This is a genomic window from Arthrobacter sp. NPDC056886, assembly GCF_042788715.1.
Lineage (GTDB): Bacteria > Actinomycetota > Actinomycetes > Actinomycetales > Micrococcaceae > Arthrobacter.
On record NZ_JBHUBT010000010.1, the window covers coordinates 114,489 to 170,589 of the forward strand.

Annotated in this window: 54 protein-coding genes (2 of these 54 only partly in view); 25 read left to right on the forward strand and 29 right to left on the reverse strand. The window is 66.9% G+C overall.

The genetic code is table 11. From position 1 onward, the window contains the following. On the reverse strand, window positions 1-2,907 hold the 5' portion of the coding sequence (locus tag ACFRJ8_RS17585; RefSeq protein ID WP_377987462.1) for a beta strand repeat-containing protein. Its footprint begins 1,446 nt before the window's first position; only the first 2,907 of its 4,353 coding nucleotides appear in the window; its start codon is at window positions 2,905-2,907; its stop codon lies off the left edge, out of view. Window positions 2,908-3,173: 266 nt separating this feature from the next. Next, window positions 3,174-3,854 carry a tyrosine-protein phosphatase gene (locus ACFRJ8_RS17590; RefSeq protein ID WP_377987639.1) on the reverse strand — a complete coding sequence of 227 codons (681 nt, stop codon included), beginning with the start codon at window positions 3,852-3,854 and terminating at the stop codon, window positions 3,174-3,176. 284 nt (window positions 3,855-4,138) lie between these two features. Here ACFRJ8_RS17590 and ACFRJ8_RS17595 point away from each other — a divergent pair, with 284 nt between their 5' ends. Further along, complete coding sequence (locus tag ACFRJ8_RS17595; RefSeq protein ID WP_377987464.1) at window positions 4,139-4,975, forward strand: SGNH/GDSL hydrolase family protein; 837 nt, start codon at window positions 4,139-4,141, stop codon at window positions 4,973-4,975. Here the strand turns inward: ACFRJ8_RS17595 and ACFRJ8_RS17600 are convergent. From ACFRJ8_RS17600 to ACFRJ8_RS17625, 6 genes are all read right to left on the reverse strand, one after another. Continuing rightward, window positions 4,972-5,595 (reverse strand): GNAT family N-acetyltransferase, encoded by a 624-nt coding sequence (locus ACFRJ8_RS17600; RefSeq protein WP_377987465.1) that lies wholly within the window; start codon window positions 5,593-5,595, stop codon window positions 4,972-4,974. The genes ACFRJ8_RS17595 and ACFRJ8_RS17600 overlap by 4 nt on opposite strands. 32 nt (window positions 5,596-5,627) lie before the next feature. Next, complete coding sequence (locus ACFRJ8_RS17605; RefSeq protein WP_377987466.1) at window positions 5,628-6,515, reverse strand: 3-hydroxyacyl-CoA dehydrogenase family protein; 888 nt, start codon at window positions 6,513-6,515, stop codon at window positions 5,628-5,630. Window positions 6,516-6,517: 2 nt separating this feature from the next. Further along, entirely contained in the window at window positions 6,518-7,333 is an 816-nt protein-coding gene (locus tag ACFRJ8_RS17610) for an enoyl-CoA hydratase/isomerase family protein (RefSeq protein WP_377987468.1), read from the reverse strand. Continuing rightward, window positions 7,333-8,544, reverse strand: coding sequence for a thiolase family protein (locus ACFRJ8_RS17615; RefSeq protein ID WP_377987470.1), 1,212 nt, complete (start codon window positions 8,542-8,544; stop codon window positions 7,333-7,335). The genes ACFRJ8_RS17610 and ACFRJ8_RS17615 overlap by 1 nt, the downstream gene beginning before the upstream one ends. 109 nt (window positions 8,545-8,653) lie before the next feature. Further along, entirely contained in the window at window positions 8,654-9,334 is a 681-nt protein-coding gene (locus ACFRJ8_RS17620; RefSeq protein WP_377987472.1) for a pentapeptide repeat-containing protein, read from the reverse strand. Beyond that, window positions 9,331-9,804, reverse strand: coding sequence for an SRPBCC family protein (locus ACFRJ8_RS17625; protein ID WP_377987473.1), 474 nt, complete (start codon window positions 9,802-9,804; stop codon window positions 9,331-9,333). Before ACFRJ8_RS17625 ends, ACFRJ8_RS17620 begins: the two co-directional genes overlap by 4 nt. 112 nt (window positions 9,805-9,916) lie before the next feature. On the opposite strand from ACFRJ8_RS17625, the gene ACFRJ8_RS17630 reads away from it, so the two are divergent. Together ACFRJ8_RS17630 and ACFRJ8_RS17635 are read left to right on the forward strand one after the other, a co-directional pair. Continuing rightward, the gene (locus ACFRJ8_RS17630; protein ID WP_377987640.1) at window positions 9,917-10,093 is read left to right on the forward strand and encodes a CsbD family protein; all 177 of its coding nucleotides are present in this window, start codon (window positions 9,917-9,919) and stop codon (window positions 10,091-10,093) included. Between the two features lie 107 nt (window positions 10,094-10,200). After that, window positions 10,201-10,971 carry a dienelactone hydrolase family protein gene (locus ACFRJ8_RS17635; RefSeq protein WP_377987474.1) on the forward strand — a complete coding sequence of 257 codons (771 nt, stop codon included), beginning with the start codon at window positions 10,201-10,203 and terminating at the stop codon, window positions 10,969-10,971. A 517-nt stretch (window positions 10,972-11,488) separates the two neighbouring features. Here the strand turns inward: ACFRJ8_RS17635 and ACFRJ8_RS17640 are convergent. Then, entirely contained in the window at window positions 11,489-13,417 is a 1,929-nt protein-coding gene (locus ACFRJ8_RS17640; RefSeq protein ID WP_377987475.1) for an FAD-binding monooxygenase, read from the reverse strand. Window positions 13,418-13,667: 250 nt separating this feature from the next. On the opposite strand from ACFRJ8_RS17640, the gene ACFRJ8_RS17645 reads away from it, so the two are divergent. From ACFRJ8_RS17645 to ACFRJ8_RS17670, 6 genes are read left to right on the forward strand one after another with little or no spacing between them, the layout of a single operon-like run. Then, entirely contained in the window at window positions 13,668-15,149 is a 1,482-nt protein-coding gene (locus tag ACFRJ8_RS17645; RefSeq protein ID WP_377987476.1) for a fumarylacetoacetate hydrolase family protein, read from the forward strand. Next, entirely contained in the window at window positions 15,142-15,843 is a 702-nt protein-coding gene (locus tag ACFRJ8_RS17650; protein WP_377987477.1) for a GntR family transcriptional regulator, read from the forward strand. The genes ACFRJ8_RS17645 and ACFRJ8_RS17650 overlap by 8 nt, the downstream gene beginning before the upstream one ends. 9 nt (window positions 15,844-15,852) lie before the next feature. Further along, window positions 15,853-17,379, forward strand: coding sequence for a 5-carboxymethyl-2-hydroxymuconate semialdehyde dehydrogenase (gene hpaE, locus ACFRJ8_RS17655; RefSeq protein WP_377987479.1), 1,527 nt, complete (start codon window positions 15,853-15,855; stop codon window positions 17,377-17,379). A gap of 48 nt (window positions 17,380-17,427) precedes the next feature. After that, window positions 17,428-18,516 carry a 3,4-dihydroxyphenylacetate 2,3-dioxygenase gene (gene hpaD, locus ACFRJ8_RS17660; protein WP_377987481.1) on the forward strand — a complete coding sequence of 363 codons (1,089 nt, stop codon included), beginning with the start codon at window positions 17,428-17,430 and terminating at the stop codon, window positions 18,514-18,516. Window position 18,517: 1 nt separating this feature from the next. Beyond that, window positions 18,518-19,303 (forward strand): 2-oxo-hept-4-ene-1,7-dioate hydratase, encoded by a 786-nt coding sequence (hpaH, locus tag ACFRJ8_RS17665; RefSeq protein WP_377987482.1) that lies wholly within the window; start codon window positions 18,518-18,520, stop codon window positions 19,301-19,303. Further along, entirely contained in the window at window positions 19,288-20,121 is an 834-nt protein-coding gene (locus ACFRJ8_RS17670) for an HpcH/HpaI aldolase/citrate lyase family protein (RefSeq protein ID WP_377987484.1), read from the forward strand. The genes hpaH and ACFRJ8_RS17670 overlap by 16 nt, the downstream gene beginning before the upstream one ends. 115 nt (window positions 20,122-20,236) lie before the next feature. On the opposite strand, the gene ACFRJ8_RS17675 is transcribed toward ACFRJ8_RS17670, so the two are convergent. Then, entirely contained in the window at window positions 20,237-21,694 is a 1,458-nt protein-coding gene (locus ACFRJ8_RS17675) for an amino acid permease (protein ID WP_377987486.1), read from the reverse strand. 532 nt (window positions 21,695-22,226) lie between these two features. On the opposite strand from ACFRJ8_RS17675, the gene ACFRJ8_RS17680 reads away from it, so the two are divergent. Further along, window positions 22,227-22,484: a hypothetical protein gene (locus tag ACFRJ8_RS17680; protein WP_377987487.1), complete on the forward strand. Its 258-nt coding sequence runs from the start codon at window positions 22,227-22,229 to the stop codon at window positions 22,482-22,484. After that, window positions 22,481-24,391, forward strand: a complete 1,911-nt coding sequence (locus tag ACFRJ8_RS17685; protein ID WP_377987488.1) for a hypothetical protein — start codon at window positions 22,481-22,483, stop codon at window positions 24,389-24,391. The genes ACFRJ8_RS17680 and ACFRJ8_RS17685 overlap by 4 nt, the downstream gene beginning before the upstream one ends. A gap of 123 nt (window positions 24,392-24,514) precedes the next feature. Here ACFRJ8_RS17685 and ACFRJ8_RS17690 read toward each other — a convergent pair whose 3' ends face one another. The 4 genes from ACFRJ8_RS17690 to ACFRJ8_RS17705 all read right to left on the reverse strand — a co-directional run bounded on the left by ACFRJ8_RS17690 (window position 24,515) and on the right by ACFRJ8_RS17705 (window position 28,936). Beyond that, window positions 24,515-26,164 carry an ABC-F family ATP-binding cassette domain-containing protein gene (locus ACFRJ8_RS17690; RefSeq protein WP_377987489.1) on the reverse strand — a complete coding sequence of 550 codons (1,650 nt, stop codon included), beginning with the start codon at window positions 26,162-26,164 and terminating at the stop codon, window positions 24,515-24,517. A 109-nt stretch (window positions 26,165-26,273) separates the two neighbouring features. After that, window positions 26,274-27,149, reverse strand: a complete 876-nt coding sequence (locus ACFRJ8_RS17695) for a metal ABC transporter permease (protein ID WP_377987491.1) — start codon at window positions 27,147-27,149, stop codon at window positions 26,274-26,276. A gap of 3 nt (window positions 27,150-27,152) precedes the next feature. Continuing rightward, window positions 27,153-27,971, reverse strand: coding sequence for a metal ABC transporter ATP-binding protein (locus ACFRJ8_RS17700; protein WP_377987492.1), 819 nt, complete (start codon window positions 27,969-27,971; stop codon window positions 27,153-27,155). Next, window positions 27,968-28,936: a metal ABC transporter substrate-binding protein gene (locus tag ACFRJ8_RS17705; RefSeq protein WP_377987493.1), complete on the reverse strand. Its 969-nt coding sequence runs from the start codon at window positions 28,934-28,936 to the stop codon at window positions 27,968-27,970. Before ACFRJ8_RS17705 ends, ACFRJ8_RS17700 begins: the two co-directional genes overlap by 4 nt. Before the next feature lie 52 nt (window positions 28,937-28,988). Between ACFRJ8_RS17705 and ACFRJ8_RS17710 the strand changes: the two genes are divergently transcribed. From ACFRJ8_RS17710 to ACFRJ8_RS17730, 5 genes are all read left to right on the forward strand, one after another. After that, a complete protein-coding gene (locus ACFRJ8_RS17710) occupies window positions 28,989-29,750 on the forward strand; it encodes a CPBP family intramembrane glutamic endopeptidase (protein ID WP_377987495.1) in 762 nt (253 codons plus the stop codon). Between the two features lie 80 nt (window positions 29,751-29,830). Further along, window positions 29,831-30,271: a VOC family protein gene (locus tag ACFRJ8_RS17715; RefSeq protein WP_377987496.1), complete on the forward strand. Its 441-nt coding sequence runs from the start codon at window positions 29,831-29,833 to the stop codon at window positions 30,269-30,271. Between the two features lie 21 nt (window positions 30,272-30,292). After that, the gene (locus ACFRJ8_RS17720) at window positions 30,293-31,273 is read left to right on the forward strand and encodes a 1,4-dihydroxy-2-naphthoyl-CoA synthase (protein ID WP_377987498.1); all 981 of its coding nucleotides are present in this window, start codon (window positions 30,293-30,295) and stop codon (window positions 31,271-31,273) included. An 8-nt stretch (window positions 31,274-31,281) separates the two neighbouring features. Then, window positions 31,282-32,442, forward strand: coding sequence for an AMP-binding protein (locus tag ACFRJ8_RS17725; protein ID WP_377987499.1), 1,161 nt, complete (start codon window positions 31,282-31,284; stop codon window positions 32,440-32,442). Between the two features lie 67 nt (window positions 32,443-32,509). Beyond that, on the forward strand, window positions 32,510-33,391 hold the full coding sequence (locus tag ACFRJ8_RS17730) for a 1,4-dihydroxy-2-naphthoate polyprenyltransferase (RefSeq protein ID WP_028276409.1): 882 nt from the start codon (window positions 32,510-32,512) through the stop codon (window positions 33,389-33,391). 98 nt (window positions 33,392-33,489) lie between these two features. On the opposite strand, the gene ACFRJ8_RS17735 is transcribed toward ACFRJ8_RS17730, so the two are convergent. Further along, on the reverse strand, window positions 33,490-33,813 hold the full coding sequence (locus ACFRJ8_RS17735; protein ID WP_377987500.1) for a DUF4229 domain-containing protein: 324 nt from the start codon (window positions 33,811-33,813) through the stop codon (window positions 33,490-33,492). A 131-nt stretch (window positions 33,814-33,944) separates the two neighbouring features. On the opposite strand from ACFRJ8_RS17735, the gene ACFRJ8_RS17740 reads away from it, so the two are divergent. Together ACFRJ8_RS17740 and ACFRJ8_RS17745 are read left to right on the forward strand one after the other, a co-directional pair. Next, the gene (locus ACFRJ8_RS17740) at window positions 33,945-34,373 is read left to right on the forward strand and encodes a PLD nuclease N-terminal domain-containing protein (protein WP_377987501.1); all 429 of its coding nucleotides are present in this window, start codon (window positions 33,945-33,947) and stop codon (window positions 34,371-34,373) included. 238 nt (window positions 34,374-34,611) lie between these two features. Then, entirely contained in the window at window positions 34,612-36,198 is a 1,587-nt protein-coding gene (locus tag ACFRJ8_RS17745; RefSeq protein ID WP_377987503.1) for an alkaline phosphatase D family protein, read from the forward strand. 59 nt (window positions 36,199-36,257) lie between these two features. Here the strand turns inward: ACFRJ8_RS17745 and ccsB are convergent, their stop codons facing one another. From ccsB to ACFRJ8_RS17770, 5 genes are all read right to left on the reverse strand, one after another. After that, window positions 36,258-37,376 (reverse strand): c-type cytochrome biogenesis protein CcsB, encoded by a 1,119-nt coding sequence (gene ccsB, locus ACFRJ8_RS17750; RefSeq protein WP_377987504.1) that lies wholly within the window; start codon window positions 37,374-37,376, stop codon window positions 36,258-36,260. Then, a complete protein-coding gene (locus ACFRJ8_RS17755; RefSeq protein ID WP_377987506.1) occupies window positions 37,376-39,163 on the reverse strand; it encodes a cytochrome c biogenesis protein ResB in 1,788 nt (595 codons plus the stop codon). Before ACFRJ8_RS17755 ends, ccsB begins: the two co-directional genes overlap by 1 nt. After that, window positions 39,163-39,918, reverse strand: coding sequence for a cytochrome c biogenesis CcdA family protein (locus ACFRJ8_RS17760; protein ID WP_377987508.1), 756 nt, complete (start codon window positions 39,916-39,918; stop codon window positions 39,163-39,165). The genes ACFRJ8_RS17755 and ACFRJ8_RS17760 overlap by 1 nt, the downstream gene beginning before the upstream one ends. Before the next feature lie 13 nt (window positions 39,919-39,931). After that, the gene (locus tag ACFRJ8_RS17765; protein ID WP_377987642.1) at window positions 39,932-40,474 is read right to left on the reverse strand and encodes a TlpA family protein disulfide reductase; all 543 of its coding nucleotides are present in this window, start codon (window positions 40,472-40,474) and stop codon (window positions 39,932-39,934) included. Between the two features lie 80 nt (window positions 40,475-40,554). After that, a complete protein-coding gene (locus tag ACFRJ8_RS17770; protein WP_377987509.1) occupies window positions 40,555-41,220 on the reverse strand; it encodes a histidine phosphatase family protein in 666 nt (221 codons plus the stop codon). A gap of 213 nt (window positions 41,221-41,433) precedes the next feature. Between ACFRJ8_RS17770 and ACFRJ8_RS17775 the strand changes: the two genes are divergently transcribed. From ACFRJ8_RS17775 to ACFRJ8_RS17785, 3 genes are all read left to right on the forward strand, one after another. Continuing rightward, window positions 41,434-41,982, forward strand: coding sequence for a YceI family protein (locus ACFRJ8_RS17775; protein WP_377987511.1), 549 nt, complete (start codon window positions 41,434-41,436; stop codon window positions 41,980-41,982). Between the two features lie 223 nt (window positions 41,983-42,205). Then, entirely contained in the window at window positions 42,206-42,964 is a 759-nt protein-coding gene (locus ACFRJ8_RS17780) for a hypothetical protein (protein WP_377987512.1), read from the forward strand. A 215-nt stretch (window positions 42,965-43,179) separates the two neighbouring features. Next, window positions 43,180-43,977 (forward strand): hypothetical protein, encoded by a 798-nt coding sequence (locus tag ACFRJ8_RS17785; protein WP_377987513.1) that lies wholly within the window; start codon window positions 43,180-43,182, stop codon window positions 43,975-43,977. A 77-nt stretch (window positions 43,978-44,054) separates the two neighbouring features. Here the strand turns inward: ACFRJ8_RS17785 and ACFRJ8_RS17790 are convergent, their stop codons facing one another. Next, on the reverse strand, window positions 44,055-44,750 hold the full coding sequence (locus ACFRJ8_RS17790; RefSeq protein ID WP_377987514.1) for a redox-sensing transcriptional repressor Rex: 696 nt from the start codon (window positions 44,748-44,750) through the stop codon (window positions 44,055-44,057). A gap of 74 nt (window positions 44,751-44,824) precedes the next feature. Further along, window positions 44,825-45,097 carry a glutaredoxin family protein gene (locus ACFRJ8_RS17795; protein WP_377987516.1) on the reverse strand — a complete coding sequence of 91 codons (273 nt, stop codon included), beginning with the start codon at window positions 45,095-45,097 and terminating at the stop codon, window positions 44,825-44,827. 130 nt (window positions 45,098-45,227) lie between these two features. Here ACFRJ8_RS17795 and ACFRJ8_RS17800 point away from each other — a divergent pair, with 130 nt between their 5' ends. After that, window positions 45,228-46,046 (forward strand): HAD family hydrolase, encoded by an 819-nt coding sequence (locus ACFRJ8_RS17800; RefSeq protein WP_377987518.1) that lies wholly within the window; start codon window positions 45,228-45,230, stop codon window positions 46,044-46,046. Window positions 46,047-46,216: 170 nt separating this feature from the next. On the opposite strand, the gene ACFRJ8_RS17805 is transcribed toward ACFRJ8_RS17800, so the two are convergent. From ACFRJ8_RS17805 to ACFRJ8_RS17815, 3 genes are all read right to left on the reverse strand, one after another. After that, complete coding sequence (locus ACFRJ8_RS17805) at window positions 46,217-46,315, reverse strand: 30S ribosomal protein bS22 (protein ID WP_003792170.1); 99 nt, start codon at window positions 46,313-46,315, stop codon at window positions 46,217-46,219. A gap of 205 nt (window positions 46,316-46,520) precedes the next feature. Then, window positions 46,521-46,742 carry a helix-turn-helix domain-containing protein gene (locus ACFRJ8_RS17810; RefSeq protein ID WP_090574680.1) on the reverse strand — a complete coding sequence of 74 codons (222 nt, stop codon included), beginning with the start codon at window positions 46,740-46,742 and terminating at the stop codon, window positions 46,521-46,523. Between the two features lie 197 nt (window positions 46,743-46,939). Further along, a complete protein-coding gene (locus ACFRJ8_RS17815; protein ID WP_377987519.1) occupies window positions 46,940-48,079 on the reverse strand; it encodes a 3-deoxy-7-phosphoheptulonate synthase in 1,140 nt (379 codons plus the stop codon). 419 nt (window positions 48,080-48,498) lie between these two features. Between ACFRJ8_RS17815 and ACFRJ8_RS17820 the strand changes: the two genes are divergently transcribed. Next, window positions 48,499-49,848 carry an alpha-hydroxy-acid oxidizing protein gene (locus ACFRJ8_RS17820; protein WP_377987520.1) on the forward strand — a complete coding sequence of 450 codons (1,350 nt, stop codon included), beginning with the start codon at window positions 48,499-48,501 and terminating at the stop codon, window positions 49,846-49,848. 70 nt (window positions 49,849-49,918) lie between these two features. Here the strand turns inward: ACFRJ8_RS17820 and ACFRJ8_RS17825 are convergent, their stop codons facing one another. Together ACFRJ8_RS17825 and ACFRJ8_RS17830 are read right to left on the reverse strand one after the other, a co-directional pair. Then, entirely contained in the window at window positions 49,919-50,482 is a 564-nt protein-coding gene (locus ACFRJ8_RS17825) for an ArsR/SmtB family transcription factor (RefSeq protein WP_377987522.1), read from the reverse strand. Window positions 50,483-50,563: 81 nt separating this feature from the next. Continuing rightward, window positions 50,564-51,787: an acetoin utilization protein AcuC gene (locus ACFRJ8_RS17830; RefSeq protein WP_377987523.1), complete on the reverse strand. Its 1,224-nt coding sequence runs from the start codon at window positions 51,785-51,787 to the stop codon at window positions 50,564-50,566. A 118-nt stretch (window positions 51,788-51,905) separates the two neighbouring features. Here ACFRJ8_RS17830 and ACFRJ8_RS17835 point away from each other — a divergent pair, with 118 nt between their 5' ends. Together ACFRJ8_RS17835 and ACFRJ8_RS17840 are read left to right on the forward strand one after the other, a co-directional pair. Then, on the forward strand, window positions 51,906-53,336 hold the full coding sequence (locus ACFRJ8_RS17835; protein WP_377987524.1) for a TrkH family potassium uptake protein: 1,431 nt from the start codon (window positions 51,906-51,908) through the stop codon (window positions 53,334-53,336). A 40-nt stretch (window positions 53,337-53,376) separates the two neighbouring features. Beyond that, window positions 53,377-54,015, forward strand: a complete 639-nt coding sequence (locus ACFRJ8_RS17840) for a TrkA family potassium uptake protein (protein ID WP_026266712.1) — start codon at window positions 53,377-53,379, stop codon at window positions 54,013-54,015. Between the two features lie 90 nt (window positions 54,016-54,105). Here ACFRJ8_RS17840 and proC read toward each other — a convergent pair whose 3' ends face one another. Together proC and ACFRJ8_RS17850 are read right to left on the reverse strand one after the other, a co-directional pair. Beyond that, window positions 54,106-54,939 (reverse strand): pyrroline-5-carboxylate reductase, encoded by an 834-nt coding sequence (gene proC / locus ACFRJ8_RS17845; RefSeq protein ID WP_377987525.1) that lies wholly within the window; start codon window positions 54,937-54,939, stop codon window positions 54,106-54,108. A gap of 479 nt (window positions 54,940-55,418) precedes the next feature. Further along, window positions 55,419-56,101, reverse strand: the 3' portion of a protein-coding gene (locus tag ACFRJ8_RS17850) for an RNA polymerase sigma factor (protein WP_377987526.1). It continues 613 nt past the right edge of the window; the window shows 683 of its 1,296 coding nt (coding positions 614-1,296); its start codon lies off the right edge, out of view; the stop codon is at window positions 55,419-55,421.

Consider the following 56,101-nt stretch of genomic DNA (forward strand, 5'->3'; position numbering starts at 1 on the left):
GTTCCGCAGTGTGAACGTCGTCCCGCTGACACCGGTGACCGCTTCACTGAAGGTCGCCGTGACATCGGCCGCCTGGCTGACTGCCGTGGCGTTCGGTACTGCACTGCGGGCGGACACCGTGGGTACCGCCGTGTCCGCCGGTGCCGCGGTGGTGAACGTCCAACTGGTGGTAGCCAGGGGGTTGTTCGCCGTGTCCCTGATGGCGGTCGCGCTGCCGGTCAGGGTGGCCGTGTAGGTGGTTCCCGCGGCCAGGTCCGCCGTCGGATCCAACGTCGCTACCCGGGTGAGCGGATTGTAGATGACCCCGCCAGCGACAGCGGTCCCGGTTCCGGTGGCCGTTCCGGTCCGCAGCGTGAACGTCGTTCCGCTCACAGCCTGGACAGCCTCGCTGAAGGTGGCCATGACATTCGTGCCCACGGCAACCGCCGTTGCGGCCGCTGCCGGCGTCCGCGTCGACACCGTGGGTACCGCCGTGTCGGCCGGTGCCGCGGTGGTGAACGTCCAGCTGGTGGTAGCCAGGGCGTTGTTCGCCGCATCTCGAATGGCGGCCGCGCCGCCGGTCAGGGTGGCCGTGTACTTGGTTCCCGCCGCCAGGTCCGCCGTCGGGTCCAGCGTCGCTACCCGGGTGAGCGGATTGTAGGTGACCGCACCGGGAACAGCGTTTCCGGCGGCGTCTGCGAGCGTGAACGTCGTTCCGCTCACGGCCTGGACGGCTTCGCTGAAGGTGGCCATGACATTCGTGCCTGTGGCGACGGCTGTCGCGCCCACTGCTGGGGTTCGGGTGGAGAGCGTGGGCGCCGCTGTATCGGCGGCCGTGGTCAACGTCCAGCTGGTGGTAGCCAGGGGGTTGTTCGCCGTGTCCCTGATGGCCGCCGCGCCGCCGGCCAGGGTGGCGGTGTAGGTGGTTCCCGCGGCCAGGTCCGCCGTCGGGTCCAGCGTCGCTACCCGGGTGAGCGGATTGTAGGTGACCGCACCGGCAACCGCGTTTCCGGCGGCGTCTGCGAGCGTGAACGTCGTGTCACTCACGGCCTGGACGGCCTCGCTGAACGTGGCCGTGATGTTCGCGCCTGTTGCGATGGCCGTTGCTTCCGCGAGTGTCGGCGTTGACACCGTCGGGACGACGGTATCCGCCGTGTTGAAGGCCCAGTTGGCGCCGGCGTATGCGTTGCCCGCGGGATCGGTGATGGTGTTCTTCAGCGACGCCGTGTACCTCGTGCTGCTTGCCAGCGGATCTGTCGGATCGAGGGTTGCCCTTCGGGCAGTGGTGTCATACGTCACGGTGGCCGGAACGACGGCGCCGTTCGCGTCCAGCAGGACGAAGGACGTACCGTTCACGCCGCTCACGGACTCGGAGAACGTGGCAGTCACGGTGTTCAGCGCCGGGACTTCTGTTGCGTTCGACGCCGGGGACTGCCCGGTCAGTGTCGGCGCTACAGTGTCCGGCTCTCCGATTCGCCAGGAGAACGTTGCTGGCGCCCCGACGTTGCCTGCGGCGTCGGTTGCCCTCACATTGAACGTGTAGTCGCCGTTGAGTTGCGCGTCATAGGACTTGGGTGACACGCAGGTGGGATCCCACGAGCTGTTGCTGGGCAGCAACTGGCACTCATGCGAGGCCGCTGGATCATCGCTCCGGTACGTCACGGTCGGAGTAGTGTCCGCAGACGGGTTGGACGGGAACGGGGCAATGATGGACGTCGTTGGCGCCGTCGTATCGACCGTGAAGGAGAGAATGCCGGATGTCAGGTACTGCGGTACGGCTGGGTCGGTGGGAAGTCCGGTCTCAGGGTCAACGGTGTAGGCCGGGTTGAGCGTCCGCGCCTGCACTCGATGTGATCCTGGCGCCAGTGCGGCGTCCAGAGGCACCGAGTAGGCGCCGTTGACTGTGGTGGTTGTTACGGCGGGAGTCGCGGCGCCGTCCAGGACGATCTCGACCGTCGCCTCCGACGCACCGACCCCCGGGACGGTACCGGTGAAGGTGGGCGTGGTGTTGTTAGTGGTGTTGTCCGAGTTGGACCGTCCGCTGTCGCTGGCGGCCGCCAAATCAGGGGTGGAGGGGGCAGCGTCCGGTCCGTCGTAGATCAGGCCCTGAACGGTGAAATTGTCGATCCGCAACGTGTTGACGCCGGGGCCTCCCGCGTTGGGTCCCTCCACGATTACTGCATTGAGGCCGGACGGAGCGCCGGTGACCGGGCCCGCGGTGTTAATGTCACCAATCGTTCCCGCCGGAGCCCCGATCTGCCGAAGGAAGCTGGCGGTGGTTCCGGCCTGGTAATTCCCAAGGAATGCTTCCCCGACACCCGCCCAGTCGCAGGGATTGCGGGGCGAGGGGGTGCAGAGGCCGGCGTCGATAGTCTGCTTAATGACGCCCGGCCTCTTCCCGCCCGGCGGATCGGCTGTGAAGGTATTAACGCCGTAGGGATGCCGGAACGTGTAGGTAGCTCCTGGCACGAGGCCGTCCATGATGAAGCGCAGCCGGGCGAAACCCATTTGCTCCCCCGGGGTGACCACTCCGTTCACGTGCGCCGCCTCAAGGGCCGCCTCGTAAAGGAGCGTGCCACCCTCCGCAGCAGCCTGAAACCAGAACGCCTCCTCGGGAAAGTTATCCGGATACGCCGCCGGGGCTCCGGGGTTCGGCGGCTCGGAAAGGCAGCCGGACCCAGCCACGTAGCACAACTGCAGCTTGACAGTGCCATCCGAGTACCACGTCGGGAAGCCGTTCTGCGCGTCTACCGGGCTCACGCCAGCCACAGCGGCCTGAGCCGGCAGCATCGCCAGCGGGGCCAACGCGGCAGCCAGCAGGGCGCCCGCGGAGAGAGACGCCATCCAGCGCAGCCTGCCGACCGGATGTTCACGGTTGTTGTGGACGGTTTGAGGCGTGCGGCCGGGACGGGGTGTTCTGATTGACACGATGCTTTCCCCTTGCTCAGTAGGGAGATCCCCAAATCGCGGAGACCCAACTCTTGCGTGGGCGTCCCACGGTGTGCGTCCAGAACTATCGGCTGTACCCTGCGAAATTCCTGCCCAAACCTTGAGGTGCGGGGGGCCCTTGGCCGACGTCTACTTTTGACCGGTCAGCAGAGTGGCTTGGATTGCGGTCAACGGCACTTCTCCGAAGTGCCTGGAGTCAATGGCCGCGCCGCGGTTGTCCCCCAGGGACCCTGCTGCGCGTCACCCTACCTGCCGAGCTTTGCCAGGATGGCAGCAAGCTCGGCGGAGGTCACACCGTGGCGACACAGGTAGTCCGCGGTGTTCAGGGACCGGACAAATTCCAGCAGGCTTTTGCCCCGGGCTTCCAGCAGGGGCATCAAGACGTCCTCGGGCAGAAAGCGCTCGTGGGGGTGCGGGACAGCCGCGTGCCGGTGGTGCTCGTTGATGCCCCGCATGGAGCGCTGGTAGCCGTGCACAATGGCCTCGTCGCTGTGGCCGGCGAGGTCCTGGAGCATGGCCGCGATCATGCCGCTCCGGTCCCGCCCGGCGGAGCAATGGATGACCACCCCGCCCTCCGCCGCGGCCACCGCCCTGAAGACACGGGTCAGCAGGTGCGGGAACAACCTGGCGTTGTCGGCGTAGCAGGCAGGGTCGTTCAAGTAGGGCACACAGAGCTGGCGGAATTCGCTGTTGCCCGGGTCCTCGGTGGGGGCCAGCACGACGTCGAAGCCGGCCAGGGCAGCCGCCCCCACCGGCGGGTCGGTCTCCCGACGCCGGATTTCGGCTTCGTTGCGGAGGTCGATGACGGTCCGGATGCCACGGCGGTGTGCCTGCCGCCAGCCGGCCTCGGTGAGCCACTCCCGGCGTCCCATCCGGAACACGTCCCCGGCCACATGCCACGCGTTGACGGCCCCGTCCCACTCCATCGCCCCGGGCACCGCCGTCGCCTTGGCGTGCTCTGATCGCCCGGCGGGAATTGTCATCCTGAAAGCTAAGCACACGCACCGGCACCGATCCACGGTGGACTTCAGGAAAGATCTGCACAACGGGAAGATCGGTATGGTGTGGGTCCGGGCTTCGGCATAGGGTGGCGATGAACCCGGCAGCCTCCGGGCTCTTTTCAGCTCGCCTGCGGCCGGGACTGACACCCCTTCGCGGCACGTTTTCACGGCACGGGCGCTGAAACCAGCGTGCTACTGAGGGGAACACCATGGGATCTCTGAAACTTCGACGTCGGCGGACGTCTCTGGCGGCCGGTATCGCCACCCTGGCAATGGCAGTCGGTTTGGCGGCGGTGCCGGCGCAGGCGGTGGACAAGACCAAGTACATCGCGCTGGGAGACTCCTACGCCGCCGGGCAGGGAGCGGGGCCGTACCTGGATGATTGTTACCGCAGCGAGAACACCTATTCCGAGCTCGCGGCCGAGTCGAAAGCCATCAAGCTGGTCACCAACGCGGCCTGCAGCGGCAAGACGACCCAGGATGTCGTGAACACCCAGCTAAGGAAACTGAACAAGAGCACGGAGCTCGTCACCATCACTGCAGGCGGCAACAACCTCCGGGTGGGGGCCATCTTCACGTCCTGCGCCGCCGCCATGGTCAACCCCGCCGCGGGACCGCAGTGCGAGGCTGCCACCGCCTACGCGGCGGGCGAGATCGCCAGCAAGAAACTGGCCGGTGACGTGGTCGCGATGATTAGGAGCGTGAAGGCCGCCGCGCCCAACGCCAAGGTTGTGGTGACGGGCTACCCCTACCTCTACGATCCGGTCGCCCCGGACCAGAAGGATCCGATGTCGCTGTTCATCAATAAGGCCACGCAACTGGCTGACGGCCTGAACGGGTCCATCGCCGCAGCCGCCTGGGCTACCGGAGCAGAGTACGTCGACGTCAGGGCCGCCTTCGCCGGTCACGGCATTAATTCTGCAGCTCCGTGGGTCAATCTCGACCTCTCGGCCCCGACCAGTCCCGACAACTTCCACCCGAATGCCAAGGGGTACGAGGCGTACTTCGCATCGCTCAACCGGGCCAAGGCCTACTCGGCACGTTAACGCCGCTTAGCCAGCCTGGATTCAAGGGCGTTCCGGACCATCGGCCACTCGTGTTCCAGGATGGAAAACACAACAGTGTCCCGCAGCGCGCCGTCAGCGCTGCGGGTGTGGCTGCGGAGCACACCGTCCTGCTTTGCGCCCAGCCGCGCAATCGCCTCGCGGGACTGGTGGTTGAGCCAGTGCGTGCGGAACTCGACGGCGGGGCAGCCGAGCGTCTCGAAGGCGTGCCGCAGCAGGAGCAACTTGGAGTCCGGGTTGCTTCCGCTGCCGTGTGCCGACGCCGCGTTCCAGGTGGAGCCGATCTCCACCCGGGGCGTGGCGGCGTCGATGTTCATGTACGTGGTCATGCCGATCACCCGTCCCGGCCCGCCCGTAGCGGGGTCCAGCAGCCGGGCGGTGAAGGGCAGCATGTCGCCGCTGTCCTGCAGGGCCAGGCGGCGCTCTATCTCGGCCGCCATGTGTTCCGGCGCGGGCACACTGGTGTACCAGAGCTGCCACAGTTCGCCGTCGCGGGCCGCCTCGACAAGCCCGTCGTGGTGGTCCGGGCTCAGCGGCTCAAGGACGACGTATTTGCCGGTCAGGGTGATGGGGGCGATCGCGGGACGGTCCAGGGAAGTCACCGCACCATCCTAGGGGCACGGCCAAGCGCCGGTCACTTGGTCCAGTCGAAAAAGCCCTTGCCGGACTTGCGGCCCAGTTCCCCGCGGGCAACCTTGTCCCGCAGGATCTGCGGCGGAGCGAACCGATCCCCCAGCGTGGACTGCAGGTACTCCGCGATGCCGAGGCGCACATCGAGGCCCACGATGTCGGTGGTCCGCAGCGGGCCCGTGGGGTGCTTGTAGCCCAGGACCATGGCGTTGTCGATGTCTTCAGGGCTGGCCACGCCCTCTTCCACCATGCGCATCGCTTCGAGGGCGATCGCGACGCCAAGCCGGGAGGAGGCGAAGCCCGGCGCGTCGTTGACCACGACGGCGGTCTTGCCCAGCGCCTCGACCCAGCCGCGGGCGGCCCGGGCCAGCGCGTCGGAAGTCTGCTCGCCGAGGACCACCTCGATGAGCGTCGACGCCGGGACCGGGTTGAAGAAGTGCAGGCCCAGGAAGTTCTGTGGCCGCTTCAGCTCACGGGCCAACCCATTGACGGACAGCGACGACGTGTTTGACGCGAGGTAGGCGCCGTCGGCGAGCCGTTCCTCGATGCCGCGCAGCGCGGTGACCTTCAGATCCCAGTCTTCCGGAACGGCCTCGACCACCAGTTGCCGGCCGGCGAAGTCGTCATAGTCCACCGTGACCGCGAGCCGGGAAGCCATCTCGTCCAGGTTGCCGTCCACCGCGCCGCGCTCAATGCTCTTGGCAGCGGCGGACTCGACCCGCTCCCGGGCGGCCTCGGCCGAAGCCTCGTCGCGCTCGACCACCACGACGTTGGCTCCCTTGATCAGGAAGGCGTGGGCGATGCCGGCGCCCATGCGGCCGCCGCCGAGCACTCCCACGAAGTGGGGAAAATTACTGTCGGGAAGGTTGGCGGGGAGTGCGGAGTTGCCCATGTCTATTTCTGCTTCCCGGATTCGTTGGCTGACGTTTTCTCTGATGTCTTCGCTGATTTCTTGTCCAGAAAAGCCTGCATGCGGTCGAACTTGGCCTGGGACTCGAAGAGGATCCCCTGCGCCAGTTGGTCAATGAGGGGATGCGCCTCGGCCGGGGCGTGGAACACGGACTTGGTGATCCGGACGGCCAGCGGGTCCTGCGTGGCGATCCTGTCGGCGAGCCGGTGGGCGGCGTCCATCAGCCCGGACGGTTCATGGATTTCGGTGATGAGATTGACGGCCAGGGCACGTTCTGCGCGCAGCACGGCGCCGGCCAGCAGCATTTCCTTGGCGACGGGTTCCCCCACGAGTTCCTTCAGGCGCCAGCTGGCACCGGCGGCGGCCAGGATGCCGAGGCCGGTTTCGGGATTGCCGATCCGGACGGACGGGGTGCCGATCCGGAAGTCGGCGGCGTAGGCCAGTTCGGCGCCCCCGCCGAGGCAGAAGCCGTCCACGGCTGCGATGACGGGCATCGGCAGCTTGGCGATCCGGACGAAAATGGTGGAGTTGATGCCCTGCAGGGCATCGTCGCGGCGCCGTTCGCGCAGCTGCCCGATGTCGGCACCGGAGGCGAAGACCCCGTCGGTGCCGGCGATGATGAGGACTTTCGGGTGCTGCTCGAGATGGGCGCAGACGGCGTGGAGTTCGTCGACCATCTGCTGGTCGATCGCGTTGCGGACCTCGGGGCGGTTGAGCACCACCACCACGCGGTCGTCGCGCTCTTCGACCAGGAGCGTGCTGAAGCGCTCCGCTTCGAGGGCCGTCGCCGGGGCCGCCACTACACGCGCTCCAGCAGCATGGCCGTGCCCTGGCCGACGCCGATACACATGGTGGCGAGGCCGATCTTCGCGTTTTCGCGTTCCATCCGCCCCAACAGCGTGATGGCGATCCGGGAACCGGACGACCCCAGCGGGTGCCCCAGGGAGATCGCGCCGCCGTCGCGGTTCACAATCTCCGGGTCGAGGCCGAGCCGGCGCATGCTGGCCAGGGACTGGGTGGCGAACGCCTCGTTCAGTTCGACGGCGCCGAGGTCGCCGACGCCGAGCCCGGACCGGGCGAGCACCTTCTGGGTGGCCGGGACCGGGCCGATGCCCATGATTTCGGGCTCGCAGCCGGCAGAGGCGCCGTCGATGATGCGGGCGCGCGGGGTGAGGCCAAGCCTCTGGATGGCGGCTTCCGAGGCCACGATGATGGCGGAGGCGCCGTCGTTGAGGGTGGAGGAGTTGCCTGCCGTGACGATCGAGCCGCCCTTGACTACCGGCCGGAGCCCGGCGAGGACGTCCATGGTGGTTCCGGCGCGGGGCCCCTCATCGGTGTCCACCACGGTCTCGCCCTTGCGGGACTTGACGGTCACGGGGACGATTTCCTCGGCGAAGCGGCCGGCGGCTATGGCGGCCAGGGCCCGTTCGTGGGAGCGGACGGCGAAGGCGTCGGCGTCCTCCCGCGAAATGCCGTCAACCCGCCCCACTTCTTCCGCCGTCTCGGGCATGGAGTAGGTCATCTTGCCGTCCCGGGAGAGCTCGCCCTTGGTGAACTGCGGGTTGACGAAACGCCAGCCGATGGAGGTATCGAAGATTTCGCCCGGCTTGGCGAAAGCGGTCCGGGGTTTTTCCTGGACCCAGGGGGCCCGGCTCATGGATTCAACGCCGCCGGCGATCACGATGTCCGCGGCGCCGGACTTGACCATGTGGCTGGCCATGATGATGGCGCTGAGCCCGGAGGCGCAGAGCCGGTTCACTGTGATCCCGGAGATGTGGAGGGGCAGCCCGGCAAGGAGGGTGGCCATGCGGGCCACGTTGCGGTTCTCTTCGCCGGCACCGTTCGCGTTGCCGAGGATGACCTCGTCGATGGTGTCCGGATCGACGCCGGCTCGTGACACTGCCTCGCGAACCACCAGGGCGGCCAGGTCATCGGGGCGGACTGCGGAGAGGGCGCCGCCGTAGCGGCCCACGGGGGTGCGGGCGCCGCCAACAAGAAAAGCCTCGACCATGAGAACATCCTTCACCAAGAAAGCGGGGCCGGCAGCAGAGTAAATTACCGACCGTTCGTTCTATAAAGATTACACGGCGGGGCAAGGGGGTCAACCGGATGCCGCCGGATTACGCGACGACGACGCCCAGGTGGGCCGCGAGCAACGGGGCGAGCAGGGTGAGCTGGTAGTCGTCCACCACGAGGCCGGCCACGCTGCCCAGTCCGCTGATCGTGCGGAAATCGGTGCCCCGGAGGTCGAAGTCCTTAAGCCGGGCGCCGGTGAAATCGAGGGTCCCGATCGTGCAGTTCTTCAAGGCGACGCGGGTGGCGGTGCAGGAGCCCAGGTCCAGTTCATTGATGATGCAGTCGCTGATCTGCACGTCCGTGAGCTTGGACCCGCGCAGGTTCACATAGTCGAGTTTGCCGCCGTCGATCCGCACCGACTGCCAGCCGCTTTCATAGAGTTCCGCCGATCCCCAGCGGGGGTTGCCTATCTCCACATCCCGGAGGCTGGCCCGGGCCGCCGTCAGCACCGGAGCGTAAACCTCGGTCAGGATGCAGTCACGGAACGTGGCGCCGCGCAGCTGCGTCTCGTTGAAGGACACTCCGGTGAATTCGCATTCGGCAAAGTCGGTGGCGCCAAGGTCCAGGCCGTCTGCCGACGCTCGGCTGTACCGGACGCCGTCGTACCGAACACCCCGCCGGAACTCCGGGGCAGGATCGTCCCGCAGCTCCCCCGGCCGGACCGGCGCGAGGCGGGGAGCCGTGACCTTCGGAGCTTTGTCCGCCGCAGCGCGCCGCACTGTCACAGGGACTCGGCTTTGGCGGCGATGTCCGCCAGGTCTTTCGCAAATGCCTTGCGGGTGATGCGCATCCCCAGCGGACCGAACACGGCGAGCATGATCCTGCTGAGCCGGGTCGGTTCGATGACTTCGGCGCCGAAGGTCAGCGTGAGATCCGTTCCGCCGTCGCGCTCCGCCAGCGAAAACCTGGACGTGTAGTCGGCGCCGCCCTGCAGAGCCTTCACCGTGGTACTGCCGCCCCGGCCACCCGACGGCGCCTCAGCCTGGGAAACCCACATCTCCACCGTTTCCGAGCGACCCAGCATGGTGCGGGTTTCCTTCCAGCGGGTGCCCGCGGCGTAGGGTCCGTCGGTGAGCATCTGGATCGAATCGACGCCGGACAGGGTCGCGGCAGATCCAGGAATGTCCGACACCACCTTCCAGACCGAGTCCGCCGGAGCCTTGATGTGCTGCGTGAGAGTGGTCTTGTGGTCCATGACCTCGAGCCTATCGGATCACCGCGCGGTACCTCCCTGAATTAGTAAGCATGCTTTGTGTTAGGGTGATCGGACAGTGAATTTCAACCGGAAACGAAAGGTGGCCAACACCATGGGTGTCGGAGACAAGATTCAGAACGAAGCGGAGAACCTGGGCGGCAAGGCCAAGGAAGCGGCCGGAAACGCCACGGACAATGACCAGCTGCGCGCCGAGGGCCAGAAGGACCAGGTTGTAGCCGACGCAAAGAAGGTCGGCGAAAACGTCAAGGACACCTTCAAAAAGGACTAGTCCTTCCAAACTTTTGCGGCGCCGGATTTTCCTTTGGGGGATGTCCGGCGTCGCTTTTTTGTGCCCGTTTGCGAGAATGACCCCACACAGCCAGCAAAGGGGACACCATGGCACGGACCGATGCAAACCACGGCCAGCCCGACAGCCGGGATCTCAGCAACGTCGACCTGAGCCGGGCCAGCGCTGCCGCCGGCGGCTCCCCGGTACTGCGCGGCTACCTGGCGTCACCGGAGGGCGAGGGGCCTTTTCCGGCGGTCCTGATGGTCCATGAGGCCTTCGGCCTGGACGACATCACCGTACGCCACGCCAACCGCATGGCGGCGGCCGGTTACCTGACGCTGGCCGTTGACCTGTACAGCGACGGCGGCGCCCGTCGCTGCCTCGTGGCCACCATGCGTGCGCTGGCGGCGGGCGAAGGCCGCGCCTTCACCGATCTGGCCACCGCCCGGGACTGGCTGCGGGAATCCGGCCGGACCACGGGCAAGGTCGGCGTGATCGGATTCTGCATGGGCGGCGGCTTCGCCCTGCTCCTGGCCAATGACGGCTTCGACGCCGCCGCCGTCAATTACGGCCGGCTCCCCAAAAACCCCGAGAAGGCCCTCGCCGGGGCCTGCCCGATCGTGGCCAACTTCGGCGGCAAGGACCGCACGCTGCGCGGCGGGGCCGCGAAACTCGAGTCCGTGCTCGACCGCTTGGGCGTGGCCCACGACGTCAAGGAATTCCCGCACGCCGGGCACGCCTTCCTCAACGATGTGGAGACCGGGCCGAGGGCGCTGCGGCCGCTCTTCCGGGTCATGGGGATCGGTCCGGATCCGGAATCGGCCCCGGAAGCCTGGCATCGGATCGAGGACCACTTCGCCCAGCACCTGAAGGCCTGAACCCCCGTGCCGGACGTCCGTGGGCTTCGCGGGCTGGCGCTGCGCCAACGGCCCGGCGCTGCCCGTATACGCGTAGCGCCGGGCCATCGCCGTGTCACGGGACGTTCTCCGTAGCGGAACCGGGGGGGGTGGTCGGGATGTCCGCGTTCGTCCCGGCTCCCCGCGTGACGACGCTCGATCCCAGTTACTCGATGCCGGACCCCGCTTCACCCCTACACACCCCCGGGATTGCGCGGGCACATTCAGGCGCGGTCGGCAGCAACTGGGCGGGAGCGTCACGGCGCCATCGGAAGGTTCCCGCGTGCCCGCGGTTAGCCCGCGTTCGTCCCGGCTCCCCGCGTGACGACGCTCTATCCCAGCTACTCGATGCCGGGCCCCGCTTCACCCCTACACACCCCCGGGATTGCGCGGGTACGTAGAGGTGCGGTCACCAGCAACTGGGCGGGAGCGTCACGGCGCCATCGGAAGGTTCCCGCGTGCTCGCTCGCTCACGTGGACTAGAGCGAGCGCACACCGGTCATACCGCCTCGCGCTGCCCGGTCCGCAGGAGGGGTGCGAAGAACTCGGCGAGTTCCGGCGTCGCCGTCAGCGGCAGGACATTGGCCACGTACTGGTCCGGCCGCACCACCACCACGGCGCCGCCGCGGTCGATGCCGCGCAGCTCGAAGATATCCGCCGTCGGATCCGTGGCGTAGACGTTCTCGAGGTAGGTGAGCTGGAACGGGCCCACCTGCGGCTTGAACGCGGCCGGCACGGCGCCAATGTCGATGTTCGTGTGGTCCTGCTGGTAGATCACCTTCACGTCGAACCAGGCATCGCGGTCGGCACCTTCGGGGGTGGCGGCGAGGGGCGAGTCCGGCGCGTTCGCGATCCAGTCGGCGAACTCCGCGGCGGGCGACCCCGCACTCTGCTGGCCCGTACTCTGTCCAGCCTGCGGTGCTGCCGCGTCCGCGAAGACGTAGATGCGCCAGCGCCCGTCCGCCTTCGCCTGGTGCCCAAGGTGCACCGGATTTGTGTCGCAGACCCGCACCACCGGCGCGGACTTGAAACGCTTGCCGATGGTGAACCCGGTGGCCAGGTCCTGGTGCGCCGGCCCGCCGATGAGCATGGAGGGGGCGTACTGGGTCATAAACCCTGCGGGGAATTCGGCGGTGCTGACGTAGAAGTCCTCAAGCTCGGAGGGATTCTCGAACTCCTCCGGCTTCTTCGCCATCAGAGTGGACCACTCCTTGTCGAAGTCGATGAGGTTCTTCGCGATGACCTGGCGCTCGGCCGAGTACGTGGACAGCAGGCTCTCAGGGCTCCGGCCCTCGAGCACGTGCCCAAGCTTCCAGCCCAGGTTGAAACCGTCCTGCATGGAGACGTTCATGCCCTGGCCGGCCTTGGCGCTGTGCGTGTGGCAGGCATCGCCGGTGATGAACACGCGCGGGGTGCGGGTGCCCCGCTGCTCCGGCAGGACGTCGTCGAACCGGTCGGTGAGGCGGTGGCCCACCTCGTACACGCTGTGCCAGGCGACGTTGCGCACGTCGAGCGTGTAGGGGTGCAAGATCTCGTTCGCCTTGGCGATGATCTGCTCGATGGTGGTGTTGCGGACGGCGCCCTTGTCCTTGGGGTCCACCTCGCCGAGGTCGACGTACATGCGGAAAAGGTGGCCGCCTTCACGCGGGATCAGCAGGATGCTGCCGCCCCGGCCGGACTGGATGGCACATTTCAGCCTGATGTCGGGGAAGTCCGTGACGGCAAGGACGTCCATGACCCCCCAGGCGTGGTTGGCCTGGTCGCCGGCGAGCGTGCAGCCGATCGACTCCCGCACCTTGCTCCGCGCGCCGTCCGCGCCGACGACGTACTTGGCGCGGACTGTGCGCTCCTGGCCCTCGTCGGGTCCGGCCGTGTGCAGGAGCGTCACGGTGACGGGGTACTCGCCTTCACCGGTGACCTCGAGGCCGCGGAACTCCAGGCCGTAGTCGGGTGACATGCGGCTCGGCGAGTTCGCCATGAACTCGCTGAAGTAATCCAGGACGCGGGCCTGGTTGACGATCAGGTGTGGAAACTCGCTGATGCCGGCCGGGTCGTCGACGGCGCGGGCGCTGCGGTGAATGCGGGAGGGGTCCGCGGGGTCCGGCTTCCAGAAGGCCATCTCGGTAATGCGGTACGCCTCGGCGATGATCCGCTCGGCGAACCCGAAGGCCTGGAAGGTCTCGACACTGCGGGCCTGGATGCCGTCGGCCTGGCCGATCGCAAGCCTCCCGCCGCGGCGCTCCACGATCCGCGTGGTGACGCCCGGGAACTGGGAGAGCTGCGCGGCGGTGAGCATGCCCGCGGGCCCTGAGCCCACAATGAGCACGTCCACCTCGTCAGGAAGCTGCATGGGCCGATCGACGCCGACGCCGGCGGCCGGCTGGACTCGCGGGTCACCGGATACGTAACCGTGGTGGTGGAACTGCACGGGCTTTCCTCACTTCGTTGTGTGGCGGGTCGTTTGTGTGGCGGGACTGTCGTCGTCATGTTCTAAAAATCGGTGTTCGATTATAGAACGTGACGTTCGATAATAGAATTCTGATTCTCAATCCAAAACTGTACGGCAGATATGACGCGGGTTACAAGCACCGTGGAAATTGCCGAAAAGGGGGTTGACGTTCCCCCGTTCCCGGCCCATAGTTTTCGTATACGATTTCGTACTCGATGAGGAGTAACACTTGGAACAGGTCACCGACCACCTCCTGGCCGCGGCCCGCAAGGTCATCGCGGTGCATATCAACTACCCCAGCCGGGCAGCCCAGCGCGGCCGCACGCCGGAGCAACCTTCCTACTTCCTGAAACCGTCGTCGTCCCTGGCAGTTGGTTCGGCAGCAGCTCCTTCAACCGTGGAGCGGCCGGCCGGCTGCGAACTCCTCGGCTACGAGGGCGAGATCGCCCTGATCATCGGCAAGCCCGCCCGCCGCGTGGGCATCGAGGACGCGTGGAGCCACGTCGAGTGGGTCACCGCCAGCAACGACCTCGGCGTCTACGACCTCCGCTACGCGGACAAGGGCTCCAACCTGCGCTCCAAGGGCGGCGACGGCTTCACGCCGGTGGGGCCGGGCCTGATCGCGGCCGACGCCGTCGACCCCGGAAAACTGCGGATCCGCACGTGGCACAACGGCGAGCTGGTCCAGGACGACACCACCGCGGACCTCCTGTTCCCGTTCGCCAGGCTCGTGGCCGATCTGTCCCAGCTGCTCACCCTCGAAGAGGGCGACATCATCCTCACCGGCACCCCCGCCGGGGCCTCGGTGGCCAAACCGGGCGACGTCGTCGAGGTGGAAGTCAGCGCCGGCGAACCCACCGCTCTTTCTACCGGCCGGCTGGTCACCCGGGTTGCGGAAGGCACGACGCCGTTCGCGGACTTTGGCGCCCGGCCCAAGACCGATGACGTGCAGCGGGAGGAGGCGTACGGCTCGCGGGAAGCCGCCGGGCTCGCAGCGCCTGCTCCCGTCCTGTCCCCGGAGCTGAAGGCCAAGCTGGAAAGCGTCTGCACGGCCACCCTGTCCTCCCAGCTGCGCAAGCGCGGCCTGAACAACGTCAGCATCGACGGACTGACCTCGACCCGGCCGGAGAAGCGGATCGTGGGCCTGGCCCGGACCCTGCGCTACGTCCCCAACCGCGAGGACCTTTTCACGAGCCACGGCGGCGGCTTCAACGCCCAGAAGAAGGCCATCGATTCAGTCAACGAGGGCGAGATCCTCGTCATGGAAGCCCGCGGCGAAAAGGGCACCGGCACCATCGGCGACATCCTGGCCCTCCGCGCCCAGGTCCGCGGCGCCGCGGCAATCATCACCGACGGCGGGGTGCGTGACTTCTCGGCCGTGGCCGCCATGGACATGCCCACCTACTATGCCAACCCGCACCCCGCGGTCCTGGGGCGCCGGCACATCCCGTGGGACACGGACATCACCATCGCTTGCGGCGGCACCACCGTGCAGCCCGGGGACATCATCGTGGCCGACGCCGACGGCATCCTGGTGATCCCGCCGGCCCTCGCCGAAGAGCTCGCGGACGATTCCATCGCCCAGGAACGCGAGGAAACCTTCATCGCCGAAATGGTGCAGCAGGGCCACAGCGTGGACGGCCTCTACCCGCTCAACGCCGCCTGGCGGACCCGCTACCAGGAATGGGAAGCCGGCAAAGCCCATGACTGAGACCGCCGCCACGGCCACCACAGTCAGCAAATCCGAGCAGGCCTATGCGGCCGTCAAGGCACGGATCGTGGACGGCACCTACTCCCCCGGCTACCGGCTGGTGCTGGCCAAGATCGCCGAGGACCTGGGCGTCAGCGTGGTCCCGGTCCGCGAAGCCATCCGGCGGCTCGAGGCCGAGGGCCTGGTCAAGTTCGAGCGCAACATCGGCGCCACCGTGGCCGGCATCGACCCGACCGAGTACCTCTACACGATGCAGACGCTCAGCATCGTCGAAGGCGCCGCCACGGCCCTCTCGGCTCCGTTGATCGGCGAGGCGGACGTGGCCCGCGCCCGGGCCGTCAACGCCGAGATGCGCGAATGCCTGCAGCACTTCGACCCCGTCCGGTTCACCCGGCTGAACCAGGACTTCCACAGCGTCCTGTTCGAGCACTGCCCCAACCCGCACATCCTGGACCTCGTCCACCGGGGCTGGAACCGGTTGGCGTCCCTGCGCTCGTCGACGTTCCGCTTTGTCCCCGGCCGTGCCCACGAATCCGTGGACGAGCACGAGGCGCTGCTGCGGCTCATCGAGTCCGGCGCCAGCCCGGATGACATCGAAAAGGCTGCCCGCCGCCACCGCAGCGCCACCCTCGACGCGTACCTCGCCCAGGCGGCGGCAAGCGACCTCCCGACCCCGCAGACCACACAGCAGTAAGGAAAAACAATGACGTTCACTGCCGCAGAAACCAAAACCCATTACGTTCCGCAGGATCTTCCCACCCACATCCAGCACTACATCAACGGCGAATTCGTTGATTCGGTGGGCGGAGCAACCTTCGACGTCCTGGACCCGGTGTCCAACCAGAACTACGCCACCGCCGCCGCCGGCCAGAAGGAAGACATCGACCTCGCCGTCGCCGCCGCCCGCGACGCGTTCGTCAACGGCCCGTGGCCGAAGATGAAGCCCCGCGAGCGGGCCCGCGTCCTGAACAAGATCGCCGACGCCGTCGAAGCCCAGGAGGCGCGGCTGGCCGAGCTCGAAACCTTCGACACCGGTCTGCCCATCACCCAGGCCAAGGGCCAGGCGCTGCGCGCGGCCGAGAACTTCCGTTTCTTCGCGGACCTGATCGTGGCCCAGTTCGACGACGCCATGAAGGTCCCCGGCGCCCAGATCAACTACGTCAACCGCAAGCCGATCGGCGTCGCGGGCCTCATCACGCCCTGGAACACGCCGTTCATGCTGGAGTCCTGGAAGCTTGCCCCGGCCCTCGCCACCGGCAACACTGTGGTCCTGAAACCGGCCGAATTCACGCCCCTATCCGCCTCGCTCTGGGCGACGATCTTCAAGGACGCCGGCCTTCCCGACGGCGTGTTCAACCTGGTCAACGGCCTCGGCGAGGAAGCCGGCGACGCCTTGGTCAAGCACCCTGACGTGCCGCTGATCTCCTTCACCGGTGAAACCACCACGGGCCAGACGATCTTCCGCAACGCCGCGGCCAACCTCAAGGGCCTGTCCATGGAGCTTGGCGGCAAGTCCCCCTGTGTCGTGTTCGCCGACGCCGACCTGGACGCCGCGATCGACTCCGCCCTGTTCGGCGTCTTCTCCCTCAACGGTGAGCGCTGCACCGCCGGCTCCCGGATCCTGGTGGAGCGCGCCGTATACGAGGAATTCTGCGACAAGTACGCCGCCCGGGCCAAGAACATCGTGGTGGGCGACCCGCACGACCCCAAGACCGAGGTCGGCGCGCTGGTCCACCCGGAGCACTACGCCAAGGTGGCCTCCTATGTGGAGATCGGCAAGTCCGAGGGCCGGCTGCTGGCCGGCGGCGGCCGCCCGGAGAATCTGCCCGCAGGGCTCAACAACAGCAACTACATCGCCCCGACCGTGTTCGCCGACGTCGCCCCGGACGCGCGGATCTTCCAGGAAGAGATCTTCGGACCCGTGGTTGCCATCACCCCGTTCGATACCGACGACGAAGCCCTCGCCCTGGCGAACAACACCAAGTACGGCCTCGCGGCCTACATCTGGACCCAGAACCTGACCCGGGCGCACAACTTCTCCCAGAACGTCGAGGCGGGCATGGTCTGGCTCAACAGCCACAACGTCCGCGACCTGCGCACCCCGTTCGGCGGGGTCAAGGCCTCCGGCCTGGGGCATGAGGGCGGCTACCGCTCCATCGACTTCTACACCGACCAGCAGGCCGTCCACATCACCCTCGGCACCGTACATACTCCTAAATTCGGCGCCTAAGTCTCCTGCCGGCGCCACCCAGACCCCTTTCAAAGAAGAGAGAACGCCATGACCAACTTCGTCCCCACCCCCACCGTCCCGGCCCCGGACATCGTCCGCTGCGCCTACCTGGAACTCGTGGTCACGGACCTCGCCAAGTCCCGCGAGTTCTACGTCGACCTGCTGGGCCTGCACGTCACCGAGGAAGACGAGAACACCATCTACCTGCGGTCCCTGGAAGAGTTCATCCACCACAACCTGGTGCTGCGCAAGGGCCCCGTGGCCGCTGCGGCCGCCTTCGCGTACCGGGTGAAGTCCCCCGCCGAGGTGGACGCCGCCGAGGCCTACTACAAGGAACTGGGCTGCCGCACCGAGCGCCGCAAGGAAGGCTTCACCAAGGGCATCGGCGACGCCGTCCGGGTTGAGGACCCGCTCGGTTTCCCCTATGAATTCTTCTACGAGACCGAACACGTGGAACGCCTCACCCAGCGCTACGACCTCTACTCGGCCGGCGAGCTGGTCCGGCTGGACCACTTCAACCAGGTCACCCCGGACGTCCCGCGCGGCCGCAAGTACCTTGAAGACCTGGGCTTCCGCGTCTCCGAGGACATCAAGGACTCCGACGGCGTCACCTACGCCGCCTGGATGCACCGCAAGCAGACCGTGCACGACACCGCATTGACCGGCGGCAACGGCCCGCGGCTGCACCACATTGCCTTCGCCACGCACGAGAAGCACAACATCATCCAGATCTGCGACAAGATGGGCGCCCTGCGCATCTCCGACCGGATCGAGCGCGGCCCCGGCCGGCACGGGGTCTCCAATGCGTTCTACCTCTACATCCTGGACCCGGACGGCCACCGCATCGAGATCTACACGCAGGACTACTACACCGGCGACCCGGACAACCCCACCATCACCTGGGACGTCCACGACAACCAGCGCCGCGACTGGTGGGGCAATCCCGTGGTTCCCTCCTGGTACACCGAGGCATCGCTGGTCCTGGACCTCGACGGTAACCCGCAGCCCGTCATTGTCCGGGAGGAAAAGTCCGAGATGGCTGTGACCGTGGGCGCCGACGGCTTCTCCTACACCCGCAAGGAAGACGACGGCCCCGCCGGCGAAAAGACCGGCTTCAAGCTCGGGGCGCAGGTTTAGCGTGCTGGATCCCGCGACGATCGAGGCCATCGCAGACGAACTGCTGGAAGCCGGGCGCTCCCGGACACCGGTCCCCCGCCTGACTGCCCGCTACCCGGACATGACGGTAGAGGACTCCTACGCCGTCCAGCAGCTGTGGCGGCGCCGCAATGAGGACGCAGGCCGGACCCTGGTGGGCCGCAAGATTGGCCTCACGTCCAAGGCCATGCAGGCCGCCACCGGCATCACCGAGCCGGACTACGGCGCCATCTTCGATGACATGGTGCTGGAAACCGGCTGCTCCGTGCGGTGGGACCAATACACCCATCCGCGGGTCGAAGTGGAACTGGCGTTTGTCCTGAAGAAGGACCTGGCCGGCCCCGGCTGCACCATCTTCGATGTCCTGAACGCCACCGACTACGTGGTTCCGGCCCTGGAGATCCTGGACTCCCGGATCGAAATGGAGGGCCGGACCATCGTGGACACCATCGCCGACAACGCGGCTATGGGCGCCATGGTGGTGGGCGGAAACCCTGTCCGCCCCGACGCCGTGGACCTCCGCTGGGTTTCCGCCATCCTCTACAAGAACCAGACCGTGGAGGAAACCGGCGTGGCCGCCGGCGTCCTGGACCATCCGGCCAACGGCGTGCACTGGCTGGCGAACAAGATTGCCGCCCACGGGGACTGCATGAAAGCCGGCGACATCATCCTCGCCGGATCCTTCACCCGGCCCCTCTGGGTCTACAAGGGCGACACCGTCCACGCCGACTACGGACCGCTGGGGAGCATCACATGCCGCTTCGAGTAGAACCGGACGCGACCTTCCGTGACGCGCTGCGCAACCAAACCGGCGCGGCCGGCCGGCCGCTGGCCGGGATGTGGGTGTGCTCCGGCAGCCCGCTGGTGGCCGAGCTCTGCGCCGGGGCCGGCCTGGACTGGCTCCTGATCGACGCCGAACACAGCCCCAACGGGCTCGAATCCGTCCTGGCCCAACTGCAGGCCGTGCACGGCTACCCGGTCCTGGCCATGGTCCGCCCGCCCGTAAACGACACCGTGCTGATCAAGCAGTACCTGGACCTGGGCGTCCAGAACCTGCTGATCCCCATGGTGCACTCGGTGGCCGACGCGGAAGCGGCGGCGGCCGCCACCCGGTACCCGCCGCATGGCGTCCGCGGGGTGGGCTCGGCCCTGGCCCGGGCGTCGCGCTGGAACCGGATCCCGGACTACCTTGCCCGCGCATCCGAAACCGTCAGCCTCACCGTCCAGATCGAATCCGAAGCAGCCGTTGCCGCCGTGGAGGACATCCTGGCGGTGGACGGCGTGGACGCGATTTTCCTGGGGCCCTCCGACCTCGCCGCCTCCATGGGGCTGCTGGGCCAGCAGGAACACCCCCAGGTGCGCGCCGCCGTCGAACACTGCCTTGCCGCCGCCAAAGCGGCCGGCAAACCCGCCGGCGTGAACGCCTTCAACCCCGCCACCGCGCACCGGTACATGGCAGCCGGCGCAGCCTTCGTGCTAGTCGGGGCCGATGTGTCCATTCTCGCCCGCGGCTCCGAGTCCTTGGCTGCCGAATATATCCCGCCGGGCCCGGTGGTCCAGCCTTCCGGCACCCCCGCCAGCTACTGAAGGTTCTCAGCGTTAACCCCGACGGCGGCAACCACCTGTTCGAGGTGATTGCCGCCGTCGTCGTACTACAAGCCGCGCTACAGCTTGTTGCGGTCCGCGTCGGGACCAGTGGGGCCTAGCTGAAGAGCTCGCTCTTGGGCGCGTTGTTCTTGACCTTCTGCCAGCCCAGCCACAGCACCAGGGCGAAGAACGGAACGGTCGCCAAGGTCCACAGGCCCAGGTGGAAGACCTCGCCGGTCTTGCTGGTCATGGTGTCGAAGCCGATCAGCACGGTGATGGCCAGCAGCGCGACCAGTCCTGCCCAGCTGGTCCAGGGCGAGCCCGGCATGGGGAGGCTGGAGACACGGCCCTTCTGGTGGCGCAGTGCGATCTGACTGGCGAAGATGGCGCCCCACGTGAAGATCACGCCGATCGAGGCGGTGTTCAGCGCGAGATCGAAGGCGTGCGAGCCGCCCAGCCAGATGTTCAGCATGATGCCCACGAGGTAGAACGCGGCGATCGCGAGGATGGCGGCGTACGGCACGTGGCGCTTGGACATTTTGGTAAGCCACTGCGGGGCATGCCCATTGTTGGCCATGGTGCGGAACACACGGCCGATCGAGTACAGGCCCGAGTTGCAGGAGGACAGCGCGGCGGTGATGACGATCATGTTCATGACGTCGCCCACCCAGCCGAGGCCCATCTGGCCAAACACGGTGACGAACGGGGACACGCCGGCCTTGTACTGGTCCGAGGGCAGCAGCATGGCCAGCAGCAGGACAGAACCGACGTAGAACACCACAATGCGCAGTACGACGGCGCGGATCGCCTTGGGCACCTCGCGCTTGGCGTTCTGCATCTCGCCGGCGGTGATGCCGACGAGTTCGATGCCGTTGTAGGCGAAGATCACGGCGTTGAGCACGAGGACCATCACGAGGGCGCCCTTGGGGAACATCCCGCCGTCGTCGGCAAAGAGGTTGGCCACCGAGGCGTGGCCATCGCCCACCTTGGCGTTGGTGACCACCATGAAGGTGCCAACGGCCAGGAAGATCAAGATGGCGCCGACCTTGAGGCAGGAGGCCCAGAATTCAAACTCGCCGAATGCCTTGACGCTGAGCAGGTTGACGGCCACCAGCAGCGCGAGGGCGGCAATCGCGGAGGCTTCCACCGGAACGTTGGGGAAGAAGAACTGGAAGTACAGGCCGATCGCGATCAGCTCCGCGATCCCGGTCATGCCCCAGTTGATGAAGTACATCCATCCGGAGATGAAGGCGCCCTTCTTGCCGAACATTTCGCCGGCGTAGCTGACGAAGGAGCCCGAGGTCTGGCGGTACATGATGAGCTCGCCCAGTGCCCGCATGAGCAGGTAGGCGATCACGCCGGCAATGGCGTAGGAGAAGATCAGCGCAGGGCCCGTGGAGGCCAGGCGTCCGCCGGCCCCCATGAACAGGCCGACGCCGATTGCGCCGCCCATCGAGATCATCGTCACGTGGCGGCCGCTCAGGGTCTTCTTGTAGCCCTCGGCGCTGAGGGTCGAGTCGACGGCGGGTTGCGCCGGCGCGCTCTTGAGTTCTGTGGGGGTAATTGAAGGCACAGCTGATTCCTTGTAGGTCGATGTATGGCCGGAACAGGACTGTGGATTCAAGTACACAAAATTCGGGCCTAAGCCTCTTGCAGGGGCCAAGACGTGTACCGAACCTCACAAGTGTCGAAGCTCGCGCGGCTCATCTATCGTACTAGCATTCAGGACCCCGGCGTGACCCGGGCAACACCCAGACCTGCCCCGAAACCGCCACAACACCGGTAATTTCACGAAAAAGCGCAGGTCAGAGAGCTGTTTCCATTACCCTGAGCACACCGGCGGGAACTTTCCGTCCGGTGTGCCTGCAACTCAGTGCAGGCCACGGCAGGAACGCCGTGAGTCAGGGGGGACCATGAAACAGAGAGCGCTACTGCCTGCGGTGTTGCTTCTCGTACTGGCGGGTTGTTCGAGCGGCGGTTCCGGTCCGGCTGGAACCAGCACCGCAGCAACGCCAGCACCAACAACATCACAGACATCAGGATCGCCGGCGCCGAGTATCTCCGAGCCTGGCGATGTTTCCACTTCGCTGAACGCGCCCGACGCATTGCGGCAGCACGTTTGCACCGCATCAGCCGACGGGTCGTGGTCCTTCAAGGGCACCCTCGTCAACAACTCGGATAAGAACAAGGTGTTCACCGTGGCCATCGCGGTCACAGCCGGCCCCACGGTGGCAGGGCACGCCCTCATCACCCAAGTTGTTCCGGCCGGCCAGTCGGCCGACATCGCCGCACCGAACTTCGCCAAGACCAAGGACGGCGGCGGGACCTGCGCGCCAGTCGTCTCCGTAGAGGACGCCCCATGACAAAGAAGTTACTTCTCATCACGGCCGTGATCCTCGGGCTTACTGCCGGGCCGCTGGCAGTAAGCCCGGCCTTCGCTGAGGATGCACCGGTTGCACCGCCGGCAACCAGCCCGGCGGCCACACCGACCGCAACGCCGGCACCGACCGCAACGCCGACCGGATCCGCATCCTCATCCGCATCCGCTCCCGCCGGTCCGGTTCCAAAAACAACGGCAACTCCCACGGCGACGGCGACGGCGAAAGTCACCGCGGAGCAGGCAGTGCCCCTTGTCGAACCGACGACGACCCCGACGAAAGAGCCGGCGCCTCCGTCCGTCGTCGTCCGAGGAGGCATCGAGACGAAGTGGACGGCGCTGAAGGGTGCCGCCGGGGCTCTCGGCGCGCCGACCGCCGTCGAGGTCTGCTCACTGGGCGTCTGCAGCCAGGCGTTCGACGGCGGATCCATTTTCTGGACCAAGGCAACAGGGGCGCATCCGGTCCTGTTGACCGAGGGACACACCGGCCCCCGCTGGCACGCTAAGGGCGGCCTGGCGATTTTCGGCTATCCCGTCACGGATGAGAATTCGGTGTCTGGAGGAACTATCCAGAAGTTCTCCAGTGGCCGCATCCTGGCATGGACAGGCACGCGGATGCTGGAGTTCTCGGCCACAAACGGCATCGGGAGCCGCTGGGCCGCGGCCGGCGGCGAGGCCGTTCTGGGCCTCCCCGTAACCGCCGAGGCCTGCGGGCTGAAGGCATCCGGGTGCTATCAACGGTTCGACAACGGCAACATCTACTGGGCGCCGGGAATCGGCGGCCATGTTGTCTGGGGCGGCATTCTTGGTCGCTGGACGGCCGGCGGGGCCCAGAACAGTTCGCTGGGCTACCCGCTCACCGAGGAAACCTGCGGGGGTACCGGGGGCTGCGTGCAGCACTTCCAAGGCGGCAGCATCTTCTACTCGCCCACCACGGGCGCGCACGTGACCCGCGGCGCTATCGGCAGCCGATATTCCGCCGCCGGGACGACGCGAAGCATGCTGGGATACCCGATCACGAGTGAGACCTGCGGACAACCCGCCGGTGGCTGCGTGCAACGGTTCCAAGGCGGGAGTATCTACTGGTCACCCACCACTGGTGCATGGATTTCCGGCAGGGGCATCGACAGCAGGTTCGTCGCGGCGGGTGGCCTTGGCAGCTCGCTGGGGTATCCCATCGCGAGCGAGCGCTGTGTTGCCACGGCCTGTTCGCAGTCCTACCAGCGCGGGGATATCACGTGGACCAGCTCCGCCGGGTCCCGACTCTATGGAATGACCGAATGCCATAAGCTCAACAACGGCCAGGCCAAGTACTCCACGTACGGAGCGAACCGCGTCCTCCTCACCTGGACCTCGGGTTACGGACAGTCCCACGCGACCAACCAGTACTGCCTGAAGGTCGCCGGAGCGTATGTACCGGACTGGCGGACTGACGGCTACGTCGGTAAATCAGGGTTCAAGCCGCCGGGAGTGCCGTCCGGTCCCACCCGGAACCTGTACTCGCCCACGGGCTCGTTCTCCGTGACGGAGGCCTTCGGTCTGGGCAACCCCGGAACGAAACTTTCCTACCGCACGCTGAACCCCCGTTCGCGGTGGGGCGGGAACCCCTGGACGCCCACGTACAACAAGTACCACGAGTCGTCCTCCTGGGTCGGCTGGGACGAGAACATGTGGTGGTTCGCCAGTGGGGGCTACTACCGCCAGGGCGTGGTCATCAACTACAACCGGCCCAACATCGTCCAGGACGCGGGCTTCGCCATTTTCTTGCACATGAACAAGGTGCCGACAGCCGGTTGCATCTCGCTCGATGACTGGGCAGTGGTTGACTACATCCGCAAGTCCACCCCGGGCGACCGGATCATGATGGGGACCTACGGGTCGCTCTTCCGTTAGATCCAAAGCACCGCAGCTTCGCAGCTAACGCCCGGCGCCCTCGGCCCGGGCGTTAGCCTTTTCCCGGAGCTCGCGGGGAGAGCGGCGGCGCCAGGCTGGGCTGCGCAAACCCCGATGGTTCTGCTACACCAGAGCGCCGTCACGCATGGTGTAGCGGAGCCAGTTTCCGGAGCCGGCCCCGGGCCCGGCTTCGTTTCGTTTGGCGCACGTGCTGAACCATTCCCCCAGTGCGCGGTCGTGGCTGACCATGACCAATGTCCCTTCGAAGCCGGAAAGGGCCGCTTCAAGCTGTTCCACCAGCACGGGCGCCAGGTGGTTGGTGGGCTCGTCCACCAGCATTGTCCCGTAGCCGCCCAGCAGGAGCCGGGCCAGCGCCAGCCTGCGTTGTTGCCCTGCGGACAGGCCCCCCACCGGCACGTGGAATTCGCTGGTCCGGAACAGCCCCAGGCGCAGCAGCGCCTCGGCGTGCTCATCGATGTTGCCGCCCAGGCCCGCGGCAAAAGCGGGCAAGAGCCGCAATGCCGGGCGCTGCGGGAGTTCCAGCTCCTGCTGCAGGTAGCCGATCCGGCCGTGCCTCGCCACGGTGCCCTTGGCCGGCACCAGCGTGCCGGCGAGGACGGAGAGCAGCGTGGACTTGCCTGCACCGTTGGGGCCCGTAATGAGGATCTTCTGCCCCGCCGCCACGCGGAAGTCCGTGGGTTCCAGGCGGCCGGGCACGGCCACCCCCTTCGCTTCAAGCGCGGGACCCGCCGCAACGTCTGCCCGCAGATCCGTCGCCAGCTTCAGGGGCACCGGGGGACGGTCGATGGGATTTTCCTCCAGCCGGCGCAGACGCTCCTGGGCATTGCGGACCTTGCTGGTGGCCGCCTTCTGCCACGTGCCGGCCTTGAAGTCGAACCCCATCTTGTCGCCGTCGCGTTGGCGGGCGTAGCCCATCTTCCCCGCCACTGTGTCCGCCTGGAGCTGCTCGGCAGCCATCGCGTCCAGCCACCCGTGGTACTGCTGCGCCCAGCGCTGGCGTTCTGCAGACTTCTCCCGCAAGTAGCCTTCGTACCCGTTGCCGTACCGGTTGACCGTCCGGCGTTCGGCATCCACCTCAATCACGGTGGAGGCCACTTTGCGCAGCAGCACGCGGTCGTGGGAGACCACCACCACGGTTCCGCGGTGCGCGGCCAGCCGCGCCTCCAACCAGGCCGTGCCGCTGGCGTCAAGGTGGTTGGTGGGTTCGTCCAGGAGCAGGATGTCCGCGGGATCCGCGAGTACGCAGGCCAGGGCCACGCGTTCCTGTTCCCCGCCGGAGAGCGAGCCCAGTGTCCGCATCCGGTCCAGCCCACCCAGCCCAAGCCGGTCCAGCGCCGCCTCCACCCGGGATTCCGCGGCGTAGCCTTCCCTGAGCTGGTGCTGCGTCTGCAGGTTGCCGTAACGCTCCAGTTCGTCCGCTTCCGCGTCGGCAAGCCCGCGCTCCAGACGGTCCAGCTCCGCCTCCAGTGCCCGGAGCGATGCCAGGGCGGCGTCAATCGCGTTGCTGACGGTGAACTGCTCCGGCAGGCCGTGGGTCTGGGCCAGATAGCCCACGCGGCCGTGGGTGACGGCGGTGCCCTCGTCCGGGGCCTCCAGCCCGGCCAGGATCCGGAGCAGCGTGGATTTTCCCGCGCCGTTTTCGCCGACGATCGCCACATGTTCGCCGGCTGTGATGGCAATGTCGACGCCGACAAAGAGCTGGCGGTCCCCATAGCCATGGGATACGCCCGAAAGGCGGAGATGTTCGCTCAAGGAGTCCTCGCAGGTAGATGCCCAGCCTGCCCGGCGGCGGCTTGCGTCCTCAGTATCGCACCGTCGACTGGCACTGGGGCACTGGGGCGCCTCCCGCCCTCGGCCGGGCTCAGGCTGCAAGCACAACCGCTTTCTTGCGCCGGGCCTTCGCCAGCCGCGTCCCGATCAGGCCCTGCCGGGGGCTGAACAGATAGACGGCCGCGAAGGCGGCCCCCTGCGTCAGGACCACCATGGCGCCGGAGGCGGTGTCGAGGTAGTAGCTGAAGTAGATACCAGCGATGGAGCACACCGCGGAAATGGCCGGCGCGATCACGAGCATGCGGGAGAACCGGTCCGTGAGCAGGTAGGCCGTGGCGCCGGGGATGATCAGCATGGCTACTACCAGCACCACACCTACGGTCTGCAGGGCCACCACGGAGGTCAGCGCCAGCAGGCCCAGCAAGAGGGCGCCGAGGCGTTTCGGGGACAGGCCGATCGCGTGGGCATGCGTAGGGTCGAAGGCGTAGAGCGTCAGATCGCGCCGCTTCAGGATCAGGATGGCGAAGGCGACCACACCCAGCACAAGAACCTGGATGAGGTCCGGGATGCTGACGCCGAGAAGGTTGCCGAAGATGATGTGGTTCAGGTCCGTCTGGCTCGGCGTAACGGAGATGAGCACCAGGCCCAGGGCGAACAGCGAAGTGAAGACAATCCCGATGGCGGCGTCCTCTTTGACCCGGCTCGTATTGCGGACCACCCCGATGAGTGTCACGGCAACCAGCGCGAACACCAGAGCCCCCAGGGCGAACGGCGCCCTGACGATGTAGGCGAGGACAACGCCCGGCAGCACGGCGTGGGAGACGGCATCGCCCATCAGCGACCAGCCAATCAGCACCAGCCAGCAGCTCAGCACGGCGCACACAATCGCAGCCAGCGCCGTGGTGATGATGGCACGGACCATGAAGTCATAGCCCAGCGGTTCCAGCAGGATGTCGAAGAGATCCATGGGTCAGCTCCTGCCCTGCGGGTTCGAAACGGCGCGGTCAGTGAAATCCCTGTCGGGGACGTCGCTGTCGGGGAGGTCTGTGTCGGGGAGGTCACGGTTGAGCACGTCGAGGCCGAATGCCATGGCCAAGTGCTCGGGTTGCAGGACCACCTCGGGCGGGCCGTGCATCAGGACCTTGCGCATCAGGAGCACCGCTTCGTCGCAGAGGTGCGGCAGGGCATGAAGGTCATGGGTGGAGATCAGGATGGTGCAGCCGTCCGCGGCGAGCTCCTTCAGCAGGCGCGTGATGGTTGCCTCGGAGCGCTTGTCCACCCCGGCGAACGGCTCGTCCAGGAGCATCATGGTGGCTCCCTGGGCGATCCCCCGGGCAACGAAGGCGCGCTTCTTCTGGCCGCCGGAGAGCTGGCCGATCTGCCGGCCGGCGAACTCGGAGAGTTCCACCCGGTCCAGGGCGAGGTCAACGGCGGCGCGGTCCGCCTTGGAAGCCCGGCGGGTGAATCCCTGATGCCCGTAGCGGCCCATCATCACCACGTCGCGGACGGACAGCGGGAACTGCCAGTCCACGTCCTCGCTTTGCGGGACGTAGCCGATTCCGCCGCCCTTGCGCGCCTTGGCGGGCGGTTCACCGTTGATGAGGACGCGGCCGGCGTCGGGCTTGATCATTCCCATGATCGCCTTGAACAGCGTGGATTTCCCGGAGCCGTTCATGCCCACCAGGCCACAGATCCGCGCAGCCTCAAGGGACAGGGACGCGGCGTCGAGCGCCAGGACGTCGCCGTAATGGACGGTGACGTTTTCCACCAGAATCGCCGGGTTGCTCATGATGCCGCTCCTGTCAGGCCTTCGGTGATGATCTTGGAATCGTGCCGGATGAGGTCCAGGTACGTGGGGACGGGCCCGTCCGCTTCGGAGAGCGAATCCACGTACAGCACCCCGCCGAACGTCGAACCCGTGGCCCCCACCACCTGGCGCATGGGAGCGTCCGACACGGTCGACTCGCAGAAGACGGCGGGGACCTTTTTGGCCTTCACGAATTCGATGGCCTTGGTGATCTGCTGCGGGGTGGCCTGCTGTTCGGCGTTAACGGCCCAGATGTAGACCTCCCGGAGGCCGGCGTCGCGCGCCAGGTAGGAGAATGCGCCCTCGCACGTCACTAGGGCCCGCTGCGCCTCGGGGACGGTCGCAAGCTTCTGGACCATTTCATCCTTCACGGACTCCAGCTTGGCCTTGTAGGCCGCGCCGTTCGCCTCAAAGACCGCAGCGTTGTCCGGGTCCAGCTTCGAGAACGCCTTCACCATGTTGTCCACATAGATTTGGACGTTGACCGGCGACATCCACGCGTGCGGGTTCGGTTTGCCCTGGTAGGAGTCTTCGCTGATGGACATCACCTCCACGCCTTCGCTCACCACGGCATGCGGAACGTTCAGTCCTTCAACGAACTGGGCAAACCAAGCCTCGAGGTTCAGACCGTTGTCCAGGATCAGGTCGGCCTTGGCCGCCTTGCGGATATCGCCCGGGGTGGGCTCGTAGCCGTGGATCTCGGCGCCGGCCTTGGTGATGGACTCGACCTGCAGCTTGTCCCCCGCCACGTTCTGCGCCACGTCGGCAAGGACCGTGAAGGTGGTCAGGACAACCGGTTTCCCGCCCCCGGACCCCTGGCCCTCGGCGGCACCCCCGCACGCGGCCAGGGACAGGCAGAGAAGAACGGCGGCGACGGCGGCACCGGCAGCACTAACGGGACGGGATCGGCGGACAACTTTGGCGCACCGAAAAGAAAATTTAGGCATACCGAATATTGTACGTGACCGCGTCGCTCTGCCGCGGCGCTAGGCTGGGGACATGGGCACAGCTCTCCGCACACCACCAGCGCCGCAGCCGGAGCTTTACCGGTTTTCCCGGCTCGATTTCATCACCGTTGGACTCTACGTTGCCGTGGCCGCATTCTTCGCCGTGGCGGGCGCCCTGTTGGCGCCGCTGCTGCTGCAGATATCGCCCAATCCGGCGGTGGCGTCCTACGCGGTGAACCTGGTCTTTTACGCCACCATCGGCGCCCTTGCCCTGGCCGCCGCGTGGCGCGTCGCCGCCCGCGACCTCCGCGTCCTGGCCACCAGGCCCTGGTTCACGGCGCTGATGGTGCCGCTGGCCGTCGTGGTGATGCTCATCCTCACTGCGGTTCTCGTGGCCGTCAGTGGGCCGGTCCAGACCTCCGCCAATCAGGCCGGGCTCCAGGCCCTCATGCAGCAGGTCCCGGTCTGGCTCATGGTGCCCCTGCTGGTGATCGTGGGCCCGTTCGTCGAGGAATACATTTTTCGCCACCTGCTGATCGGCAAACTGAGCCGCCGGGTCAACCTCTGGGTCTGCTGTGCCTTGTCCGTGGTCCTCTTCGGGGCCCTGCACATCGTGGGCCAGGAGGAAATGACCCTGCAGGTGCTGATGCCCTACCTCGCCATGGGGGCCGTCCTGGTGTTCGTCTACGTCTGGACCGGGAAGAACGTGATGTTCTCCTACTTCGTCCACGCCTCCAAGAACCTCCTCGCGGTCATCTTCATCTACGCGATTCCGCCGGAGGTCCTCGAACAGCTGCAGCGGGTCCAGGGCTAGCCGAGGCGCTATCAGGAGGCAGCGGGAGATCTGCGGTCCGGGCCCTTCCGGCGCGGGCGCCGACGTCGTAGGTTCGTTCCATGACACTGAACATCCAGATCGCCGTCGACTGCAAGAACCCGCACGAGCTCGCCGACTGGTGGGCTGAAACACTGGAATGGGCCGTGGAGCCCCAGGATGAGGTGTTCATCCACTCCATGATCGAGCAGGGCTTCGCCACGGAAGCAGACACCACGATGCACCACGGCAAGCTCGTATGGCGCGTGGGCGCCGCCATCCGCCCGCCCGAAGAACTCGACGCCAAATCGCCCGCCCGGCGCATTCTGTTCCAGATTGTCCCGGAGGAAAAAACCGTCAAGAACCGGGTCCATTGGGATGTCAGGCTCGCGGGCGCGGACAAGGACTCAGTGCGGGCCACCCTTGTTGCGCGCGGCGCCACGTTCCTCTGGACGGCCAACGAGGGACCGCATTCCTGGCACACCATGGCGGACCCGGAGGGCAACGAGTTCTGCATCAGCTGACGCGATTACTAGACTCGGACTGTGAGCAACGAAATCCCCGCCCAGGTATCCGACGTCTTTGACCCCACCCGGTGGCGCACCGTGTCCGGTTTCGACGACTTCCAGGACATGACATACCACCGGCAGGTGGAGCGTGGCGCGGACGGCTCCGTCGTCCGGGACCTGCCGACCGTCCGCATTGCCTTCGACCGCCCGGAGGTCCGCAACGCCTTCAGGCCCGGCACCGTGGATGAGCTCTACCGCGCCATGGACCATGCCCGGATGACCCCGGACGTGGCCACGGTCCTGCTCACCGGAAACGGCCCCTCCCCCAAGGACGGCGGCCACTCGTTCTGCTCCGGCGGGGACCAGCGGATCCGCGGCCGCGACGGCTACAGGTACGTAGTACAGGACACAGCACAGAACACAGCAAATGGCGAGACGACGGAAACCATCGACCCCGCCCGCGCCGGCCGGCTGCACATCCTGGAAGTCCAGCGGCTCATGCGCACCATGCCCAAGGTGGTCATCGCAGTCGTCAACGGCTGGGCAGCCGGCGGCGGGCACTCCCTCCACGTCGTCGCGGACCTCACCATCGCCTCCCGCGAGCACGGAAAGTTCAAGCAGACCGACGCCACCGTGGGAAGTTTCGACGCCGGCTACGGCTCGGCCCTGCTGGCCCGCCAGATCGGCCAGAAGGCCGCCCGGGAAATCTTCTTCCTGGCCCGCGAATATTCCGCCGAGGACATGGTCAGGATGGGAGCCGTGAACGAGGCCGTGGACCACGACCGCCTTGAACAGGTCGCCCTGGAGTACGCCGCGGACATTGCCCGTCAGTCCCCGCAGGCCATCCGCATGCTCAAGTTCGCATTCAACCTGGCGGACGACGGCCTGGCCGGCCAGCAGGTCTTCGCCGGCGAGGCGACACGCCTGGCCTACATGACCGACGAGGCCGTGGAGGGGAAGGAGGCCTTCCTCGAGAAGCGCGATCCCGACTGGTCCGCGTTCCCGTACTACTTCTAAGGCGCACTGTGACTTCCGGAGCCATAAACATCGAGCCCGCGCTCAAGGCGCTGGCTGCTGCCCTCCACGGCGAGGGTCCCGCCGTCGAGCTCTCCGCCGGGCAGAACGGCTCGCCGGTGCTGGGATTCCCTGACACTGCCGGCATCGAGGACGCAGCCGTCGTGGTGCGGACCTCCGGGTCCACCGGCGCGCCCAAGGCGACCGTCCTCACCGTCGAGGCCCTGGCGGCCTCGTCCATGGCGACCGCCTTTGCGCTCAAGGGCGAGGGCCAGTGGCTGCTGGCCCTCCCCGTCCAATACGTGGCCGGGGTGCAGGTGCTGGTCCGCTCGCTCTTCGCGGGAACCCGCCCGTGGGTCATGGACCTGTCCGCCGGCTTTACGCCGGAGGCCTTCACCGCCGCGGCGCTGGAGCTCACGGACAAGATCCGTTTCACCTCGCTGGTGCCCACCCAGCTCCAAAGGCTGCTGGACGCGCCCTCCGCTGACACGCTGGCGATGCTGCGTCGCTTCAACGCCATCCTGCTCGGCGGCGGTCCCGCGCCGGCGGAGCTGCTCGCCGCGGCCCGGGACGCCGGAGTGCGCGTGGTGACCACCTACGGCTCGTCCGAGACCTGCGGCGGGTGCGTGTACGACGGCTTCCCGCTCGAAGACGTCCTGGTCCGGGTGGAGAACGACGGGCGCATCCTGCTGGGCGGGGCAACCATCGCCGCCGGGTACCTTCAGGCCCCCGAGCTCTCGGCAGCAGCGTTCAGCGAGGAGGACGGCGTCCGCTGGTACCGCACCAACGACCTCGGCGAACTGGACGCTGACGGCCGGCTCACCGTGCTCGGCCGGGCCGACGACGTCGTCATCACCGGCGGCGTCAAGGTTTCCGCCGCCCATGTCCAGGCTGAGCTGGAAAAGCTCGACGGCGTGCGGGCGGCTTTTGTCGCCGGCGTGCCCTCCGCCGAGTGGGGCCATGCCCTGGCTGCGTACGTCGCCGTGGGCGACAGTTCCCCGGAAGGCATGGCGGCGTTCGCCGCGCGCCGGAACGAAACCTGGGGACCGGCGCTTGGCGCCCTCGCCCCGAAAACGGTCCTGCCCGCGGCGGAACTGCTCATGCTGCCCAACGGCAAACCGGACCGCCTGGGCATGACGGTCCTGCTGGATGCGCTCCATCAGGGAAAATAGACAAGCCGCATCAGGCCGGCTTTCCAACCAATCAACGAGTATTCAACCAATCAACGAGGTACTGACCGTGGCCACAGCCGCACAATGGATCCAAGGCGCCCGACTGCGCACCCTGCCGGCCGCGATCGCACCGGTGCTGATCGGCAGCGCGGCCGCCTACGAGATGGATTCGTTCATCCTGCTGAACGCCGTGCTGGCCGCCCTGGTGGCCCTGCTCCTTCAGATCGGCGTGAACTACGCCAACGACTACTCGGACGGCATCCGCGGCACGGATGAGGACCGGGTGGGTCCCCTCCGGCTGGTGGGCTCCGGCGCGGCCAGCCCGGAGCACGTCAAACGGGCCGCGTTCGCGGCGTTCGGGCTGGCGATGCTGTTCGGCCTGATCCTGGTGATCATCACGCAGGCCTGGTGGCTCATCCTGGTCGGCGTCGGCTGCGTGCTGGCCGCCTGGGGCTACACAGGGGGCAAGAACCCGTACGGCTACCTCGGCCTGGGCGACGTCTTCGTGTTCGTGTTCTTCGGACTCGTCGCAACGCTTGGCACCACGTACACGCAGGCCGGGCAGCTCAGCCTCGCCGCCATCATCGGGGCGATCGGCACCGGGCTGATCGCGTGCGCGCTGCTGATGGCCAACAACGTCCGCGACATCCCCACCGACCGAAAGGCGGGAAAGAAAACCCTGGCCGTCCGGCTCGGGGACAAGCACGCACGCGAAAGCTACGTGCTGATGCTCGCCGTCGCGATCCTGCTGGTCATCGTCCTGGCCCCCGCGCGGCCGTGGATGCTGATCGTGCTGCTGCTGATCCCCGCCAGCCTTATGCCGTCCTGGCTGATGATCGCCGGGCGGCGGCGCAAGAGCCTCATCCCGGTCCTGAAACAGACCGGACTGATCAACCTCGGCTTCGCCGCGCTGTTTTCGATCGGGCTCGTCCTCAGCCACGGCTTCTAAGCCGGGGCTCTGGGCCGCGGCTGTTCAGTAAGTGTTTGAGTCAGGATTGCTTGAAACAGGACTGCTTGGAACAGGACTGCTTGGAACCACGGCCGGGCTCAGGCCCCTGGCTGCTGGGAATCCTTGCGGGGGTTGTCCGTGCGGACTGCAATGTCGGGGTTTGCGTCCACGAGGCGGTCTTCGGCGTCGGCGTCAGCCACCTCGCCGGCGCTGCGCATAGGCTTGGCCTTCCCCGAGAACCGGTGGTGGAGCGTCGCAGTGGCCGCGTCGCGCTGCCTCTGGAAGAACAGGAAGCTGATGGCGAAGGACATCATCCCGGCGCACAGGGCAGCCAGGAGCACGCCCAGCTGCAGGTAGAGGAAGAGGGCAAACAAGGGCGCAAACAGCGCCAGCCGAATCAGGGTGTATTTGAGGAAAGCCACCCTTCAAGTTTAGCCGCCCGAACGGCGGCGCTGCTTCGGGCCGCCGCTGCTCCTCGCCGCTGCGGGCCGGTGGCCTGCAGCCGGGCACAGTGGCAGGCGCCGTCGAGGCGCCCGACGGCTAGACTGAAGATATGCTCCGTGTAGTGGTTCCGATCGTCATACTGGCCGTGTTCGTCTATGGACTGGTGGACCTCATCCGCACTGACAAGCGGCTGACCAGGGGCATCTCCAAGACCGCCTGGATCTTCGTGCAGGTCCTCCTCCCTGTGGTCGGCGCCACCCTGTGGTTTCTCCTTGGCCGCCCCCGCGCCACGGACACCGCACCGGTCGCCTACAGCCACCCGGTAGCGCCCGACGACGATCCCGATTTCCTTCGCAACCTTGAAATCCGCCGCCGCAACCAGGCCGAGGCCGACAGGCTCAAGAAGCTCAAGGAAGAACTCGAGGCCAAGGACCGCAAGCCGGACGCCGGCGGCGAGGAAACCAGCGGCACCGAAGGCGCCGGCGATGCCCACGAACCCGGCGACGCCGGAACGCCCGGCACCGACGAGGTTAAGTAGCGCGAGGTTAAGTAGCGCGAAGCTACGTTGGGCTGAGTCAAGTAGGCCGGTTGACCGTTCCACCCCTGCTGCCCCCACGGTGAACAGTGACGAAATGCCCGCGCCATGCGCCAATCCGCCGCCTAGAATGGGCAGATCATCGGCCGAAGCATCTGGGCTCGGAAGTGCTGGAATGCGTTTGAACAGTGGAATGTGTTTGAACAATGGAATGTGTTTGAACAGTGGGACGCGTTGAACCGTGGATAACATTTCGCGCAGGGCCCTACTATCCGCCGGCTTGGGTGCCGGCATTCTCATTTCGCTGCCCGGGCCCGCTGCGCCCAGCATCTCAATCGCGGAGGATACCGGGCTCCGGGGCGATCCATTCATGCTCGGCGTCGCCTCAGGCGAACCCTGGCCGGACGGCTTCGTGCTCTGGACCCGATTGGCGCTTGACCCGCTCGCCGAGGACGGCCTCGGCGGGATGCCGTCCCGGAGCATCCCGGTTGCCTGGGAGGTAGGCGAAGACGCCGCGATGGGCAAAGTGGTAGCCCGGGGCCTTGAGTACGCCCATGTAGAGAACGCCCATTCCGTACATGTGGAATTACGGGGGCTTCAGCCGGGTCGCGAGTACTTTTACCGGTTCCGCTGCGGGCGTCATGTTAGTCCCATTGCCCGGACGCTTACGAGCCCAGCACGCCATGAGACTCCGGCGGCGCTCGCGATGGCCTTCGCCAGCTGTGCGAAGTATGAGCAAGGGTACTTCACGGCCTACGCCCGCCTTGCCCAAGACCACCCTGATCTGGTGCTGCACCTTGGCGACTACATCTACGAACGCCGCGGCGGCACCGACGTCCGCGAAGACGCCCGCGGCCTCGACGTGCTGGAGACCGTAACGCTTGAGGGCTACCGCCAGCGCCATGCCCAGTACAAGTCCGACGCCGATCTGCAGGCCGCGCATGCGATCGCACCGTGGCTGGTGGTCTGGGACGACCACGAAGTCGACAACAACTATGCCGATGACGTTCCGGAGGACAGGGATCCGGCCGAGATGAACGATACCGCTGCGCGCTTCCTCGAGCGCCGCGCCGCGGCCTTCAAGGCCTACTACGAGAACATGCCGTTGCGCGCGTCCTCTGTGCCGGCCGGAACGGGCATGAAAATATATCGCACGATCCAGTGGGGGCAGCTGGCCAATTTCCATATGATGGACACCCGCCAGTACCGGGATGCCCAGATATCCGGCGGCGGCCGGGGCAGGAATGCTGCCGGGCGGCTGGATAAGAACCGCACAATCACCGGCACCCTGCAGGAGAAGTGGCTCCTGGAAGGGTTCATGAACTCCACCCAGCGCTGGGACATCATGGGCCAGCAGGTCTTTTTCGCCGAACGGGACCGCAATGCGGCGGCCAGTATCGACGACGTCTCCATGGACAGCTGGGACGGCTACGCGGCTTCTCGGCGGCGCATTACCCAAGGCTGGGTGGATGCCAACGTGCGTAACGCCGTCGTACTCACAGGGGACGTGCACCGGCACTGGGCCAACGAACTGAAAATCGATTTCAAGGACCCAGACTCGCCGGTGGTGGGCTCAGAACTGGTCAGCACGTCCATTACCTCCGGGGGCAACGGTTCGGGTGCCACATTCGATCCAGTCATGGCGTGGAACCCACATTTGAAGTTCTTCAATAATCAGCGCGGCTACGTGGCTACGCGGATCACCAAGGACTCCCTACGGGCGGATTTCCGCGTGCTGGACTTCGTCAGCAGGCCGGGATCCCCAGTCAGCACCAAGGCCTCGTTCCAGATCAACGACACCGTTCCGGGCCTCGAGCCGCGCGCCTAACCGCGGCCAGACACACCGGTCGCCGCCGGTCACCTGTTCCCGGCCGGCGGAGCTGGTGCTTACAGCCCCGAGTAGGAGTGCAGGCCGTTGAAGAACTGGTTCACGATCGTGAAGTTGAAGACCACGCACAGGTAGCCGACGATCGACAGCCAGGCGGCACGGGTTCCGGTCCAGCCGCGGGTGGCGCGGGCGTGCAGGTATCCGGCGTAGACCACCCAGATCACGAACGTCCAGACTTCCTTCGTGTCCCAGCCCCAGAAGCGGCCCCAGGCCTTCTCTGCCCAGATGGCGCCGAACATGAGCGTAAACGTCCAGCCGACGAAGGCGATGGCGTTGATGCGGTAGGACAGGTTCTCCAGGCTCAGGGCGTTCGGGACCAGGCGCATGAACCCGAGCTTGTCGGCACCGCCGGCGGCGATGGTCTTCTGCCGGTGCGACTGCACGAGCTGCAGCGCGGACATGGCGAACGTCAAGGTGAACAGCGCCGAGGACATCACCGCGATGGAAACGTGGATGATCAGCCAGTAGCTCTGCAGCGCCGGCACGAGGTGGCCCACGGGTGTCCAGAAGGCGATGGAGGCCGCGACCAGCATGATGATGGCCAGGCCGATCACAAACGTGCCCAGGAAGCGCAGGTCGCGGCGGATCAGCACCAGCAGGAAGACGGCCACGGCCACGAACGCGCCGGTGGTGAGGAATTCATACATGTTGCCCCACGGCACCCGGCCCGCACCCAGCGCGCGGGTGATCACACCGGCCGCGTGAATCGCGGCGCCGAGGACCGTCAGCGCGACGGCAACCCGGGCGGGGGCACGCCGCTCGCCGGCGTAGCGCATGCTGCCGTCGGCGGTCTGGCCCGCACCTGCCGCTGTGCCGCGAGAGGAGACGGCCGACGTCGGACGCTCGGCACGGCCTACAGGGCCGCTGACGTCCGCGTCGGAGCGGTCAACGTCGCCTCCGGCGGTCGCCGAACCGACTCCGACGGGCACGCGGGCGGCCTCGGCGGTGGTTGCCTGGGCGGCCAGTTCCGCGGCCTTGAGGTCCACCGCGCGCAGCATCTTGCTGCTCTTGGCCAGGTCCCAGGCGAAGGCGATGAACGCCACCGTGTACGTGCCGGCGGCCAGCAGCATGAAGAGCTCGCTGTACTGGCCCATGGTTTCGTTGATCGAGAACAACATTACTGATCCTTCTTCGACTCGGAAGAGCCGGCTGTTGACTGGATGAAGTCTTCTGCGGGTTGTTCAGGGGTGGCGTGTGTGCCGCCAGCACCCGTGCTGCCTGGTGCCGTGCCGGCGTTGTCCGCCCGGTCATTATCCGCCGTTGCGCTGGGAGCGGGCTGGGAGCCAGTCGTGGTGTCCTCGCCCAGCAGCCATTCCTCGGAGAGGAGCCTGCGGATAGCCGCGGCCTCCCCGGCCAGGCGGTGGTCTTCACCGCGGGCCAGGAGACCGTACTCCACCATGGTGCGGCCGTCCGCGTGGGTGCCGGTGCGGACCCAGACGCGGCGCCGGTTCACGTAGAGCGAAGTCACCAGTCCCGCCACAGCCAGGAGCGCGAAGATCAGGGCGTACAGCTGGCCGGGGTTGTGGTGGATGTCCACGCCGATGTAGCGCTTGACGCCGTCGAAGCTGATGGAACCCTTGCCGTTCGGCAGCGTGTAGCTGCCCCCGGGCGCCAGGACAATGCCCTTCGTGTCCAAGTTGCGGGCGTTGAGCGGCGTGAGCTTCTTGACGTCGAGCTCGAAGACGTTCTGCGGGGAGCCAGCGTTCAAGCCGAGGTCGCCGAAGTAGGAGTTCAGCGTCAGCTGAGGGTTGATCAGCTCCGGGTCACCGCTGAAGGACACGCCCTTGTCGGTGACGAACGCCGTCGGCAGGAAGAACCCGGCGAAGGCTAGCTGTTCCGGTTTGGCGTCGGGGACCTTGATGACCACAGAGGAGTAGTAGTTCTCGCCCTGGAGCTTGGCCACCACGGGACCCTGCATGGCGATGTTGCCGGCGCCGTCGCGGACGGTGACCACAGGAGCGTAGCCGTTGCCGGTGAGGTACACGCTGGTGCCGCCGAGGCTCAGGGGGTCGTTAACCTTGAGCACTTCCTTCTTGGCGGGTGCGTCCGGGTTTTCCTTCGTGGTCACGGCGGCCGTGAAGTCGATGGGCTGACCGAACTTGCCCTTCGATTCACGGTCGAAGGTGATGTCGAACTTGTCCAGCTGCACCGAATAGGGCTGGAGCTGGCTGCTCTGGAAATTGGTGCCGGGCGTGAACTGGTCGTAGCCGACGAGGGTGTTGACGAACGTGTCGCCCTCCACCAAAATCCGCTGCCCGCTGTAGCCGAACAGGCCGCCGGCCGCCACCGAAACCAGCACTCCGATCAGCGCGGTGTGGAAGACGAGGTTGCCGACTTCCCGCAGGAAGCCGCGTTCGGCCCCGAGGGAGGGGCGGACGCCGTCGCGGTCCCGGACATCCACGCGGTATCCGCGCTTCTTCAGCAGTTCCGCGGCGTCGGAGATGGCGGCCGACGCCGGGATCCCGTCGTCGGCCGGAATCACTAGTGTGCCGTATTCGGGAAGCCTGGACAGCCGGGCTGGGGTGCGCGGCGGCTGGGAGCGCATCGCTTTGTAGTGCGCGATGGCGCGCGGGATGACGCAACCGATCAGCGAAACGAACAGCAGGATGTAGATCGCGGAAAACCATGCCGAGGAGTACACGTCATAGAGCTGCAGCGAGTCCAGGATCTTCCCGTAGTCCGGGTGGTCCTTGATGTACTGGGTGACAATCGCCGGGTTGGCCGGGCGCTGCGGGAACAGCGAGCCGGGCACGGCGGCGACGGCAAGCAGCAGGAGCAGAAACAGGGCCGTGCGCATGCTGGTCAGCTGCGTCCACGCCCACCGGAGCATGCCCAAGGGACCCAACGACGGCAGGACGGCCTCGGGCTTCGGGGACTTCTTCTTTTCGTTCACGCGCTCGCTCATCAGATTGGCAATTTCACATCGGTTTGGAACCAGTACTGCAACCCGGAGACCCAGGTGCCCCATACGCCGCTGGCCATCAGGATGCCGAGCAGGATCAGGATGCCGCCGCCGGTGCGCTGGATGGCGAGCCGGTGCGTGCGGAAGAAGGACATCACGCCGATGCCGCGGCGTACGGCCAGCGCGATCAGCAGGAATGGGATGCCCAGCCCAAGGCTGTACACGAACGCCAGGAACGCGCCCTTGGCCGCCGAGGAGCCGCCGGAGAGGCTGAGCAGCTGGACGGCGGAATAGGTGGGGCCGATGCACGGCGCCCAGCCGAGCCCGAACGTGATGCCCAGCAAGGGCGCGCCCCACAGCCCGGCCGGTGGTTTGGCGTGGATCTTGGCATCGCGCTGGAGCCAGCCGAAGCCGCCCATGAACACGACACCCATGACGATCACCAGGACGCCCAGTAGCTGGGTGATCCACCTGTTCTGCGAGCCGGTGATAAGGCTGCCCAGCTGCCCGAACGCCCCGCCGAGAAGCACGAAAATCACGGAAAAGCCGAGGACGAACAGCCCGATGCCGGCCAGCATGCGGCCGCGCCTTTGCCTCTGCAGGTCGACGCCGGTCAGTCCCGTCACGTAACCCAGGTACCCGGGCACCAGCGGAAGGACGCAGGGAGAGAGGAACGAGACGAGTCCGGCCAGCAGCGCGACGGGAATGGCAAGCAGGAGCGATCCGTTCAGGATGGCTTCGGCGAAGGGGCTGTTCACGGCGGGGTCCGCGCTACTCGGCCACGGCGGAGGCGATGAGGGATTTCAGGGTGCCCTGCTGGATTTCGCCCAGGACCCGGGAGGCGACGCGGCCTTGCTTGTCCAGCACCAGGGTGGTGGGCACGGCACCGGGCGGCACAAGTCCGGAGACGGCCAACAGCACCGCACCGTCCTTGTCATTGAAGCTCGGGTACGTCAGGTTGAAGGTCTTGTCGAACGCGTCGGCCGTGGCTTTCTCGTCGCGCAGGTTGACGCCGAAGAACTGCACGCCCTTGGTCTTGAACTCCTGGTGCAGCGCCTCTAGGGAGGGCGCCTCGACCCGGCAGGGGGCGCAGGCGGCGAACCAGAAGTTCAGCACGGTGACCTTGCCGGGGAAGTCCGCCGAGGTGACGGCCGTGCCGTCGAACAGCGTCCCCTTCAGCGCCACGGGACTCTTGCGGTCAGCAACGGCGAACTCGGTCACGGACCCGTCTCCGGCCACGTAATTCTTGTTGTCCCCGGCCTTGGCCTGCTTGGCGAGGGCGTCGTCCTGGGCACAGCCGGACAGCCCGAGCATTGCGGCCAGCGCGGCGCCGCCGGCGGTCAGGACGCGGCGGCGGGACAGCGGAGTCCCTTCGTGGCGGTTGGCGGCCACGGTCAGGCTCCCGGGGTGCTGGCGGCACCGGGCAGGAGGGCGGCAGCGGGCTCGCTGTAGTCGACGCGCACCAGAGCGCCGGCGTCGTCGAACACCAGGGAGGTGAGGGACGTCAGAGTGCATTCGCGTTTGCGCGGATCGTGCCACAGCGGCTTGCCTTCGGCGCTGAGCCGAGTGGCCCAAATGGGCAGCTGGTGGCTGACAAGGATGGCTTCGGCCCCGTTGCCGCCCATCTCAAGGGCCCGGACGCGTGCGTCCTGGACGGCCGCGATGACCCGCGCGGCCTGCTCCTTGTACGGCTCACCCCAGGAGGGCCGGAACGGGTTGTACAGCCGGGCCCAGTGCTTGGGCCGGAGCAGCTCCGCCTTGGAGACGTGGAGACCCTCAAAGTAGTTCTCGGCTTCGATGATGCGGGCTTCAGTGGTGATCTCGAGGCCCAGGGCATCGGCAATCGGCTGTGCCGTCTCCTGCGCGCGGGTCAGCGGGGACGCGGCGAGGTGGACGATCCGGGCCCCTTGTTCGGAACGCTCCCTGAAGTGTTCGGCCAGCGTGCGGGCCATCTCCCGGCCGAGTTCGGAGAGGTGGAATTCCGGCAGCCTGCCGTACAGGACACCATCGGGATTGTGGACCTCGCCGTGGCGGAGCAAATGAACAGTGGCTTGGGGCATGTCTACCAGTTTCTCAAAGATGCCGGTCGATCTGAAATCTTCTACAGAAGGTAGAACTGACGAGTTTGAAAAAATGTTCCCTGGAGTTGGAATAAAAGATGCAAACGCATGTTTATACTGGGTGAAGCAGTTAGTTGAGATTTCAACCAATGATGTTTCAAATAACGATCAGACGAACACCCGCAGTACTAACCCGACTCAAGGAGATTCACCATGGCACTTCCCACAAACGTCACCACCGGCACCTGGACCCTCGACCCGTCGCACAGCGAGATCGGCTTTACCGTCCGCCACGCCGGCATCAGCAAGGTCCGCGGCCAGTTCACCGACGCCGCGGCAACCCTGGACCTCGCCGAGAACGTCATCGACTCCAAGGTCAACGCCTCGATCAAGACCGCAAGCTTCGACTCCGGCGACGCCAACCGCGACGGCCACGTCCGCGGTGAAGACTTCTTCGACGTCGAGACGTTCCCGGAGATCTCGTTCGTCTCCAGCACCATCGTCCCCAAGGGCGACGCCTACGAGCTCCAGGGCGACCTCACCATCAAGGGCATCACCCGCCCCGTGGCCCTCGAGACCGAGTTCAACGGCGTGGCCGTCGATCCCTTCGGCAACACCCGCGCTGGCCTCAGCGCCGAAACCACCATCAGCCGCAAGGACTTCGGCCTGACCTGGAACGCGGTCCTCGAAGCCGGCGGCGTGCTGGTCAGCGACAAGGTTGCCATCAACCTGGAACTGGCCTTCATCGCTCCCGCAGCGTAACTAATATTCGGTGCAGCCCGGGCCTGGCCATTTCGTCCGGTCCGGGCGGCCGACGCCGGCCCGCCGGTTCCAGCGCCCTGCTTCGTCTTCGCGACGAAGCAGGGCGCTGTTGTCTGCGCCGCTGTTGGGCCGTTTCTGTTGCCGGGACGGGCGCCGCGGCGGGCTCCGCGACAGGCCCGCAAGTCCCTAGATAACAGGGATACGGCGGTCTACAGTGAGAGCCATGAGCAACCCGAGTGATGATGTACCCCCACAGCAGCCGGGCGCCCAGCCTCCGGCGTCGGGCAACGTCCCGCCAGGTGGCCCACAGCAGCCCCCGGTCAATCCGCCGTCCGCTCCTGGCTACCAGCCACCGCCGCCGGGGTACCAAGGTGGGTCCGGCTATCAAACTCCCCCGCCGGGATATCAGGCTCCGCAACCGGGGTATCAGGCACCGCCGCCCGGCTATCAGGGCCAGCCTGCGGCACATCAGGGCCAGCCTGCCCCTACCGGCGGATTCCGCTTCGAGCTGCCCGCTGACCGTCCCAGGAATTTCGGCGAGGCCCTGCCCATAGGCGGCCTCTCCGGCATGTTCAAGGTCGCCGCGATGCCCACCGAGCTGAAGGTTTCGTACTGGATCTGGCTTATCGGCGGGCTGCTGGGACTCCTCGGTGGAGTTATCGGGCTGTTTGGGTCTTTTGTCCTGATCGCCTTCGCGCCGCCAATCGGACTCCTGGTGCTTCTGCTGGTCATCGTTGCGCTCGCCCTGGCAACCGCTCAGATCGTCCTGGCCATGAAGATGAAGGAAGGCCGGGAGTGGGCCCGCTTCGCCCTCACCATTCTTGTCGGCCTCTCCTTGGTGCTGACACTCATCAGTGCCGGCGCCACCGACGGCCGGGGCGGCGGAGGCCTGCCGGGCTTCATCATCAGCCTGGTGGCGACCGTGCTCATGTGGCTACCGAACGCCCAGGCCTGGTTTGTCGCCAACCGAGGCCGGATCTAGGCCTGCCGTCGCCTGCGGAACCCGTCGGATCGCGGCAGGGCCGGAGCGTCCCTGCCGCGGCCGTAACGGCCCAGGAATGAGGGCTGAGAATACCTCTCCGGAATGATCCACACGACGGCCGGACCGCGGTACGGTTGAGCTAAACCATGCTGGGGGCAGGGCAGGATCTCTGGTCCCGTTGGCCGATTCAGTGATCGACACGCAAAGGACCGCTTATGAGCAACCCGCCAGTCCAGCCCCCACCGCCCAACGGCTCCGAGCCGGGCGGGGAATCCACTCCGGCCTACGGCCAGAACTCCCCGCAGACGCCGCCGGCGTATGGTCAGAACGCCCCGCAGACGCCGCCGGCGTATGGTCAGAACGCCCCGCAGTTTGGCCAGAACGCGCCGCAGTACGGCCAGCAGACGCCGCCGTACGGCCAGAACGCGCCGCAGTTTGGCCAGAACGCCCCGCAGTACGGCCAGCAGACACCCCCGGCGTACGGCCAGAACGCCCCGCAGTACGGCCAGTCCCCCTATGCCCAGTACCCGTCCGAACAGCCGCAGGCGCCGGGCGCGGTTCCCCAGTTGGTGAATACATCATTCTGGCTGATCGTCGCAGCCGGAGCCCTGTGGGTCATCTCGATGCTGGTGTCACTGGGAACCCTGGGCACCCCCGCCGTCAGGGACATGTTCGAGCAGCAGATGGCAACGAGCGGCGCGCAGGTCGATTTCGAATCCATCAAGGGTGTCCTGATCGGCACCATCGTGGTGTTCGCCCTCATCAGCGCCGGGCTCTACGCCCTCGTCGCCTTCAATGTCCGCAAGGGCAAGAACTGGGCCCGTATTCTGGGCACCGTGTTCGCCGCCTTGTCGATCTTCAACATCCTCCCGCTCAGCCTCGCCACGCTGGCGGCGCTGGTGGGCATCGCGGCCATCGTGCTGCTCTACCTGCCCGCGGCCTCGCCGTACTTCCAGAAGCGGCAGTCCTTGGCCAACCCCTACGGACAGCCCGGGGCCCCCTTCGGGAAGTAACTGGCTAAGAACCACCAGCCAAGAACCACCAGCAGAGAACGGTTCAGCGGGCGCGGGAACCGGAGGGCAGGCCGATCCTAGTCGGCGTCCTCCGGGACCTGCGCCCGTTGTGCGTGGTAGGCCAGAATCTGCAGTTCCGTTGCCATGTCGACCTTCCGGAGGTTGACCCCCGGGGGGACCTGCAGCATGACCGGCGCGAAGCTGAGGATGCTCCGCACGCCGGCGGCAATCACCCGGTCGCAGACGTCCTGGGCCACCGCGGCGGGCAGGGCGAGGACCACCATGTTGGCGCCCGTCCGTTGCAGCACGGGCTCGAGGTCGGCGGCGTCGCTAACCCGCAGCCAGCCGACCTCGCTACCCACCACCATCTGGTCGGCGTCGAAAATTGCCACAATGTCAAAGCCCCGCGACTCGAATCCGCCGTACCGGGCCAGGGCCTTGCCCAGGTTGCCCGCACCGACGATCGCGACTTTCCAGTCATGCGTCAGCCCGAGCGCAGCCGCGATGTTGCGGTTGAGGTACTGGACCTCGTAGCCGACACCCCGGGTTCCGTAGGAGCCGACATAGGAGAGGTCCTTGCGCAGGGTCGAGGAGCTGACTCCGGACGCCTCCGCCAGGGACTCGGACGAGACCCGGTCCACCCCTTCAGCCAGCAGTGTGGTCAGGGCGCGCAGATAGATGGTCAGCCGGGCCACGGCCGCGGGGGGAATCTGTTTGGCGGCAGTCCCGGCTCCCCCGGGGACAGCCCCGGGAGATGAATCCAGCGAAGTCACTATCTGCTCCATTGCGTCGCGTTGTGCTTCCCACTCTAAAGCCCCCGCGCATCACGCAACAAAGCACCCCGCCGTCAGGACGGCTGGCCGATGACCCGTTGCAGGGTCCGGGTCAGCCGGGCCTCGTCGATCTTCCAGAAATCCCGCTGGACCCCGTTGACCAGCACCACCGGGATCTCCTCGGCGAAGCGCTCACGCAGCCCGGCGTCGTCGTCCACCGATTTCTCCGACCAATCGATTCCCAGCGCAGCAGTGACGCGGGCGACGGCGGCGCGCGCCTCCGCGCACAGGTGACAGTCGGCTTTGGTGATCAGTACTACATCGGGGATAGATGCGGGTTTGGCCATGCATCCACCGTAGCCCGGCGCCCGCTTCGGCGTCGACGCACGGCGCAGCCGGCCTGAGCGCGGGCCGTCCTGCCGTCGCATCGCGCGCCCTGCGGGCTGTCCGGGGCCGGTCATTGACTAGACTCGTGGCATGCCCGAGGAGAAATACGTCATTGTGGCCAGTGAGCCTGCTGCATCGACGCAGCACGGCGAGGCCGCATTTTTCGACGTCGACAACACCCTCATGAAGGGCGCAAGCCTCTTCCATGTTGCCCGCAAGCTTCACCAGCGGGGCGCGTTCACCCTGCCGCAGGCTGCCGGGTTCGCGTGGAAGCAGTTCATGTTCGTGCTGCGCGGCGAAAACATGGACGATGTCCACGCCGTCCGCGATTCCGCCCTGACGCTGGCTGCCGGCATCACAGCGAAGGACATCGAAGCCCTGGGCGAAGAGGTCTACGACGAGATGATTGAGTCGCGGATCTGGCCGGGGACCAAGGCCCTGGCGGAGCAGCACCTCCGGGTCGGGCGCAAGGTATGGCTCGTCACGGCGACGCCGATCGAGGTGGCCACGGTCATTGCCGCCCGGCTGGGCCTCACCGGGGCGCTGGGCACGGTGGGCGAGATCCTGGACGGCTCGTACACGGGGCGGCTGGTGGGCGAAATCCTCCACGGTCCGGCCAAGGCGGTCGCGGTCCAGAAAATTGCCGAGGACCAGGGGCTGGACCTCAGCCGCTGCTGGGCCTACAGCGATTCCCACAACGACATCCCGCTGCTGAGCATGGTGGGGCACCCCGTTGCCATCAATCCCGACTCCAAGCTGCGCCGATACGCCCGCGAGCACAACTGGCCGGTCTACGACTTCCGTGCCGGCCGGCGCGCCGCCACCCTGGGATTCAAGGCCGCGACGGTCGGCGGGGCCATCTACGGCCTGTGGCGTGGGTTCTCCCGCTTCCGCGGACCCGGCCGCTAGGCCCGGCAGCTTCCGCGGCGGTTCCGGACCGTGCGCCGCGGATCCGGGTAGCCCGTGTCCTTGGTCCGGAGCCGGGTCCGGGTCCGGTGCGAAATCTTCACACCGGACGGAGCAAGAAAAATGCCCGCCGCCTGGAAGGCAACGGGCATTTCATGCATTTCGAAGTATTGCTACTTCTTATTGCGACGCTGGTGGCGCGTCTTACGAAGCAGCTTGCGGTGCTTCTTCTTGGCCATACGCTTGCGACGCTTCTTAATAACTGAACCCACGAAAGTTCCTTACCGGCTAGATGCAGTACCTGCCTGTTGGGAAGGGTCCGCGGGCTAAGCAGCAGACTGAAACAACTGACAGGTTCTTACAATGACGTAAAACGTTCCTTAACAGGGTACCGCCTCTGCGAGGTACCCCACGACCGCGGGCCCCATGCGGTGCCCAAAGCGCTCAATTCACGCTGTGATTGTTGCCGCTGGCTGTTCAGCCAGTTCCGGCATGCCCGTCGCTCCGGTCGACGACGGCACCCTTGAGGTACTGTTCGACGGCGTTTTCCGGCACCCGGTAAGAGCGGCCGAACCGCACGGCCGGCATCTCCCCCGAATGCACAAGACGGTAAACAGTCATCTTTGATACCCGCATCAGTTCCGCGACTTCGGCCACGGTCAAAAAACGGGCCTTGGAGAAGTTGGCCTCCGTAGACATTTCCCTATTCCTTTGCTCAAGCGAACGGCAGCCCCACCTGGTGACATGGCGGTGTGCCGATGCTGAGCCATCTAACAACCATGTGTTAGCAACACTAGTTGCTCATGGTGCCAATGTGAAAGGCTTCCTCAGGAATCCCCACCCGATTTCCGCAGGATCTGCGAAACCTGGCACCGCCCGCGCCTCCAGTCCAACCCTCAGGCACGCGTCCGGCGGGTGCGGGCCGAGGCTGCCAGTTGGCCAAGTACCGACGCCGTCACGTCCCAGTCCATGCAGGCGTCCGTGACGCTCTGGCCGTAGACCAGCTCGTCCCGGCCGGCTTTGCCAGCGGTTTTGCCTGCGGCTGCGACGGCGGCGTTGACCTCCAGGGTCTGCGCCCCGCCCACCAGGAAGCTCTCCAGCATGACGCCGGCGATGGCCCCGGCCGCGGCTCCGGCACTTTCCAGCTGGGCACCGATTTCAAGGGCGACCTCGGCCTGACGGTGGTGGTTCTTGCCGCTGTTGGCGTGGCTGGCGTCGACGATCAGGCGGGGGTTCAACTGCCTCGCGGCGAGTTTGGCGGAGGCCGCTGCAACGTCAGTGGCGGAGTAGTTGGGGCCCTTGCGTCCGCCGCGGAGGATGACGTGGGTGTCCGGGTTGCCGGCGGTGGCCACAAGGGCGGCCCGGCCGTCGTCGTCGATCCCGAGGAACGCCTGGGCGGCAGCGGCGGCGCTGCACGCATCCAGCGCCACTTGGAGGTCGCCGTCTGTCCCGTTCTTGAAGCCGATCGGCATGGACAGCCCGGAAGCCAGCTGGCGGTGGATCTGGCTCTCCGTGGTGCGGGCACCGATAGCGCCCCAGGCGACCAGGTCCGCGACGTACTGCGGGCTGATGGGCTCAAGGAACTCGGTGGCGGTGGGCAGGCCGAGGGCGGTGACCTGGCGCAGGAACGCCCGGGCCGCGCGCAGGCCCGCTGCGATGTCGTGGCTGCCGTCCAGCCGGGGGTCGTTGATCAGGCCCTTCCAGCCCACCGTAGTGCGCGGCTTTTCGAAGTATGTGCGCATGACGATCAGCAGGTCTTCGCGGTGCTTCTCCGCCTGGCTTACCAGCCGGCGGGCGTATTCCAGCCCGGCCTTTGGATCGTGGATCGAGCAGGGACCCACAATGACGAGCAGCCGGTCGTCCACACCGTCCATGATGGCCCGGACCTCGTCCCGGCCCCGTCCCACGACCTCGGCCAGGCGGGCTTCCAACGGCAGTTCCGCCATCAGGTCCTGCGGAGTGGGGAGCGGGGTGAACTCGCTGACGCGCAGGTTCGAGGTGGAGTGCTGGGTGCCGGGGGCTGCTTCGATGCTCATGTTCGGGTCCTGTTCCGGATGCGGAGCGGGCCCTGATCAGAACCCGCCGGAGAAATGGCGAAGGGCAGAGAATAATCTCTGCCCTGTTGGCTCTGAAGGAAAGTTGGATGCGTGTCAGTTAGACGCGGGCCCCTCCAGAGCCAACGAAAAATACGCATACCAACGGTTAGTCATAGCGTCGACCATAGCTCCGGAGCCGCGGCCGGGGCAAACGCCGGGCGTAACAATTCGCCGTGGCCACCCCCAGGACGCCGCCCCGGCTCTCGGGAGTGCAGTTCGCGGCAGTGTTTGGCGTGGCAACGTCAACTGGCCGGCACCAACACGTCGCGAAGTGTCACTTGGACGCACACCGGCACCACCTAGAGTGTGAATGAACCCAGCACGAGCATCCCCTCACTCCGACCACTATGGAGGCAGCAATGACGCAGACCGTCCCGCCCGGCAACCCCGAGGCTCCGACCACGCCCGGGGCCACCGCCACGGATCCTGGGGCGTCCGCGCCCGGGCAAGACGCAGAGGCAGCGGCCGGCCGTGGACTCCCTGCCGCATTGAAGCGGCGTGTGCCCAAGTACGCCGACCTTGCCCCCCTGATGCAGTTCAAGAAGCCGGAGTTCAGCCGGGCCGCCAGGCTGCGCCGGGCGAGCACCATCTGGGACCTGCGGGACATGGCCAAGCGCCGCACGCCCCAGGCGCCATTCGACTACACCGACGGCGCCGCCGAGGCCGAAATCTCCCTCCGCCGCGCCCGCCAGGCGTTCCTGGACATCGAGTTCCGGCCCGGGGTCCTGCGGAACGTCTCCAGCATCGACCTCCGCACCGACATCCTGGGCGGGCCGTCCCGGCTGCCGGTGGGGATCGCGCCCACCGGTTTCACCCGGATGATGCAGTCGGAGGGCGAATACGCCGGCTCCCAGGCCGCCGCAGCCGCCGGCATTCCCTATACCCTCTCCACCATGGGCACGGCATCCTTGGAGGACGTGGCCGCCGCCGCGCCCACGGGCCGCAACTGGTTCCAGCTCTACCTGTGGACGGACCGGGACCGTTCGCTGGAACTGATCCAACGTGCCGCCGCGGCGGGCAACGACACCCTCATGGTCACGGTGGACACCGCCGTCGCCGGCGCCAGGCTCCGCGACGTCCGCAACGGCATGACCATCCCGCCCGCCCTGACGCTCAAGACCGTCCTCGATGCCTCCTACCGGCCCGCATGGTGGTTCAACTTCCTCACCCATGAACCGCTGACCTTCGCATCCCTCTCCCGGTACACGGGCACGGTCGCGGACCTGATCAACTCCATGTTCGACCCCACCCTGACCTACGCCGACCTCGACTGGCTGCGCGAGACCTGGAAGGGCAAGCTCGTGGTCAAGGGCATCCAGACGGTCGACGACGCCCGCAAGGTGGTAGACCACGGCGCGGACGGGATTGTGCTCTCCAACCACGGCGGCCGCCAGCTGGACCGGGCACCGATCCCGTTCCACCTGCTCCCCGAGGTCTCCGCCGCGCTGAAGGCAGACCGCAGCGACGCGGCGATCATCCTGGACACCGGCATCATGAGCGGCGCGGACATCATCGCCGCCCTCGCCCTCGGCGCCGACTTCACGTTGATCGGCCGCGCCTACCTGTACGGGCTCATGGCCGGCGGACGGGCAGGGGTGGACCGCGCCCTCCAAATTCTGGAGAAGGACATGGAACGCACCATGGCCCTGCTGGGCGTCAGCCGGATCGCGGACCTCACCCCGGATCACGTGCGGATCCTCGGCAGGTAGCACGCCCGATTGCGTAACAGTGCGCGTGGGCAAAGCGCGTACCCCGGGAGGCATACGCTGACGGGACGGGTTACTTCTTGCGGCCGAACTTGGGCAGGTTGGCCAGGAGATCGGCGGCCTTGGTGGCCGCCCGCCCCACGGTCCGCCCGATCTGCTGGGGCATCTTGTCCTCCCCCGCCGTTCCCACCGGGATGACGACGGCGGGGCTCAGCGGACTGCCGGCAGGGCGGGCCGCCAGTGCTGCAGCGGGCTGCGCGGCGACTGGCTGCGGGACGACGGGCTGCGGGACGGCCGCTCCAGCCAGGGCATCCGGGACGGCGTAAGGGCTGGATTCGGGCTGGCGGGCGGCGGCCGCGTCCGCTGCCGCGGCGGGGCCGACGTCGAACGCCTGCAGCCAGTTGGCGATCCCGGCGAGCGGTTTGGGGTTGAGCGTGTAGTACCGCTTCTGGCCCTGGGCGCGCATGCTCACCAGGTCCGCTTCGCGGAGGACTTTGAGATGCTTGGAAATGGTGGGCTGGCTTGCTTCAAGTTCCTGGACCAGTTCCCCCACTGCTTTGTCCCCCTTGCGGAGGGCTATCAGAATGTCACGCCTGGTTGCCTCAGCAATGACGGCAAATACGTCGTCTGTCACCATGCCCTCCACACTAGCGACATATACGCCAGATGGCATCCACCAATTGCTGCCTTGGTGCTGGCCCTTAGCCCGGGCTCGGACCTAATCGAACCAGGGGTCCAGTCCGTGCAAGGGAAACACTGCCTTGCGGGTGGCCATGATGGTGCGGTCCACCTCGTCGTTGGGGTCGAAACCCACTTCCCAGGACCGCCACCAGAGGTCGACGTCGTCGCCCATCGCCTCGGGGGGCTCCACACCGAACTTGGCCCCGTACTTGTCAGTGACATAGCGTCGCCACTCCTCCGGAACCGGTGTGCGCAGCGGTACTGGGCGGCCGGCGGCGATGGCTATCAGGTGGCTCCAGGACCGCGGCACGACGCTGACGACGTTGTAACCGCCGCCCCCTGTGGAAATCCACCGGTTCCCGCAGTAGCGCGCGGCCAGGTTGCCGATGGCCGTGGCGGCCTCGCGCTGGCCATCCACGCTGATGTTCAAGTGGGCGAGCGGGTCCAGCCGGTGCGAGTCGCAGCCGTGCTGGCTGACTATAACTTCCGGCTCGAACGCGCCAATGAGCTGGGGCACGACGGCGTGGAAGGCCCGCAGCCACCCGGCGTCCGCGGTGCCGGCCGGGAGGGCGACGTTCACGGCGCTGCCCTGCGCGTCCGGGCCGCCGATCTCGTTGGCGAATCCGGTGCCCGGGAAGAGGGTCAGCCCGGACTCGTGCAGCGAAATAGTCAGCACGCGCGGATCGTCCCAGAAGATGCTCTGCGTGCCGTCGCCGTGGTGAGCGTCGACGTCGACGTAGGCCACGCGCTGGACACCGCCGTCGAGCAGCCGCTGGACCGCGAGGGCGGCGTCGTTGTAGATGCAAAAACCGCTCGCGCGGTCCCGGGAGGCGTGGTGCATCCCGCCGCCGAAATTCACGGCCCGCACCGCGCTGCCGTCCAGGATAGCTGCGGCCGCGAGCAGGGAGCCGCCGGCCAGCCGGGCGCTGGCTTCGTGCATGCCGGCAAAGGCGGGGTCGTCCTCGGTTCCCAGGCCCCTGGCGTGGTCGGGGGTATCCGGGTTTTCGCTGACACGCCGCACGGCCGCCACGAACTCCGGGCTGTGGACGGCGTACAGCTCCGCGTCGGCGGCGACGTCCGGTGCGGCCACCGTGACGTGGTCCAGATCCAGCAGCCCCAGGCTGCCGGCCAGCTTCGCGGTGAGCTCCATGCGCTCCGGCGCCATCGGGTGGGAGTGGCCAAAGTTGTAGGCGGTCATGGCAGGAGCCCACACCACCGTCGTCGGCAGCGCGGTCTGATCGAGTCCGGGCAGGAATGTCATCAATCACAGGCTACCCGAGCGGTCCCCGGCTTCCCGTGCGTGCAGGGGTGCTCCCCACGGCCATTACCGAACTTTAGTGGTTTACTACTTGGGGAAGCAGTTTCAACCGAGGAAAAACATGACGCAAAGCCAGTCGAGGTCCACGAGCCCGACCAACTGGCAGCCAGGTATGCCGGAGCGGGAAGGCCTGTGGATCTTCACACGCCTGCGTGACTTCATTGACGGCATCGCAAACAGCTCACCGGCCCGCCTGGCACTCTCGGCGTTCGGCCTCGTGATCCTGGTCTTCACCGCTTTGCTCTCGCTGCCCTTGGCTTCCGCGACGGGACAGGTCACACCACTACATCAGGCGTTCTTCACCGCGGCGTCCGCTGTCTGCGTCACGGGCCTGACCGTGGTCTCCACGGCTGTGCACTGGTCCTTCTTCGGCCAGCTCGTGATCCTGGTCGGCATTTTCGTGGGCGGCTTGGGCACTTTGACCCTCGCGTCGCTGCTGGCGCTCATGGTCAGCAAGAGACTCGGTGTCCGCGGCAAGCTGATCGCCCAGGAGGCCATGAATGCCGGCCGGCTCGGCGAAGTCGGCACGCTGCTCCGGATCGTGATCGTGACGTCCGTGGTGATCGAGGCGGCTTTGGCGCTGGCTCTTATCCCCCGCTTCCTGATCCTCGGGGAGAGCTTCCCGCAGTCTCTCTGGCACGGCATCTTCTACGCAATTTCATCTTTCAACAACGCCGGTTTCACCCCGCATTCGGACGGAATCGTCCCCTACGAAACCGATCTCTGGATCCTCGTCCCGCTCATGCTCGGCGTGTTCCTGGGCAGCCTGGGCTTCCCCGTTGTCATGGTGCTGCACCAGAACGGGCTGCGGTGGAAGAAATGGAACCTTCACACCAAGCTGACCATCCAAGTCTCCTTCATCCTCCTCGCCGCCGGAACGGTCCTCTGGGGCTTCCTGGAGTGGGACAACCTGCGCACCATCGGGGACATGGACCTCGGCGACAAGATCACGCACGCGCTGTTTGCCTCAGTCATGTTGCGGTCTGGCGGCTTCAACCTTGTGGACCAGAACCACATGGAGTCCACCACCATGCTGCTCTCCGATGCCCTCATGTTCGCCGGCGGCGGCTCGGCCTCCACGGCCGGCGGCATCAAGGTGACCACCATCGCGGTGATGTTCCTGGCGATCACCGCCGAGGCCCGCGGCGACGCCGACGTAAAGATCTACGGCCGCACCATCCCGGAGGGCACCATGCGCGTGGCCATTTCCGTGATCGTCGCCGGCGCCACCCTCGTCTCGGTCTCGGCCCTCCTGCTCCTGCACATCAGCCATGCCTCCCTGGACCGGGTCCTGTTTGAAACGATTTCCGCCTTCGCCACGGTGGGCCTAAGCACCAACCTCAGTGCAGAGTTGCCGCCGTCGGGCGTTTACGTCCTCGCTTTGCTCATGTTTGCCGGGCGCGTTGGGACGGTCACCCTTGCCGCAGGCCTGGCCCTGCGCCAGCGCAGCCAGCTGTACCACTACCCGGAAGAGAGACCCATCATTGGCTAGTTCCTCAGGCGCCGTCAACCGCCCCGCCCACAACGCCCCCGTGCTGGTGATCGGGCTGGGCCGTTTTGGCGCCTCCACCGCAGAGCAACTGGTTAAGCAGGGCCGGGAGGTCCTGGCCATTGAACGCGACCGCACCCTCGTCCAGAAGTGGGCGAGCGTCCTGACGCACGTCGTGGAAGCCGACGCCACCAACATCGACGCCCTCCGCCAGCTCGGCGCCCAGGAGTTCAGTTCTGCCGTGGTGGGCGTGGGCACCTCGATCGAATCCTCGGTGCTGATCACCGTAAACCTCGTGGACCTCGGGATCGAACACCTCTGGGTCAAGGCCATCACGCCCTCGCACGGCAAGATCCTGACCCGGATCGGCGCCAACCACGTCATCTACCCGGAGGCTGACGCCGGTGTCCGCGCCGCGCACCTGGTCTCCGGGCGCATGCTGGACTTCATCGAGTTCGACGATGACTTCGCGATCGTCAAGATGTACCCGCCGCGCGAGACCGTGGGCTTCACCCTCGACGAGTCCAAGGTCCGTTCCAAGTACGGCGTCACGATTGTAGGCGTGAAGTCCCCGGGCGAGGACTTCACGTACGCGCGGCCGGAAACCAAGGTTTCCTCGCGGGACATGCTCATTGTTTCGGGCCACGTGGACCTGCTCGAACGGTTCGCCGCCCGCCCCTAGGCCACAACCTGCGGTCGCCGGTGCCCGAAATGACCGCGGTTGGCGGCCGGGAACCGGCGGCCGCTGACCCCTGGGCCAGAGCCGGCAGGTTCAGGCGAGCTGCCGGGTGATTTCCGCTGCGCGCGCAGCGGCCGCGCGGGCGCCGTCGGCGATGATGGCCGGCAGTCCGCGCTCGTCAAACGTGGCGATGGCCCGTTCCGTGGTGCCGTTCGGGCTGGTGACCGCCTTGCGCAGGGTGGAGGGATCCGCGCCGGGTTCGGCCAGCATGAAGCCCGCCCCGGCGACGGTCTCGCGGGCCAGCAGCAGGGACAGCTCCGGATCCAGGCCCAGCTGCGCGCCGGCCTCCGCCATGGCCTCCGCCAGGTAGAAGGCGTAGGCCGGGCCGGAGCCGCTGATCGCGGAGAGGGCGTCCACCTGGTCCTCTGGGATCTCCACCACCGTGCCGGCGGCTGCGAGGAGGTCCTTGGCGTGCTGGAGCTGCCCGGCGGAACAGTTGGTCCCGGGTGAGACGGAGACGACGCCGCGGCCCAGCTTCGCCGGCGTGTTCGGCATGGCGCGGATGACGGGCTGACCGGCCGGCAGCGCCGCCTCCAGCTGCTCCAGGGACACGGCGGCCGCGACGCTGATGACGATCGTGTTCGGTGACAGGGACCCGCTGATTTCCCGGGCCAGGTCGGCGATGCCCACGGGCTTGACGCCAAGGATTACGACGCCGGAGCCGGTGGCCGCCTGCTTGTTGTTGTCGGGCTCTTCTTCGCCCGCGATGGCCGTGATCCCGTGGTGGCGCTGCGCCAGCTCGGCCGCGCGCTCGGCCCGGCGGACAGTAGCGACGATATCGGCCGGGTCGACGCCGCCGTCGATCAGCCCGCCGAGGATTGCCTCGTTCATTGACCCACAGCCCAGGAATGCGATTCGGTTGCTCATGCCCCCATCATTGCAGTCGGACGCGATTCCCAGCCAGCTCACACCTTCGCCGCAGTCAGCGCACAATTTCGGCCCCTAACGTAGGAGCTACCTCATTGAGGGTGCGAGTGATGCAGCAGGCATGCGGATGCCTGCGCGGCACCGGTGGTTTGCAGCGGATTTTCCCATTTTTCCCGCAGCGGACCGCCGGTGCCTTTGCCGTTTAAGGGCCCGGCGGCGGACGGGCACAGGCACGCCGGGGGACGCCGTCGGATTGCCAGCTAACCCACAGGGAAATTTCGCCGGACGCCCAAGATCGGCCTCTATCTTGGAAAGTGCCTCAACAGGTGCGAGTGATGATAGTCGGCTCCCCGGAGCCGTCGGTGCGCCGGGCGATTGACAGCAGAGTTCCCCCAAGTCCTGCTCCAATCGCCCGGCGCTACTCCTTTTAACCGGCTTTTAACCGGCGTTAACCGCCCGCAGTAGGGCGGGGGCGGTGCCTAACCGGCTCCGCCGAACGCCGGGCTGCCGAGCTTCTCCTCCAGGAACCGGCGCTCCGCGGCGCTCCCTGCCAACGCCAGGGCCTGCTTGTAACCTTCGGCGGCCTCCGGATAGCGGCGCAGACGCATCAGGAAGTCCGACCGGATGGCGTGGAAGAGGTAATAGTTCTCCAGTGGCAGTTCCTCAACCGCGGCCAGCCCGGCACCCGGCCCGCGCAGTTCGGCAAGGGCGACGGCGCGGTTCAGCGCTACGACCGGTCCGGGCGCGACGGCCAGGAGCTGGTCATACAGCTGCAGGATCTGCGTCCAATCCGTGTCCGCGGCGGTCGGGGCGTCGCTGTGGACGGCGTTGATCGCCGCCTGGAGCTGATACGGCCCGGGACGGTTCCGGCGCAGGCACCGGCGCACCAACTCCTGGCCTTCATTGGCCAGGGCGCTGTCCCAGCGCCCCCGGTCCTGGGCCACGAGCAGCACGAGTCCGCCGTCGGCGGCAAACCGGGCGGCGCGGCGGGACTCAATGAGCAGCATCAGCGCCAGCAGACCCGCCGCTTCCGGCTCGTCCGGCATCAGGGACGCCAGCAGCCTGCCCAGCCGGATGGCTTCCGTGCATAGCTCCGCGCGGGCTGGGCTGTCCGCGGGGCCCGCGGTATAGCCCTCATTGAAGATCAGGTAGAGGACCGCCA

Excerpts from the sequence above, each read along its gene's own strand:
- ACFRJ8_RS17810 (WP_090574680.1), bottom strand. The coding sequence starts at position 46,742 with ATGTCTACGGAGGCCAACTTCTCCAAGGCCCGTTTTTTGACCGTGGCC.
- ACFRJ8_RS17800 (WP_377987518.1), top strand. The coding sequence starts at position 45,228 with ATGCCCGAGGAGAAATACGTCATTGTGGCCAGTGAGCCTGCTGCATCG.
- ACFRJ8_RS17830 (WP_377987523.1), bottom strand. The coding sequence starts at position 51,787 with ATGACATTCCTGCCCGGACTCGATCAGACCGCGCTGCCGACGACGGTG.
- ACFRJ8_RS17695 (WP_377987491.1), bottom strand. The coding sequence starts at position 27,149 with ATGGATCTCTTCGACATCCTGCTGGAACCGCTGGGCTATGACTTCATG.
- ACFRJ8_RS17755 (WP_377987506.1), bottom strand. The coding sequence starts at position 39,163 with ATGAGCGAGCGCGTGAACGAAAAGAAGAAGTCCCCGAAGCCCGAGGCC.
- ACFRJ8_RS17685 (WP_377987488.1), top strand. The coding sequence starts at position 22,481 with ATGACAAAGAAGTTACTTCTCATCACGGCCGTGATCCTCGGGCTTACT.
- hpaE (WP_377987479.1), top strand. The coding sequence starts at position 15,853 with ATGACGTTCACTGCCGCAGAAACCAAAACCCATTACGTTCCGCAGGAT.
- ACFRJ8_RS17815 (WP_377987519.1), bottom strand. The coding sequence starts at position 48,079 with ATGAGCATCGAAGCAGCCCCCGGCACCCAGCACTCCACCTCGAACCTG.
- ACFRJ8_RS17630 (WP_377987640.1), top strand. The coding sequence starts at position 9,917 with ATGGGTGTCGGAGACAAGATTCAGAACGAAGCGGAGAACCTGGGCGGC.
- ACFRJ8_RS17780 (WP_377987512.1), top strand. The coding sequence starts at position 42,206 with ATGAGCAACCCGAGTGATGATGTACCCCCACAGCAGCCGGGCGCCCAG.
- ccsB (WP_377987504.1), bottom strand. The coding sequence starts at position 37,376 with ATGTTGTTCTCGATCAACGAAACCATGGGCCAGTACAGCGAGCTCTTC.
- ACFRJ8_RS17595 (WP_377987464.1), top strand. The coding sequence starts at position 4,139 with ATGGGATCTCTGAAACTTCGACGTCGGCGGACGTCTCTGGCGGCCGGT.
- ACFRJ8_RS17775 (WP_377987511.1), top strand. The coding sequence starts at position 41,434 with ATGGCACTTCCCACAAACGTCACCACCGGCACCTGGACCCTCGACCCG.
- ACFRJ8_RS17615 (WP_377987470.1), bottom strand. The coding sequence starts at position 8,544 with ATGGTCGAGGCTTTTCTTGTTGGCGGCGCCCGCACCCCCGTGGGCCGC.
- ACFRJ8_RS17590 (WP_377987639.1), bottom strand. The coding sequence starts at position 3,854 with ATGGAGTGGGACGGGGCCGTCAACGCGTGGCATGTGGCCGGGGACGTG.
- ACFRJ8_RS17785 (WP_377987513.1), top strand. The coding sequence starts at position 43,180 with ATGAGCAACCCGCCAGTCCAGCCCCCACCGCCCAACGGCTCCGAGCCG.
- ACFRJ8_RS17795 (WP_377987516.1), bottom strand. The coding sequence starts at position 45,097 with ATGGCCAAACCCGCATCTATCCCCGATGTAGTACTGATCACCAAAGCC.
- ACFRJ8_RS17710 (WP_377987495.1), top strand. The coding sequence starts at position 28,989 with ATGGGCACAGCTCTCCGCACACCACCAGCGCCGCAGCCGGAGCTTTAC.
- ACFRJ8_RS17625 (WP_377987473.1), bottom strand. The coding sequence starts at position 9,804 with ATGGACCACAAGACCACTCTCACGCAGCACATCAAGGCTCCGGCGGAC.
- ACFRJ8_RS17820 (WP_377987520.1), top strand. The coding sequence starts at position 48,499 with ATGACGCAGACCGTCCCGCCCGGCAACCCCGAGGCTCCGACCACGCCC.
- ACFRJ8_RS17650 (WP_377987477.1), top strand. The coding sequence starts at position 15,142 with ATGACTGAGACCGCCGCCACGGCCACCACAGTCAGCAAATCCGAGCAG.
- ACFRJ8_RS17770 (WP_377987509.1), bottom strand. The coding sequence starts at position 41,220 with ATGCCCCAAGCCACTGTTCATTTGCTCCGCCACGGCGAGGTCCACAAT.
- ACFRJ8_RS17705 (WP_377987493.1), bottom strand. The coding sequence starts at position 28,936 with ATGCCTAAATTTTCTTTTCGGTGCGCCAAAGTTGTCCGCCGATCCCGT.
- ACFRJ8_RS17700 (WP_377987492.1), bottom strand. The coding sequence starts at position 27,971 with ATGAGCAACCCGGCGATTCTGGTGGAAAACGTCACCGTCCATTACGGC.
- ACFRJ8_RS17605 (WP_377987466.1), bottom strand. The coding sequence starts at position 6,515 with ATGGGCAACTCCGCACTCCCCGCCAACCTTCCCGACAGTAATTTTCCC.
- ACFRJ8_RS17835 (WP_377987524.1), top strand. The coding sequence starts at position 51,906 with ATGACGCAAAGCCAGTCGAGGTCCACGAGCCCGACCAACTGGCAGCCA.
- ACFRJ8_RS17825 (WP_377987522.1), bottom strand. The coding sequence starts at position 50,482 with ATGGTGACAGACGACGTATTTGCCGTCATTGCTGAGGCAACCAGGCGT.
- ACFRJ8_RS17740 (WP_377987501.1), top strand. The coding sequence starts at position 33,945 with ATGCTCCGTGTAGTGGTTCCGATCGTCATACTGGCCGTGTTCGTCTAT.
- proC (WP_377987525.1), bottom strand. The coding sequence starts at position 54,939 with ATGAGCAACCGAATCGCATTCCTGGGCTGTGGGTCAATGAACGAGGCA.
- ACFRJ8_RS17765 (WP_377987642.1), bottom strand. The coding sequence starts at position 40,474 with ATGCTCGGGCTGTCCGGCTGTGCCCAGGACGACGCCCTCGCCAAGCAG.
- ACFRJ8_RS17715 (WP_377987496.1), top strand. The coding sequence starts at position 29,831 with ATGACACTGAACATCCAGATCGCCGTCGACTGCAAGAACCCGCACGAG.
- ACFRJ8_RS17635 (WP_377987474.1), top strand. The coding sequence starts at position 10,201 with ATGGCACGGACCGATGCAAACCACGGCCAGCCCGACAGCCGGGATCTC.
- hpaD (WP_377987481.1), top strand. The coding sequence starts at position 17,428 with ATGACCAACTTCGTCCCCACCCCCACCGTCCCGGCCCCGGACATCGTC.
- ACFRJ8_RS17670 (WP_377987484.1), top strand. The coding sequence starts at position 19,288 with ATGCCGCTTCGAGTAGAACCGGACGCGACCTTCCGTGACGCGCTGCGC.